This is a genomic window from Streptomyces bikiniensis (assembly GCF_000716625.1).
Taxonomy (GTDB): domain Bacteria; phylum Actinomycetota; class Actinomycetes; order Streptomycetales; family Streptomycetaceae; genus Streptomyces; species Streptomyces bikiniensis.
Map to the genome: position 1 here is coordinate 56,904 of NZ_JNXJ01000003.1, position 57,671 is coordinate 114,574.

Genomic DNA, 57,671 nt, shown 5'->3' on the forward strand with positions numbered 1-57,671 from the left:
CCGGGAAACCGGGCGGGGGCCTTCGCGCGTCCCCGGAGCCGGGGGCGGGGACGGTGTTCAGGAGTGGTTGCGGGCCGGGGGGTTGTTGAGGCAGAGCGCGATGTTGCGTACGGCCGCCGTGAGTTCCTCGATGACGCGGGCCGCCTGCTCCGCGTTGTGGAAGGCCGGGCGGTCGGTCAGGGTGCGGCTCAGCTCCTCGGCGGCCCGGACCGCGTGGCCCGCGGGGCCCGGGTCCGCGGCGGGAACCGGGTAGGGGTCGGGGGGCGAAGCCGGGTAGGCCTCGGGGGCCGGGTAGGGGTCGGACGCCGGGTAGGGGTCGGACGCCGGGTAGGGGTCGAGGTAGGGCTCCGGTTCCTGGCGGTATCCCTCGAAAGCGGGGGAGAAGCTGTTGGAGCCCGTCGTTCCTGTCGTCCCTGTCGTTCCCGTCGTGGGGGAGGCGTGCGCCTCCTCCGGGCGGGGGGCCGTGGCCAGCAGGAGGGCGTGCGAGGCCGGGAGCGGGGCCTGGGGGGCCGGGGAGGACTGGGGCGCCTGGGACTGCGGTCCCTGAGGGACTTGCGGGGCCTGCGGGGCCTGTGCGTGCGGGACTTGGGGCTGTGCGGACTGCACAGAGTGCACGGGCTGTGGCGGCTGCGGGACCTGGGGTTGTACTGCCTGGAGTTGTGCCGCCTGGGCCTGGGGGGACTGCGGCAGGGACTGGCGGGCCCGGGGGAGGACGAAGTGGTCGAAGCCCGGGAACGCCGACGTGTGGGGGCGCGAGGCCGGCGGCTCGTACTCCTGCTGCCACTGCGCGCGGTAGCACTCCACCTGGTCCTCGCAGGAGGAGCGCGCGTGGAAGACCGCGGTGTCCTCGCCCAGGTCCGGGTACCAGAGGTTGGGACCCGGGAAACGGACCGTCCTCATACGGGGTTTGATCTGCTCGGCGCAGCCCATGCAGCAGCCCTTCGGCACCAGGAACGGGATGCCGCCGCTCTGCTCCGGCCTGCGCGGGCCCTCCTCGCGCGGGTACTCCCCGTGGTGGCAGGGCGGCAGTTCGCCGCAGGCGCGGCAGACCGCGTAGTGCTCGGGGAGGACCTGCCAGTCCTGGCTGGCGGGGGCGCACCAGTGCTTCGGCGCGGACCGGGGCAGGTTGTCGTTGCGCAGCACGAGCACCACCGGGCGCTTGTAGAACTCGGCCCGCTCCGGGGCCGGTTTGACCGCCTGGTTGTTGGCGCGCCGCAGCTCGTTGGCGTGCCACCACAGCTCCACGTGGTCCCGCCAGGCCTTCTCGTACGACTCCGGCCAGTGGTCGCCGGGGTACCCGGTGATCTCCAGGACGCGCCAGGCCTGTCGGTCGAGGACGACGATGGAGCCGGCCCGCAGTCGCAGATGAGTTCCCTCGCCGCCCTCGTCCGGCCAGTCATGGCGGCCGATGCTGGTGGGCTGGTCAGGGAGCCACCTGCGAACCTGCATGTCACGCTCCTCGGCAACGAAACTTCATAGTTTCAACTGGGGCAGTAAGTGACATTCTGAACAATTTAGGCGTCGGCTTGGGGTTAGACACGCGCACTCCGACGATCCATGAGAGCCGGAAACACCTTTCTCACCGGCTATTTCACCCGCTGTGACCGACCCCGCCCGGATTCGCCGTCCCGGTCGTCACGGCGGCCCCGTACCCGCTCCGGGGGCTCCTGATACTCACCCGTACGTGTGACGCGGCTTCAGTCGGTCTCATCTCGTACGTATGCATCACGTCACCCATCGGGCCGTTCCCCGCGTCTCGGGGGTGGTCCGGGGGCGGGAAGGTGGTAATGGCAGTGCCTTTCCGCGAGGGGCGGCGTAGGGTCCGGGGCCTTCGAGGGCGTTCGCCGGGCGTTCGCAGGGCCTCCGGAGAACCTTCGGGAGAAGAGGAGCGTGGGATGCGGATCGTGCTCGTCCGGGGCGACATCACCGACGAGGCGGTGGACGCGGTGGTCAACGCCGCGAATTCCTCGCTGCTCGGGGGCGGCGGGGTCGACGGTGCCGTTCACCGGAAGGGCGGGCCCGAGATCCTTGCCGCCTGCCGGGAACTGCGCGCCTCGCACTACGGCAAGGGGCTGCCGACCGGGCGGGCCGTGGCCACCACGGCGGGCCGGCTGCCCGCCCGGCACGTGATCCACACGGTGGGGCCGGTCTGGTCGCGGGACGAGGACCGCTCGGAGCTCCTTGCCTCCTGCTACCGGGAATCCCTGCGGGTGGCCGACGAGTTGGGGGCCCGTACGGTCGCGTTCCCGGCCGTCTCCACCGGGATCTACGGCTGGCCGATGGCGGACGGCGCCCGGATCGCCGTCGAGACGGTACGGGCGGCCCGTACCGAGGTCGAGGAGGTGCGGTTCGTGCTCTTCGACGAAACGGCTCATCGGGTCTTCGCGGAGGCTGTGGGGGACGCGGAGGGCACAGGGGGCGCAGGGGGCGTTTCCTGAGGGGAGCGGAGCCGTGCCCGGACCGGAAAGTGAATTCCCTGCGTCTCCTCTCCGCCCGCCCGTGAGTCGCTGCTTTTTCGTCTGACCGGGTTTATCCGCCTGTCCTCACGCTTGCGAGGGAACGTCCGCTCCATGGCGGTTCGCCGGGGATTCCGTGGGCAACTCTGCATGTGCGACGTCGAGCACAACGACCGGGGTGGACGGCCAACTGCCCTGGAAAAACAGGCATTTCAGACATACTCCACGCTTCTGTTGTCCGGCGGAGCTCCCACGAGCTCCCGATTCCAGGTCCTTCGGTTCCCAGTTCTTCGGTTCCCGGTTCTTCGGTTCTCGGTTCTTCGGTTCTCGGTTCTTCAGTTCTCGCTTCTCGGAGGAACAGTCATGGCACGCGTCCGCACCTCCCCCGTCGGCTTCACCCACATCGCCCAGTCCCTCCCGGTCCTCGCCTTCCCTCCGTGGTGAGGAGGGAGGGGCAGCGGAGACCGGCCCGACGGGGGGCGACACGGCAGGACGAACGGCGGCCCGCGCGACGGCACTTCGGTACCGGCGTGCGGGCCGTAGGGGTACCGGGCGCGGGGCCGGGGTTCCCACGTAAGGGTCGTTACCCGGTGCGTACGGCCGAGGGGGCGGCCCCACCGGTGGCCGGGCGCGGCGGACGGCCCTTCACTCGCGTCATGAGCACACGTACGCCGCCCCGGCCCCGGCCCGCCACGACGTCCGCACCGGCACGGTCGCGGTCCGCGCTCCCCCTCGCCGGGGTGCGGGCCGTGGCCTTCGCCCTGATGGCGGCGGTGGCCGGGACGGCGCTCCTCGACGTCCCGGCGCCGACCGCCGCCCCTCCTCCGGCAACCGCCGCATCCGCCCCCGGAGCCCCCGGCACTCCGGGTGCTCCGGGGGCTTCCGGAAGCCCCGTCTCCGCCGCCTCCGCCGCCTCCACCCCCGTCCACTTCACCGGCAAGGCCTTCGACACCTGCGAGGCGCCCTCCGTCGAGACGATGCGGGCCTGGCGCGGTTCGCCCTACGGGGCCGTCGGGATCTACTTCGGCGGGCGGGGCCGGGGCTGCCCCGGCCAGCGGGAGCTCAACCCCGGCTGGGTCGCCTCGGTGCAGGCCATGGGCTGGCGGCTGCTCCCCGTCTTCGTCGGCTCCCAGGCGCCCTGCGTCGAGGCCCCCGCCAAGAAGCCCTTCGCCATCGGCGCCGACCCCTGGGGCCAGGGCACCCGGGAGGCGGGCGACGCGGTGCGGGCCGCGCGGGCCCTGGGCCTGGGCACGAGCAGCCCGCTGTACCTCGACATCGAGGCCTACCGGCGCGGGGACGCGCAGTGCGCCGCGACCACCCTCTCCTTCGTCCGCGCCTGGAACCGCGAGGTGCGCCGCCTCGGCTACCTGCCCGGTTTCTACAGCAGCGCGGACACGGGCGTGCGGGACATCGAGGCGCAGCGGAGGGCCGGCACGGCGGACCTGCCGGCCGTGATGTGGTTCGCGCGCTGGCTGGGGAAGCCCGCCCTCGCCACCGAACCCACGCTGGCCCCGGCGGCCTGGACGCCGCGCGCCCGGATCCACCAGTACGCGGGCAACGTCACCGAGACGTACGGCGGCCACCGCCTCGTGATCGACCGCAACGCCGTGGACGCCCCGGTCGCCCGCCTCGCCACGGCCCGTACGGGCACCTACTCCGCCGTGTCCCGGGTCCCGGACCGGCCCTGATCCGGGCTCCGGACCGGCCTTGGTCCGGGTCCGGACCGGCCTTGATCCGGGACCCGGACCGACCCTGAGCCGGGTCCCGGGGGTCTCCACCCACAGGAGGTGGAGGCGCCCCCGCCCCTACAACCTGAGGCGGACGGCGGTTCGGGACCTGGGGCCGATCCGCCGGACCCCCTCCCCTCCTAGCGTGGAGTCATGACTCCGCCACCCTCTGGCCCCGTCTGCGCCGGTGCCTCGCAGTACGCGTCGTACACGACCTTCTCCTCGTACGTACGGGCGCGTGGGCCCGTGCTCCTGCGCACCGCCCGCTCCCTCACCGCCAACCCCTCGGACGCGGAGGACCTCCTCCAGACCGCGCTCGCCAAGACCTTCGTGGCCTGGGAGCGCATCGAGGACCACCGCGCCCTGGACGGCTACGTCCGCCGCGCGCTCCTGAACACCCGTACGTCGCAGTGGCGCAAGCGCAAGGTCGACGAGTTCGCGTGCGAGGAGCTGCCCGAGCCGGTCGGCCCCCCGTCGCCCGACCCGGCCGAGCGGCAGGCGCTGCACGACGCCATGTGGCGCGCGGTCCTCAAGCTGCCGGAGCGGCAGCGCCAGATGGTGGTCCTGCGGTACTACGAAGATCTCAGCGAGGCCCAGACCGCCGAGGTGCTCGGCGTGTCGGTCGGCACGGTCAAGAGCGCGGTGTCCCGGGCACTCGGCAAGCTCCGGGAGGACCCCGAGCTGACCCCGGTGAGGTGAGGAACCCCCTCACACCCTCCTGGATCTCCTCCGCCGCCAGTGATCACTGGCAATTTCCGTACTCCCGGGTAGTGACATACCGCTCGGTACGTGCGCAGAATCTCCACACCCTTACTGCCACGTAGCGCCCACCGGGAGGACGCCCCGTGTACAGCACCATGCAGGACGTACAGCTGACCGTGAGCCGCATCCTCGAACACGGGATGAGGATCCACGGAAAGTCCACCATCACCACCTGGACGGGCGAGTCCGAGCCGCAGCGCCGCACATTCGCTGAGACCGGGGCCCGCGCGCACCAGCTGGCCAACGCCCTGCGCGACGAACTCGGCGTCACCGGCGACCAGCGGATCGCCACCCTGATGTGGAACAACGCCGAGCACGTCGAGGCGTACTTCGCGATCCCCTCCATGGGAGCCGTCCTCCACACCCTCAACCTCCGCCTTCCCCCCGAGCAGCTGGTGTGGATCGTCAACCACGCCGCCGACCGGGTCGTGATCGTCAACGGCTCGCTGCTCCCCCTCCTCGCCCCGCTGCTCCCGCACCTGCCGACGATCGAGCACGTCGTCGTCGCGGGCCCCGGCGACCGCTCGGTCCTGGCCGGCGCGGCCCCGCGCGTGCACGACTACGAGGAGCTGATCGCCGGCCGCCCGACCACGTACGACTGGCCGGAACTCGACGAGCGCACGGCCGCCGCCATGTGCTACACCTCCGGCACCACCGGCGACCCGAAGGGCGTCGTCTACTCCCACCGCTCGATCTACCTGCACTCCATGCAGGTGAACATGACCGAGTCGATGGGCCTCACCGCCAAGGACACGACCCTGGTCGTGGTCCCGCAGTTCCACGTGAACGCCTGGGGGCTCCCGCACGCCACCTTCATGACCGGCATCAACATGCTCATGCCGGACCGCTTCCTCCAGCCGGCCCCGCTCGCCGACATGATCGAGCGCGAGCGGCCGACCCACGCCGCCGCCGTCCCCACCATCTGGCAGGGCCTGCTCGCCGAGGTCACCGCCAACCCGCGCGACCTCTCCTCCATGGCCCAGGTCACCATCGGCGGCGCGGCCTGTCCGCCCTCCCTCATGGAGGCGTACGACAAGCTCGGCGTCCGCCTCTGCCACGCCTGGGGCATGACCGAGACCTCCCCGCTCGGCACGATGGCCCACCCGCCGGCCGGCCTCACCGCCGACGAGGAGTGGCCCTACCGCGTCACGCAGGGACGCTTCCCCGCCGGTGTCGAGGCGCGGCTCGTCGGCCCCGGCGGCGAGCACCTGCCCTGGGACGGCGAGTCGGCCGGCGAGCTGGAGGTGCGCGGCACCTGGATCGCGGGCGCGTACTACAACGGCGTCGACGGCGAACCGCTCCGCCCCGAGGACAAGTTCAGCGAGGACGGCTGGCTCAAGACCGGCGACGTCGGCGTGATCAGCCCCGACGGCTTCCTCACCCTCACCGACCGCGCCAAGGACGTCATCAAGTCCGGCGGCGAGTGGATCTCCAGCGTCGAGCTGGAGAACGCGCTGATGGCGCACCCGGAGGTCGCCGAGGCCGCCGTCGTCGCCGTGCCCGACGAGAAGTGGGGCGAGCGCCCGCTCGCGACCGTCGTCCTCAAGGAGGGCTCGACGGCGGACTACGAGACGCTGAAGGCCTTCCTCGCCACCGAGGGCGGCATCGCCAAGTGGCAGCTCCCGGAGCGCTGGGCGGTCGTGCCCGCGGTGCCGAAGACGAGCGTCGGCAAGTTCGACAAGAAGGTCATCCGCAAGCAGTACGCGGAGGGCGAGCTGGACGTGACCCAGCTGTAGGGGCCGGGAAGCGAAGGAGGGGGAGGGCCGACGGCCCTCCCCCTCCCCCGTGTCCTAGTTGGTGCCGATCTTCGCGAGCAGATCGACGATCCGGGCCTGGACCTCGGCGCTGTTCGCGCGCTCGGCCAGGAAGAGGACCGTCTCGCCGGAGGACAGCTTCGGCAGCTCCTCCTCGACCAGGTCGGCCGAGGTGTAGACGACGAGCGGGGTGCGGTTGAGCTGCCCGTTCGCCCGCAGCCAGTCGATGATCCCGGCCCGGCGGCGGCGCACCTGCATCAGGTCCATCACCACCAGGTTCGGCTGCGTCTGCGTGGCGAGCGTGACCGCCTCGGAGTCCGTGGCCGCCCGCGCCACCTGCATCCCGCGCCGCTCCAGGGTGGCCGCGAGCGCCTCCGCGATGTCCTCGTTCTCCTCGATCAGCAGGACCCGGGACGGGTGCTGCTCGCTGTCGCGCGGCGCGAGCGCCTTGAGCAGCACGGCCGGATCGGCGCCGTACGCCGCCTCGCGGGTCGCCTGTCCGAGCCCGGCCGCGAGCAGCACCGGCACCTCGGCGGCGACGGCCGCCTGGCGCAGGGACTGGAGCGCGGTACGGGTGATGGGGCCGGTCAGCGGGTCGACGAAGAGCGCGGCCGGGAAGGCGGCGATCTGCGCGTCGACCTCCTCGCGGGAGTGCACGATCACCGGCCGGTAGCCGCGGTCGCTCAGCGCCTGCTGCGTGGAGACGTCGGGCGCGGGCCAGACGAGCAGCCGGCGCGGGTTGTCGAGGGGTTCCGGGGGCAGCTCGTCGTCCACGGGGAGCGGGGCGGGCCGGTTGGCGACCTCGACCGCGCCGCCGGGGCCGTCGAGCGGCTCGGGACCCTCCGCGGAGCCCGCGGCGGGCGCTCCTATGGCGTACGCCCGGCCTTCGGACGCGGCCTCCGTCTGGGGCCGGGCCTCCGGCTGCGTCTGCGGCTGGGGTTCGGTCCCGGCCGGCGCGGGGAGCGCGGTCGGGGCCGGCGGGTCGACCTCGGGCGGGGTGGCGAGCTTCCGCCGCCGCCCGGAGCCGTTGGAGGGCGCGGTGGGCGGCACCGGAGCCGGGGGCGGGGAGGGGATCGGGCTCGGGCTCGGGCTCGGGCTCGGGCTCGGGGGAGCCTGCACCGACGGTGCCGGGGCCGCTGGAGGGATCGTGCCGGCCGGGGGAGTCGTGGCGGTCGGCGCGGCCGGGGCGACGAAGGGCACGCCCTGGCCGAGGGTCCGGACGCTGAACGCCCGCCCCTGGGTCGACTCCCTCGGCATGGGCAGCTCGGGCGGCAGCGGTACGGAACCGGTCCCGGTCCCGTTGACGGGCTGCGGCTGCGGCTGCGGCTGCGGCTGCGGCTGCGGGGCCGGAGGCGCGACGGCCCGGCGCCGCCCGGTCGGCTCGGCAGGTGCGGGCACAGGACCCGGCGCGGGCAGGGGATCAGAGGCGTCGGGCGCTCGGTCCGGCAGCGGGGCCTGGACGTGGGCGTGGGTATGGGCGTGGGGGTGAGGCTGCGGCGGCGTGTGGTCCGCGCCCGGAACGCCCCGTACAGCCTCGTGCTGCCCCTCGTCGGAGACCGGCGGCGACCCGGCCACGGATGCGGCGGACGATCCGGTCACGGGTCCGGCGGGCGATCCGGTCACGGGTCCGGCGGGCGGCCCGGTCACGGGTCCGGCGGGCGATCCGGTCACGGGTGCGGCCGGCAGGGGCACTTCGCGGTCGGCGTCGGCGGGCGGCAGCGCGAACGGGGTCCGGGGACCGGCCTCCGCCGCGGCCGCCCGCTCCTGCGCGGCGGCCAGCGCGCGCCGGCGGCGCCCGCTCGGCCGCGCAGGAGCCTCCTCGGAGGCGACGGCCGGCAGGGCCAGGGCGGAGGCGGGAGAGGACTCGGGGGCGGTTCCGGCCCCGAGCCCGGGGAGGCCCGAGGGGTCGACGGGAACGCCCTGCGGCGGCACGGCCGCGCCGAGCGCGGCGCGCCCCTGCGCGCCTTCGGCGGCGGTCACGACGGAACCCTCGGCGGGCCGTCCCCGACGGCGCCCGGTGGGCTCCACGGGCGGGACGTCCGGGGCGACGGGCGCGGGAGCGGCGATCGCGTTCTGCTGGGCCGGGATCAGGTCGGCCGCGGTGGTGCCCCCGGTACGGGCACGGCGCCGCCCGCTGGGCTCGGTGCCGCCCGGGGCGTCGCCCCCGGCCGCGACCGCGCTCTCCAGGAAGGCGTCCGTCGAGCCGCGCCGGGCCCGCCGGCGCCCGCCGCCGGGAGCCTCCGCGTCCGGCCCCGCACCCGGAGCGGGAACGGAAGCGGGCGCGGAAGCGGCGGGGACCTCGGAGACCGGGCCCGAAGCCTGCGCGGGCAGTGCGAGGGCCTCCCGGCCGCCCGTCTGCGCGTCGTTCCGGGGCGCGGGCGCCGGGACCGTGCCCCGGCCCGCGCCGACCGGCACTTCGAGGACGTACGCGCCGCCGCTCGTACCCGGCACCTCGTGGGTCTGCACGACGCCGCCGTGCGCCGCCACGATCCCGCGCACGACGGGCCCGTGGACCGGGTCGCCGCCCGCGTACGGGCCGCGGACCTCGATCCGTACGACGTCACCGCGCTGGGCGGCCGCCACGACGATCGTGGAGTCGACGGGCGCGGCGCCCGGGACGGCGGCCCGGTTCCGGCCGGTCGCGTCGACGCCCGCGACGTCCGCGACGAGGTGCGCGAGGGCGGTCGCGAGCCGGGCCGGGTCCACCTCGGCCTCGATGGGCGGGGTGTGCACGGCGAACTGCGCGCGGCCGGGCCCGATCAGCTCGACGGCCCCGTCGATGCCGGCGGACACGACCCCGTCGAGGAGCGTGACGCGCTTGTCGAGTTCCTCCGCGCCCGCGTCGAGGCGCTGGTAGCCCAGGACGTTGTCCACGAGCGCCGTCATCCGGGCGTACCCGGCGGCGAGGTGGTGGAGGACCTGGTTGGCCTCGGGCCACAGCTGCCCGGCGTCGTCGGCGGCCAGGGCGCCGAGCTGGGTGCGCAGCTCCTCCAGGGGACCGCGCAGCGACTCGGCGAGGACGGCCGTCAGCTGCTCGTGGCGGGCGGCGAGCGAGGCGTACCGCTCCTGCTGGGCCTCGCGCTCCGCCGCCGCGCGCTCGGCGCGGTCGGCGAGCTCGGCGGCGTGCTGCTCGGCGAGCTGTTCGTACGGCCTGCGGTCGGTGAAGGTCATCACCGCGCCGACGAGCTGGTCCCCGTCCCGTACCGGAGCGGTCGTCAGGTCGACCGGGACCCGCTCGCCCTTCTTCGTCCACAGGACCTGCCCGCGCACGCGGTGCTTCCGCCCGGACTTGAGGGTGTCCGCGAGCGCCGACTCCTCGTACGGGAAGGGTTCGCCGTCGGCGCGCTTAGCGAGGATCAGGGGGTGCAGCTCCCGGCCGCCGAGCTCGCCGGCGCGGTGGCCGAGGATCTGCGCGGCGGCGGGGTTCACGAGGACGACCCGGCCGTCGGTGTCCGTGCCGACGACGCCCTCGGAGGCGGCGCGCAGGATCATCTCGGTCTGCCGCTGCGAGCGGGCGAGTTCGGCCTCGGTGTCGACGGTGCCGGTGAGATCGCGCACGACCAGCATGAGCAGTTCGTCGCCGGTGTAGCCGCCGTACGAGTCGTACGCCTCGCGGCCGTCCTCCAGGCTGGCGCTGGTCACCTCGACGGGGAACTCGCCGCCGTCGGTGCGGCGGGCGACCATCCGGGTCGGCTTGGTGCGGCCGCGCTCGTCGGCGTTGTCCGGGCGGCGCATGGAGCCGGGGATGAGGCGCGAGTCGAAGTCGGGCAGGAGGTCGAGGAGGCCGCGCCCGACGAGGGCGGTGCCGGGCGTCTCGAACATGCCGAGGGCGATGGTGTTGGCGTTGACGACCGTGCCGTTGCAGTTGACGAGCACGAGGCCGTCGGGGAGGGCGTCGAGTATGGCTGCGAGGCGAGCAGCGCCTCGGGATGGCCTGCTGCTCACGACGACGCTTCCTCCCTGACGCACTGCACGCGCTTGGCCTGTCGACCGGCCGGCCCCATCTTGCCCCTCGGGCCGTGGCCTGTCACTGAAGGGAGTCTAAGGGAGCCTCCGGCCGGCCCTCCCGGACGCCGCCCCCGAGCGCCGTCCCCACACGGCATCTCCGCACGTCATCCCCGGACGTCGCCCCCGGACGCCATCACGCACGTCATCCCCGGACGAGGGGAAGGACGGGCTCCAGATTCTCCCAGCGGTCGATCTCGCAGCCGTTCGCCCGGGAGAAGCGGGCGTCGACCTCGCGCCCCTGCCAGGTGCCGGTCACCCGTGCGAGGACGGGCCCGCCGTACACCTGTGCGCACACCCGGTCCTCGGGGACCGGCCGGAACGGGTCCTCGTCCGCCTCCGCGAGCCGTTCCAGGCGCTCGCAGGCGCGCTCGGCGGCCGGGTGGTCGCCCCCGGGCCGGTCGCCGCACCTCAGCTCGAAGGTGCCGTCGGCCTCGGGATGGCCGCTCCGGGAGACCGCCACGGTCAGGGCGTCGGGCGCCGGCGGGGCGAGCAGCGGCAGCGGCGGCAGGGGGCCGAGACCGGTGGCGCCGGCGGCTGCGGTGGCGAGGGAGGCGAGGGCGATACGGCGCAGCATGCGGATCTCCAGGAGCGCGGGGGCAGGGCGGGTGCGGACGGGTACGGCAGGTGCGACGGTTACGGCGGACTCAGTGGGTACGGCAGGTGCGACGGTTACGGCGGACTCAGTGGGTACGGCGGGTACGGCGGACTCGGTGGGTGCGGTGGGTGCGGTGGGCATGGGCGCATGGCGCGCCCTCCCCGTCTAACGCCCCGGACGCGGCGGCGTTGCGCCGGACGGGGGTGCGCCGGGCGGGCGCGCGGGCTCGTACGCGCGCCGGTGGGCTTTGCCCTGACCCCCGGAGGGCTAGTACGGTGAGAATCGATTGGTGACAGCCGGTTCGCCTGTGTCATCATCTGCACGCACCACCCGCGCATGCGTGAGGTGCATGGAGGCGTCGCCTAGTCCGGTCTATGGCGCCGCACTGCTAATGCGGTTTGGGTCTTAAAGCCCATCGAGGGTTCAAATCCCTCCGCCTCCGCCCCACACCGAAGCCCCGGCCCCACGGCCGGGGCTTCGGTCGTTCCCGGGCCCTGCCCCGTTTCCCCCTCCATGGCGTTTCCGCAGGTCACAAGGGGTGGGGCAATCGGATTTCACATGACGGCGGCAGTCATGTAATGTTCTTCCTGTCGCCGCGAGCGGGTCGAAAGACCGGGGAGCGGAGACGAAAACTGAAGAACAAGCACTCGTAGCTTAACGGATAGAGCATCTGACTACGGATCAGAAGGTTGCAGGTTCGAATCCTGCCGAGTGCACAGAGTCGAGAGGCCCGGACGAGAGTCCGGGCCTCTCGCGTTGTGCGGCGCACGGCAAAGGTCGACCTCGTCGTCACCACGCGCTTGACGGCCTGATCCGCGAGTCCCGTCGACAAGGCGCCGCCCCTCAAGGGAAGGCCGCCGTGCTTCTCGGTGGTGCGGCGGTTAGGGTCGAGTGATCGTTCTTTCGTCGTACAGGGGGTTGGGACATGGCGCTCTTCGGGAACGCACACGCGATCGATCCGGCGCAGGCGCAGCAGGACTTCGCGCGGCTGCTCGGACAGGGGGAGCAGGTGCACGCCGCGTACCTGCTGATACGGGACACGATCTTCTTCACCGACCGGCGGCTCGTGCTGGTCGACAAGCAGGGGATCACCGGCAAGAAGGTCGAGTACCACTCGATCCCGTACCGGAGCATCACCCACTTCGCCGTCGAGACCGCCGGCACCTTCGACCTCGACGCCGAGCTGAAGATCTGGATCTCGGGCAGCCAGCTGCCCGTGCAGAAGACCTTCACCAAGGGGGTCGACATCTACGAGGTGCAGGCGATCCTCACGCAGTTCGTCGCCAGGTAGGCGGTACGGAGCGGAGGGAAGGGCCCGGGGGAATCCTCGGGCCCTTCCCCTTTTGGGTGAACCTGTCTTATCTGCATGTCAGTTGAATATGCCTTCGGACTAGCTTGCGAGACGGAGGTGATGATCGATGGACGCGATCGACATCGATGACGTGGTGCGCGCCGCCACCGGGGAGCGCCTGCGGAGGCTGACCGGGCCGGGCGGGGCCCATTGGTTCCCGGTGGTGGACGTGGCGAAACGGCTGGGGTACGCGGGGACGAGGGAGGCCCTGCGGACGGTGGCGCTGCCCGGGGAGTGCCTGGCGGCCGCGCGGGAGGTCGCCGGCGACGACGCGTACCTGCGCCGGTGCGGGATCCGCGCGTCCACCCGGATGGTGAACCTCCAGGGGCTCGTCCAGCTCGTCGGGGCCTGCCGCAGGCCGGAGGCCGGGCCGTTCCGGGCGTGGGTGGCCGAGGTCGTGGCGTCGGTCCAGCGGTACGGCGGGTACGGCCTCGAACCCTCCCCGGTGCACTCCGGGTTCCTCCTGCCGCCGGAACTGGTCGACGTCCTCGTGCACCTGGAGGGGAGGCTGGACGAGCGGGACCTCGCCCGCGCCGGGCAGGCCGAGTACGCGGAGCTGCTCCGCGAGACCCGGCAGAGCCTCTCAAGGGTCGCCGAATCCCTTGAGCGGCTCGCCGTGCCCCGCCAGCGCACCGGCTCCGCCGTCGTGCTCAGCCCGCGGGAGCTGGTCGACTCCTGGGCCATCACCGGGGACGTGCGGACGGTCGCCGACTGCCTCGCCCCCGGGCTCGTCCGGGGCGGGGTGCGCTACCGGGCCCAGGACGTCACCCGCCGCACCGGCCTCTCCGGCGAGCGCGTCCGCGCCTGCGTACGGCTCCTCCTCGACCGCGGCTGCATGAGGGAGGTCGGCGGGCCCGACCCGGACGGGACCAGGATCTACGTCCTGCCCTGAGTTCCGGACCGGCCCGGCCGGGGCCGGACGCGGGTGGCGGAGACTGGACGTCTGCGGCGTACGGGACGTGGTCGGGAGGCGTGGGCGTGGAGTGGCGGTGCCGGAGGATCACCTGGGACGGCGGGGAGCCGGGGCTGCGGTGGGAGGGCGGGAGGGTCAGCCCGCTCGCGTACGGGAGGCCGCTCGCCTTCCGGGCCGTCGGGGTACGGCGCTGCCCGGGGGCCCGGGGCAATCCCTGCCCCCTGGCGGCCGCCGTTCCCGGCCGGGCCACCGGAGGGCTGTGCCCGGAGTGCGCCCGGCTCGACCGGGCCCACTCGGTCGCGGCCGACACCGTCGCGGACGACCCTCAGCCGTACCGCGTCTACCTGGCCTGGTTCGGGCCCGGCATGACCAAGGTGGGGATCACCGCCGAGGCCCGGGGCGGGGCCCGGCTCCTGGAACAGGGGGCCGTCGCGTTCAGCTGGCTCGGCCGGGGGCCGCTGATGGCCGCCCGGCGCACCGAGGAGGTCCTGCGGCAGGCGCTCGGCGTGCCCGACCGGGTCGCGTACGAGCGGAAGCGAGCCGCCCGGCACGCCCTGCCGCCCGCCGCCGACCGGGCCCGGGAGGTCGAGGAGCTGTACCGGCGGGCCCGGGAGGTCGGAGGCTGGACCGAGACCCTGGAGCCGCTGGAGTTCGCCCCGCACGACCACGCCGGGGCCTTCCGCCTCGACGGGCTGCCGCCGCTCGCCGGCACGGTCACCGAGCTGACCGACGGCGGCACCGTCGCCGGGCGGCTGCTCGCCGCCGCCGGGCCCGACCTGCACCTCCTCGCCCCCGACGGACGCTGCCTCGCCCTCGACACCCGTCTCATGGGCGGTTGGGCCCTCGGGCGGGCCGAGGAGGGCGACGGCTTCTCCGTGCCGGTGGCGCCGGCGGCGGCCGTGGACGACCCGGACGAGCAGGGAGAGCTCTTCTGACGCCACTTCCCAGGAAGGAGCACCGGTACGACAGTTGCAGCGTCCACATCGGCAGGGTCGAACGGAGCCACGGCTATGAGCACGCATGACGGTTCGGGCAGCACGGGCAGTACGGCCACCACGGGCGGTTCGGGCAGCACGGGCAGTACGGCCACCACGGGCGGTTCGGGCAGCGCGGACGGTTCGGCCCCCACGGACGGTTCGGGCCGTAAGGGCAGGGTGGCGGGCGGCGGTGAGGCGGTCGGTGTCACCGACGTTCCCGCGCTCCTCGCGCGGCTCCGCATTCCCGGACTCGTCGACGTGCACACGCACTTCATGCCGCAGAACGTCCTCGACAAGGTCTGGGCCTACTTCGACGCCGTCGGCCCCCTGACCGGCCTGGAGTGGCCCATCACCTACCGCGAGGAGGAGGACCGCAGGCTCGCCCTCCTGCGCGGGTTCGGCGTGCTCGCCTTCACCGCGATGCTCTACCCGCACAAGCCCGGCATGGGCGCCTGGCTGAACTCCTGGGCCGCCGACTTCGCCGCCCGTACCCCCGACTGCCTGCACACCGCGACCTTCTTCCCCGAGCCGGGCGTCGACGGCTACGTCCACCAGGCGCTCGACGCCGGGGCCCGCGTCTTCAAGGTGCACCTCCAGGTCGGGGGGTTCGACCCGAACGACGAGCGGATTGACGGGGCGTGGGGGAGCCTCGCGGACAGCGGCACCCCCGTCGTCGTCCACTGCGGCTCCGGGCCCACCCCGGGGAACTTCACCGGCCCCGGACCCATGGGGCGGTTGCTCGCCCGTCACCCCCGACTGCGCGTGATCGTCGCGCACATGGGGATGCCCGAGTACGGCGACTTCCTCTCCCTGGCCGAGCGGCACGAGGGCGTCCACCTCGACACCACCATGGCGTTCACCGACTTCAGCGAACGGCTGGCGCCCTTCCCCGAGGAGGAGCGCAAGCGGCTGCTCGACCTCGGCGACCGGATCCTCCTCGGCTCGGACTTCCCCAACATCCCGTATCCGTACGCCCATCAGCTCCACGCCCTCGAACGCCTCGGGCTCGGGGAGGACTGGCTCCGGAAGGTGCTGTACGAGAACGGAGCCGCGATGTTTCACGTGAAACCGGCTCGATGAACCACAGAGCGTGCTGTTTCACGTGAAACCGACCCTTGCGGACGTGTGCCGGCGGCGGCCCGTTTCTCAGGGAATTCACAGGAAAGGAAAAGGTGCCCTTCAGCGGCAGCGGTCAGCGTGGGAGGCATGACCGTCACCCCGCACCGCACGGGCAACCGTCCCGGCACCCGTGCCGACATGCTCCGCGCCGACGGAACCGCCGTCCGGGTCCTCGTCGTGGACGACGAGACCTCGCTCACCGAACTGCTCTCCATGGCCCTGCGCTACGAGGGCTGGCAGGTCATGAGCGCCGGGGACGGGGCCTCCGCGCTGCGCTCCGCGCGCGAGTTCCGGCCCGATGCCGTGATCCTCGACATGATGCTGCCCGACGTCGACGGACTGAGCCTGCTCGGCTCGATCCGGCGCGAACTGCCCGACGTACCGGTGCTCTTCCTGACGGCGAAGGACGCCGTGGAGGACCGGATCGCCGGGCTCACGGCGGGTGGCGACGACTATGTGACCAAGCCCTTCAGCCTGGAGGAGGTGGTCGCCCGGTTGCGCGGCCTCATCCGCAGGTCCGGGGCCGCCCAGGCCCGCAGCGAATCGCTGCTCACCGTCGGGGACCTGACCCTCGACGAGGACAGCCACGAGGTCACCCGGGGCGGCGACTCGATCCACCTCACGGCGACCGAGTTCGAGCTGCTGCGCTACCTGATGCGCAATCCGCGCCGGGTGCTCAGCAAGGCGCAGATCCTCGACCGGGTCTGGTCGTACGACTTCGGCGGCCAGGCCAATGTGGTCGAGCTCTACATCTCCTATCTGCGCCGGAAGATCGACGCGGGGCGCTCCCCGATGATCCACACCCGGCGCGGGGCCGGCTACCTCATCAAGCCGGGGGAGTAGCGGCCGGTGACGCGAGGCACGCCACCGGGCCGGGGCGCGCGGCGGCCCTGGTCGCTGCGCACCCGGCTCGTCGTGTCGGCGGTCGCGCTGATCGCGGTCGTCGCGGCCGTCATCGGCACGGTCACGACGATCGCGTTCCGCTCGTACCTGTACGACCAGGCCGACGAGCAGGTCCGGGGGCTCTCCCAGCGGGCCGCCGGGCCGCCGGTCGCCATGCCCGTGCCCGACCCCGGCCGGGGCCGGGAGCCGTTCGCCTTCCTCGGCGGCCCGGGCGCCCCGATAGGGACCCTCGGCGCGGTCCTGACCGACGGGAGGATCACCTCCGCCGGGTACTCGACGGAGGTGGCCGGAGGCAGCGGTACGGACGGGCCGAGGTTCCCCGTCGAGCAGCTGGACACGGAGCAGCGGGCCGCCCTCGCCGCCGTTCCGCGTGACGGCGCACCGCACACCGTGGAGCTGCCCGGCGGCCTCGGCTCCTACCGGGTCGCCTACGCGGAGGGCAGCCGGGGCGCCTTCCTCACCGGCATCCCGCTCACCGAGGTCGACGGAGCCCTCTCCACCCTCGTCCTGGTCGAGCTGAGCGTCACCGGCGCCGGACTCGTCGCGGCCTCGCTCGCCGGGACCGTGCTCGTCGGGGTGGCCCTGCGCCCGCTGCGACGGGTCGCCGCCACCGCCTCCCAGGTCGCCCGGCTCCCGCTGCACAGCGGCGAGGTGGCGCTTCACCAGCGGGTTCCGGAGGCGGAGGCCGATCCGCGCACGGAGGTCGGCCAGGTCGGCGCGGCCCTCAACCGGATGCTCGACCACGTCCACTCGGCCCTCGACGCGCGCCAGCGGAGCGAGACCCGGGTCCGGCAGTTCGTCGCGGACGCCGGCCACGAGCTGCGCACCCCGCTCGCCTCGATCCGGGGGTACGCGGAGCTGACCCGGCGCGGCCACGAGGAGTGCGGGCCCGACACCCGGCACGCGCTCGGCCGGATCGAGTCGGAGGCGATCCGGATGACGGGTCTGGTGGAGGACCTGCTGCTGCTCGCCCGGCTCGACGCCGGACGCCCCCTCGCGGACGAGCCCGTCGACCTCGTCGCCCTGGTCGTGGACTCCGTGAGCGACGCCCGCGCCGCAGGGCCCGGCCACCACTGGAACCTCGAACTCCCCGAGGAGGGAACGGAGGTGCGGGGGGACGGCGCCCGGCTCCAGCAGGTGCTCGTCAACCTCCTCGCCAACGCCCGCACCCACACCCCGCCCGGCACGAAGGTCACCGCCCGCGTCCGCGCGGAGGTGACGGGCGCGCTCGTGGAGGTCGAGGACGACGGGCCCGGCATCCCGGACGCCCTCCTGCCCTCCGTCTTCGAACGGTTCGCGCGCGGCGACGCCTCCCGCTCCCGCACCGCCGGCTCCACCGGCCTCGGCCTCGCGATCGTCCGCGCGGTCGTCCTCGCCCACGGCGGTGAGGTGACGGTGGCGAGCACCCCCGGCCGGACCGTCTTCGCCGTCCGGCTGCCCCTGGAACCCGTCCTCCTGGAACCCGTCCGGCGGATCGGGGCCGGAGAGGTCCTGGACGACGGCCCGCGCGCAGACTCACAGGCGGGGCACAGGCTCGGCACACAGGTGTGACAGGCGCCGCGGCAAGTGTCGGGGGCATGCGAACCCCAACGATCGCGCGGCCCGTGCCCGGCGCCCTGCCCGCCCGGGAGCACCTGCCCGTGGACGTCGCCGGACGGCCCGTCCTGGACGTGGTGATCCCCGTCTACAACGAGGAGAAGGACCTGGAGCCGTGCGTCCGCCGGCTCCACGAGCACCTCTCCCGGACCTTCCCTTACGGCTTCCGCATCACCGTCGCCGACAACGCCTCCACCGACACGACGCCCGCCGTCGCCGCGGCCCTCGCCGAGGAGATGCCCGGCGTGCGCTCCGTACGCCTCGAACAGAAGGGGCGCGGGCGTGCCCTGCGCACGGTCTGGTCGGCGTCGGACGCGCCCGTCCTCGCCTACATGGACGTGGACCTGTCCACCGACCTGAACGCGCTGCTCCCGCTGGTCGCGCCGCTCATCTCCGGCCACTCGGACCTGGCGATCGGCTCCCGGCTCTCCCGCTCCTCGCGGGTGGTGCGCGGCCCGAAGCGGGAGTTCGTCTCCCGCGCGTACAACCTGATCCTGCGCTCCTCGCTCGCGGCCCGGTTCTCGGACGCGCAGTGCGGCTTCAAGGCCATACGGCGCGAGGTCGCCGAGCGGCTGCTCCCGATGGTCGAGGACACCGGCTGGTTCTTCGACACCGAGATGCTGGTCCTCGCCGAGCGGGCCGGCCTGCGCATCCACGAGGTGCCGGTCGACTGGGTCGACGACCCCGACTCGACCGTGCACATCGTGAGGACGGCGACCGACGACCTCAAGGGCGTCTGGCGGGTGGGGCGGGCCCTCGCGACCGGCTCGCTGCCGCTCGACCGGCTCACCCGCCCGTTCGGGGACGACCCCCGGGACCGCGAACTCAGCGGCGTCCCGGGCGGTCTCGCCCGTCAGCTCGTCGGCTTCTGCGCGGTCGGGGTCCTGTCCACGCTGCTCTACCTGGCGCTGTACTCGGCCTTCCGGCTCGGCCTCGGTCCGCAGCTCGCCAACGCCGCCGCGCTCCTCGTCTCGGCCGTCGCCAACACGGCGGCCAACCGGCGCCTCACCTTCGGGGTGCGGGGCCGGGACCGGGCCGTCCGCCACCAGGCGCAGGGGCTCGTGGTCTTCGGTATCGGCCTGGCCCTGACCAGCGGTTCGCTCGCCGCCCTCGGCGCGGCGAGCGGCGACCCGTCGCACTCCACCGAGCTGGCCGTCCTGATCGTCGCCAACCTCGCCGCGACCGTCCTGCGCTTCCTCCTCTTCCGGCTCTGGGTCTTCCCGGAGCGGACCACCGCGCCCACTGCACCCGCTATGTCGACTGCGCCCACCGCGTCCACCGCGTCCACCGCGTCCACCGCGTCCACCGCGTCCACCGCAAGGAACGAACGATGACCGCCCTGAATCCCACGGCGCCCGCCGCCCGGGGGAGCGACCGGCTCGCCCGCTTCTGGCGCGGACGCGCCGAGGACGCCCCCTGGGTCCGCCCCGCCTTCCTCGGTCTGCTGGCCGCGACCGGCGTGCTCTACCTGTGGAACCTGAGCGCCTCCGGCTACGCCAACTCCTTCTACTCCGCCGCCGTGCAGGCCGGTGGCGAGAGCTGGAAGGCCTTCTTCTTCGGCTCCCTCGACGCGGCCAACGCCATCACCGTCGACAAGCCGCCGGCCGCGCTCTGGCCGATGGCGCTCTCCGTCCGCCTCTTCGGCCTGGGCTCCTGGCAGATCCTCGTGCCCGAGGTGCTCATGGGCGTGGCCACGGTCGGCGTCCTGTACGGGGCCGTCCGGCGCCGGTTCGGCGCGGGCGCGGGCCTGATCGCGGGCCTGGTCCTGGCGCTGACGCCGGTCGCCGCCCTGATGTTCCGCTTCAACAACCCGGACGCGCTGCTCGCGCTGCTCATGACGGTCGCCGCGTACGGGGTGCTGCGCGCCCTGGAGGGCGGGCCGGGCGCGGTGAAGTGGCTGGTGGGGGCGGGGGCGGCCTTCGGCTTCGCGTTCCTCGCGAAGACCCTCCAGGCCTTCCTGATCCTGCCGCCGCTCGCCCTCGTGTACGCGGTGTGCGCGCCGGGCGGGCTCGGGCGCCGGGTCCGCGACCTGGCCCTCGCCGGGCTCGCGCTGCTCGTCTCGGCGGGCTGGTGGGTGGCCCTGGTCGAGCTGTGGCCGGCGTCCTCCCGCCCGTACGTCGGAGGCTCGCAGAACAACAGCTTCCTGGAGCTGACCTTCGGCTACAACGGCCTCGGCCGCATCAACGGCAACGAGACCGGCAGCGTGGGCGGCGGCGGAGGTCCCGGTGGGGGCGCGGGCGGTGGCCGGTGGGGCGAGACCGGGATCGGCCGGATGTTCGACGACGCGGTCGGCGGCCAGGTCTCCTGGCTGCTCCCGGCCGCGCTGCTCCTGCTCGTCGCGGGGCTCGTCGTCACCCGGCGGGCGCCCCGGACGGACACCGCGCGCTCGGCGTTCCTGGTGTGGGGCGGCGCGCTCCTGATCACCCTCGCGGTGTTCAGCTTCATGGCCGGCATCTTCCACGAGTACTACACGATCGCCCTGGCCCCGTACGTCGCGGCGCTCGTCGGCATGGGCGCCTCGGTGCTGTGGGAGGAGCGGACCCGGTTCGCGGCCTCGGCGGCGCTCGCGGTGACGGCGGCGGTGACGGCCTGGTGGGCCTGGACGCTGCTCGGCCGTACACCGGACTGGCTGCCGTGGCTGCGCTGGACGGTCCTGGTGGCGGGCCTCGCGGCGGCCCTCGGGCTCCTCGTCGCGGGCCGGGTCGACCGGCGCCTCGGGCTCGCGGCGGCCGGCCTCGGCCTGGCGGCGGGCCTCGCGGGCCCCTTCGCGTACACCCTGGCGACGGTGGACACCGGCCACCAGGGCTCCATCGTGACGGCGGGCCCGGCGGGCGGCCGGGGCCCGGGCGGCTTCGGCGGACGCGTGCCGGGCGGCTTCGGGGGCCGGATGCCGGAGGGCGGCCAGGGCGTCCAGGGCGGCCAGACGCCGGGCGGCTTCGACGGCCAGGGTCAAGGCCAGAACCAAGGCCAGAACCAAGGCCAGGGCCAGGGGCAAGGCCAGAACCGAGCCCAAGGCCAAGGTCAGAGCCAGAGCCGGATGCCCGGCGGCGCCCCGCCCCAGGGAACGCCCCAAGGCATGCCCCAGGGCGCACCCCAAGGCGGCTTCCAGGGCTCGCGCGGCGAACGCCCCGGCTTCGGCGGTGGCGGTGGCATGGGCGGCCTCCTCAACGGCGCGAACGTCGGCGCGGAGGCCGAGGCGGCGCTCCTGAAGGACGCCGGCTCCTACACCTGGGTCGCGGCCACGGTCGGCGCCCAGAACGCGGCCAGCTACCAACTCGCCACGGAGAAGCCGGTCATGGCGATCGGCGGCTTCAACGGCAGCGACCCGTCCCCGACCCTCGCGCAGTTCAAGCAGTACGTCGCCGAGGGGAGGATCCACTACTTCATCGGAAGCGGAGAGGGGAACGGCGGGCCCGGCGGCAACTCCGAGATCTCCACCTGGGTCGCGGCGACCTTCGGGAAGACCACGGTCGGCAGCGCCACCTTCTACAACCTGACCAGGGAGAAGTGACCGGAGAGCACGACCGAAAATAACCGTTGTACAGCGTAAGACAGCCCTTGTACGGTGTACGAGAAATCCATCCCGTACACTGTACAAGGAGTGCTGCCATGACGGCGACGACCGCCGCGAACGAACCGTCCGCCGCCCCCGGCGGCCACCCCCGGCGCTGGCTGATCCTCGGCGTCATCTGCCTGGCCCAGCTCACCGTGCTGCTCGACAACACCGTGCTCGGCGTGGCCATCCCCTCGCTGACCTCGGAGCTCCACGCCTCCACCGCCGACATCCAGTGGATGATCAACGCGTACTCGCTCGTCCAGTCCGGCCTGCTCCTGACCGCCGGCAACGCCGCCGACCGCTACGGCCGCAAGAAGCTCCTCGCCGCCGGGCTCGCGCTCTTCGGCCTCGGCTCGCTCGCCGCCGGACTCGCCGGTTCCACCGCCCAGCTGATCGCCGCCCGCGCGGGCATGGGCGTCGGCGGCGCGCTGCTCATGACCACCACCCTCGCCGTCGTCATGCAGATCTTCGACGACTCCGAGCGGGTCAAGGCCATCGCGCTGTGGGCCACGGTCAGTTCGCTCGGCTTCGCCGCCGGGCCGCTGATCGGCGGCGTCCTCCTCGACCACTTCTGGTGGGGCATGATCTTCCTGATCAACATCCCGGTCGCGCTCGTCGGTCTGGTCGCCGTCGTCAAACTGGTCCCCGAGTCCAAGAACCCCCAGGGCGAGCGTCCCGACCTGGTCGGCGCGCTGCTCTCCACCGTCGGCATGACCGCCGCCGTGTACGCGATCATCACCGGTCCCGAGCACGGCTGGACCTCCGCCGAGGTACTGGTCCCCGCGTGCGTCGGCGTCGCCGTCCTCGCCGCCTTCGCCCGGTGGGAGCTGCACGTCCCGTACCCGATGCTCGACATGCGCTTCTTCCGCAACCAGAAGTTCGTCGGTGCCGTCGCGGGCGCGATCCTGGTCATGTTCGGCCTGGGCGGCTCGCTCTTCCTGCTCACCCAGCACCTGCAGTTCGTCCTCGGCTACGAGCCGCTGGAGGCCGGTCTGCGGATGGCGCCGCTCGCCCTGACCGTGGTCGTGCTCAACCTCAGCGGCGTCGGCCCGCGGATCGTGGTGAAGCTCGGCACCCCGTCCGCCGTGGCCGTCGGCATGACGCTCGTCGCGGCCGGTCTCGCCTCGATCGCCCTCGTCGGCGGCGGCACGGAGAGCAGTTACTGGGGGATGCTCCTGGGCCTGGTCCTGATGGGCGTCGGCCTCGCGGTCTCCAACCCGGCCATGGCCAACGCCATCATGAGCGCGATCCCGCCGGAGCGGGCGGGCGTGGGCGCGGGCGTCAACGGCACCCTCGCCGAGTTCGGCAACGGCCTGGGCGTCGCCGTCCTCGGAGCCGTGCTGAACGCGCGCTTCGCCGCCCTCGTCACCGTCACCGCGACCTCGCTGCCCGCCGCCCTCGCGGCGGCCGGGAGCGACGCCGAACGGGCCCGGGTCTCCGACGCCTTCGCCTCCGGCCTCCAGACCAGCCAGCTGGTCGGCGCGATCGCCGTGCTCACGGGCGGCCTGCTCGCCGCGGCCCTGCTCGGGCGGGCCGAGCGGGCGGAGAAGGCGACGGCCCACAAGACGTCGGTGGCTGCCTAGCATGGTCACGGACCGCTGACAGACGGAGGAACGCGATGGTCAAGGCAGCCGACAGGGCCAAGGACCCGGCGCGTTCCAGCGTCTGGCTGGAGAACCGGGCCCCCCGCCGGGGGAGCGGTCCGGCCGGCCTCGACCGCGACCGGATCGTGGCCGCCGCGATCCGGATGCTCGACGCGGAGGGACTGAACGGCCTCTCGATGCGCAAGCTCGCGACCGAGCTCGGCGTCACGGCCATGTCGCTCTACTGGTACGTGGACACCAAGGACGACATCATCGAGTACGCCGTCGACTCCGTCTACGCGGAGATCGACCCCGCCGCGATCGGCACCACCGGCGACTGGCGCGACCGGCTCCGGACGCTGGCCCTGGAGTACCGGCGGATGCTGGTCCGCCACCCGTGGATGTCGCCGTGCGCCGGCAAGTACCTGAACATCGGGCCGAACTCGGTCGCCGTCGGGGCCAGGATCCACGAGGCGATCCGGGACACCGGACTGCCGGTGCACCGCCGGCCGAGCGCGATGTCGGCGGTCTTCCAGTTCGTGTACGGCTACGGGACCATCGAGTCGCAGTTCCAGCGGCGGGCGGCGGAGGCCGGGATGTCGCAGGACACCTTCTACGGGGAGTCGCTCAGGGCCTTCCGCGACGACGCGCAGTTCATGGAGGCGCTCGAACCGATGACGGAACTCCTCGACGAGCGGGCCTCGCACGGCAGCGTCGACGAGATCTGGGACCGCGACTTCGCGTACGCCCTCGACGTCCTGGTCGCCGGCATCGAGGTGATGGTGGCCCGGGGCGAGTAGGAACACGACGGAGCGGCGGGCCGTCCCCTGCCCGCCGCTCCGTACTCGACCCGGCCGCGCCTCCGCTCGAAGCGCGGCCGGGAGCTTCTCCTACCTGGCGTTCGCCGGGACCTTCTCGTCCACGCCCGCCTTCTCCTCCGCCTTCACCTCGCCGCTCTTGAGGGCGACCTCCTTGATGAACAGCGTCACCAGGAAGGCGAGCAGCGCGAACGGCGCCGAGTAGAGGAAGACGTCCGCGACGCCGTGGCCGTACGCGTCCTCCATGACCGTGCGGATCGGGGCCGGCAGCTTGTCCATGTCGGGGATGCCGCCGCCCGTGCCGCCCTGGCCCATGGCGCCCGCGGCCTTCGGGCCGAGCTCGGCCAGGCCCTCCTTGACGTAGTCCGTCACCCGGTGGGCCATGACCGCGCCGAGCGCCGAGACGCCGACCGCACCGCCCAGCGAGCGGAAGAAGGTGACCACGGAGGAGGCGGCGCCGAGGTCGGCGGGGGCCACCTGGTTCTGGGTGCAGAGCACCAGGTTCTGCATCATCATGCCGAGGCCGAGGCCGAGCAGCGCCATGAAGAGCGCGATGTGCCAGTACTCCGTGTCGTACCGGATCGTGCCGAGCAGGCCGAGACCGCCGGTGGCCAGGGCGCCGCCGCTGACCAGCCACGCCTTCCAGCGACCGGTCTTGGTGATGACCAGGCCGGAGACCGTGGAGGAGACGAACAGGCCCGCGATCATCGGGATGGTGAGGACGCCGGACATCGTCGGCGACTCGTTCCGCGCCAGCTGGAAGTACTGGCTGAAGAAGACCGTGCCGGCGAACATCGCGACGCCCACGAAGAGCGAGGCGAGCGAGGCCAGGGTGATCGTGCGGTTGCGGAAGAGGCGGAGCGGGATGATCGGCTCGCTCGCCTTCGACTCGACCAGGAGGAAGAGTCCGCCGAGGGCGACGGAACCGAGGACCATGACGACCGTCTGCCAGGACATCCAGTCGTACTTGTCGCCCGCGAAGGTGACCCAGATGAGGAGCAGGGAGACGGCGGCGCTGATGAGGAAGGCGCCGCCCCAGTCGACCTTGACCTCGCGCTTCACGACGGGGAGCTTCAGGGTCTTCTGCAGGACGAGCAGCGCGATGATCGCGAAGGGCACGCCGACGTAGAAGCACCAGCGCCAGCCGAGCCAGTCGGTGTCGGTGATGACGCCGCCGAGCAGCGGGCCGCCGACGGTGGCGACGGCGAAGGTCGCGCCCAGGTAGCCGCTGTACCGGCCGCGCTCGCGCGGGGCGATCATGGCGGCCAGGATGATCTGGGAGAGGGCGGTCAGACCGCCGACGCCGATGCCCTGGACGACGCGGCAGGCGATGAGCATGCCGGTGCTCTGCGAGAGGCCGGCGACGACCGAGCCCGCGACGTAGATGACCAGGGCTATCTGGACGAGCAGCTTCTTGGAGAAGAGGTCCGCGAGCTTGCCCCAGAGCGGGGTGGTCGCGGTCATCGCCAGGAGGGCCGCGGTCACGACCCAGGTGTAGGCGGACTGGCCGCCGCCCAGGTCGGTGATGATCTGCGGCAGGGCGTTGGAGACGATCGTCGAGGACAGGATGGCGACGAACATGCCGAGCAGCAGCCCGGAGAGCGCCTCCATGATCTGCTTGTGCGTCATCGGGGCGCCGCCGGAGGCGAGGTTCCCCTCCTTTGCGCTCCCGCCGCGCACACCGGTCTCAGGTGTGGTGCTAGCCATGGACTTCCTTCGTTCTCAAGCGTGGTGGGCCCGGCAGTCCCCGAAGGAATCGCGGAGGCGGGCGAGCAGGGTGGTGAGCAGTTCGACGTCGTCGTCGGACCACTCCGCGAGGGTGCGGGCGAGCATGTCGGTCAGCCGTCGGTCGAGGACGGCGAGCATGGACTCGCCCGCCGGGGTCAGATGGAGGATGCGGGAGCGCCGGTCGGCGGGGTCGGGCAGGCGCTCGACCCATCCGCGGTCCACGGTGTGGGCCACGTGACGGCTGCTGACCGACACGTCGACGGCCATCAGCTCGGAGACGCGGCCCATCCGCATGTCCCCGTGGTGGTTGAGCAGGGCGAGGACGATCGCGGATCCGCCGGGGCACTCGGCGGGCAGGGTCCGCGCGAGTCCGCGCTTCACCGCTCCGATGGCGCTCACCTGGCGGGCGAGGTTCTCGTACCGATTGCCGCTGTCCATCGCGTGCTCCACCGCGTGCTCCACATATCTTGTTGCTTAGGGCAACCATAGAGATGGATGGTTGCTCCAGGCAAACTAAATCGGTCAAACGGCGCTAAAGAATCGGCAAAGGGGGAGCCGGGGAGCCGTGCGCGGCCCCTCGCGCGGGCCGAGGGTCGGCCGGGGTTGGGCGGCCCGCCCGACTTCGCTAGGGTCCTGGCACATGGCACACAACCCCCAAGCACCGTACGGCCAGGGCCAGGGCCCCGAGGGCTCCTACGACCCCGCCGGCAGCACCCAGATGTTCCGCGCCTTCGTCGACGAGGGCGCCCCGCAGCAGCAGCCGCAGGCCGTCGCCGCCTCCTCGGGCCCCCGGGTCGGCCTGATCGCGGGCGTGATCGCGGCCGTCGTGATCCTGGCGGGCGTCGCCTGGCTGGCGCTCGGCTGACCGCTCCGTACGCCCCCTGCGGGCCGGCTCCGCACCGCGCGGACCGGCCCGCTCCTCTTTTTACGGGGTGCCACGGACTTCTCTTCACGGGAAGTCGCGGACGGTACGGGCTCCTCCTTACGGGGGCGGCACGGTTTTCCCGGTCCCGCACGCTCCACGGCCCACGCGCTCGCGCCCGCGGCCCCACGGGCTCAAGCGGTCGCGGAGTCCGGTGACGGGGCGAGCAGCGCGGGCGCACGCAGGATCGGCCGGACCACCGGCAGCGCACGCTCGACGTGCGCCCGCTCGACCTCGCCGACCTCGACTCGGTACGGGCCTTCGCCGGACGGCGAGCGGCCCCCTCGCCGGCGTACCGCCGTCCGAGGGGGCCGTTCGAACAGGCCGTCGGGTGGGGGGTCAGTCGGAGATGAGGCCGTCCCGGAGCTGGGCCAGGGTGCGGGTGAGCAGGCGCGAGACGTGCATCTGGGAGATGCCGACCTCCTCGCCGATCTGCGACTGGGTCATGTTGGCGAAGAAGCGCAGCATGATGATCTGCCGCTCGCGGGGCGGCAGTTTGGCGAGCAGCGGCTTGAGCGACTCGCGGTACTCGACGCCTTCGAGGGCGGTGTCCTCGTAGCCGAGGCGGTCCGCGAGGGAGCCCTCGCCGCCGTCGTCCTCGGGCGAGGGGGAGTCGAGCGAGGAGGCGGTGTACGCGTTGCCGACGGCGAGGCCGTCGACCACGTCCTCCTCCGACACCCCCAGCACGGCGGCGAGTTCGGCGACGGTGGGGGAGCGGTCGAGCTTCTGGGCGAGCTCGTCGCCGGCCTTGGTGAGGGCGAGGCGCAGCTCCTGGAGCCGGCGCGGGACCCGCACCGACCACGAGGTGTCGCGGAAGAAGCGCTTGATCTCGCCGACGACCGTGGGCATCGCGAACGTCGGGAACTCCACGCCCCGTTCGCAGTCGAAGCGGTCGATCGCCTTGATCAGGCCGATGGTGCCGACCTGGACGATGTCCTCCATGGGCTCGTTGCGGGAGCGGAAGCGGGCGGCCGCGTACCGGACGAGGGGGAGGTTGAGCTCGATGAGGGTGTCGCGGACGTAGGTCCGCTCCGGGCTGTCGGCGGCTGCGCCCTCCGCGTCCAGGGCGCGCAGCCGCAGGAAGAGGGAGCGGGAGAGGGTGCGGGTGTCGAGGGCGCCGGTCGTGACGGGCATCGGCGGCGGCGCGGGCTCCGTGCTCTCGGGCGCCGTCGGCGCCGTCGTCTGCGTGGGCACGGGAACGACGGGAACGGGCGTGAGCGTGAGCACCTTGGAGCTGTCCAGTTCTGTGGACATGCCACCCCCTTGAGGTCGCGGACGGTCGCGGTGCCGCGACCATCTGAGGAACGCAGCCACCACCTGAATACCGGCGGCGGGGCTGCGGCAAACGCGGTTCCAGCAGAATGTCACATGTCGGCAACACGCTGTAGTGACTTGTCGACACAATGCCCGCGCATATCCGCAGGAAACAAGGGGTGTTCGGCATCCGGTGCGGTGGGGAACTGCTCCGAACCGGTCTACCCGTTCCGGTTACGCTTCGATCCTGTTTGCGGATCTCAATCGTGCGAAGCTCCGTGCGAGGAGCCTTGACACGTGCATCTGGGAGACGCCGAGTTCCTGGCTGATCTGAGACTGGGTCAAGTTGCTGTAGTAACGCAGCATCAGGATCCGCTGCTCCCTTTCGGGCAGTTGTACGAGAAGGTGCCGGACCAGGTCCCGGTGCTCCACCCCGGCGAGCGCGGGGTCCTCGTAGCCGAGCCGGTCGAGCAGCCCCGGAAGGCCGTCGCCCTCCTGCGCCGCCTCCAGGGAGGTGGCGTGGTACGAACGCCCGGCCTCGATGCAGGCGAGCACCTCGTCCTCCCCGATCCGCAGCCGCTCGGCGATCTCGGCGGTGGTGGGGGAGCGTCCATGAGCGGTCGTCAGGTCCTCGGTGGCGCCGTTGACCTGGACCCACAGCTCGTGCAGCCGGCGGGGCACGTGCACGGTCCGCACGTTGTCCCGGAAGTAGCGTTTGATCTCGCCGACGACGGTCGGCATGGCGAACGTCGGGAACTGCACGCCCCGGTCCGGGTCGAAGCGGTCGATGGCGTTGATCAGGCCGATGGTGCCGACCTGGACGACGTCCTCCATGGGCTCGTTGCGGGAGCGGAAGCGGGCCGCCGCGTAGCGGACGAGCGGCAGGTTGGCCTCGATGAGGGCCCCGCGCACCCGGTCGTGCTCGGGGGTGCCCGGCTCCAGCCCCTTGAGCTGGCCGAAGAGGACCTGGGTGAGGGCGCGGGTGTCGGCGCCGCGGGTGCTCTGGGGGCGCGCGCGGGGGGCCTCAGGGCCGCCTGCCTCGTGCTGGGGCGGGACTTGAGGTGCTGTACTGGCCGGCACGTTCACGCCACCCCTTCGGCTGGTCCTGCTGGTCGACTGGTGTCAACTACGGTCCACTCATCCGTCAAAAGCGGTCATAGCATCACAAGACATGTCCACTGTGTGCAAGCACCCCATAACTACGTGTTGAGGACGCGAGGGAGGGGAAGAGAGGGCCGAATGGGGGCCGGAAAGCGCGAGGCCCCCCGCCGTGACGGCGGGGGGCCTCGGTCGTGACCGGGGGTCAGAACGCGTAGTCGGCGATCACCCAGGTGGCGAACTCCCGCCACTGGGCGACACCCGCCTGGTGGGCGGGGTGCTCCAGATAGCGCTGGAGGGCGTCGGTGTCCTCGACGGCCGAATTGATGGCGAAGTCGTACGCGATCGGCCGGTCCGTGATGTTCCAGTCGCACTCCCAGAAGCGCAGCTCCGGGATCTGCTCGCCGAGTGCCCGGAACGCCTCGACGCCCGCGACGACGCGCGGCTCGTCACGGGCGACGCCGTCGTTGAGCTTGAAGAGGACCAGATGGCGGATCACGGAGGGCTCCTAATTGATGAGTTCGGTCATGAACTCGCCGACTCCCTGGGCGGCGCTGGAAATGCCCTCGAACCCTACCTGGACCAGATCCGCGGCCCGCGCCGGGGACGTGACGATCGTGTACAGAACAAAGACCACGATCGCGTACAGCGCGACCTTCTTCGCCTGCGCCATTTCCGCCCTCCCCTGTTCCCCCGCCGTACGACCGCGCCACTCTAACCGAGCCTTTACGGACCAAGGGCCCGGAGAACGGGGACTTCTGCCGTCCGCCGGAAGGGTGCCGTGCGCGCAGTATGGATGTCGAGCCCGGAGGACCTGGCAGGAATCCGAAGGGCTCCGGAACCGGCCCGCACTGCGGGGTCCGCGCCGCGAGGCTTCCCCGACGGCGGCGCGGACTTGAGGGCCCGGTTCTCACCGGGGGGAGCGGCTTGTCCCCCCGATGCCGCTCCCCCCGACCGACGTCACCTGCCGGAAGGCCCCGTACACCGGTTCCGCGCACCGGTTCCGTACAGCGCCTCCGTACACGCCGAAGGGCCCGGTTCTGATGAACCGGGCCCTTCGATCGAAGCGGTAGCGGAGGGATTTGAACCCTCGGTGAGTTTCCCCACACTCGCTTTCGAGGCGAGCTCCTTCGGCCGCTCGGACACGCTACCGAGAGAGAGCTTAGCCGAAACTCGCGCTGCGATGAAATCCGTATCCCGCCGCAGGTCGGAGGGGGGGGCGGGCCCGTCGGCGAGCGCGTCAGCGGTCGCGGAAGAAGGCCGTCAGCTGCCGGGCGCACTCCTCGCCGAGCACGCCGTGGACGACCTCGGGGCGGTGGTTGAGCCGCCGGTCCCGCACGAGGTCCCAGAGCGAGCCCGCCGCGCCCGCCTTCTCGTCCGGGGCCCCGAACACCACCCGCTCCACCCGGGACTGGACCAGGGCGCCCGCGCACATCACGCACGGCTCCAGGGTCACGACCAGCGTGCAGCCCGTCAGGCGCCACTCCCCGGTCGCCGCGGCCGCCCGGCGCAGGGCGAGCACCTCGGCGTGCGCGGTGGGGTCGCCGGTCGCCTCCCGCTCGTTGTGCGCCCGTGCGAGGACCTCCCCGTCCGGGCCGAGCACGACCGCGCCGACCGGTACGTCACCGGCCGGCCCGGCCGCGTCCGCCTCGTCGAGGGCGAGCCGCATGGCGTCCCGCCAGGGGTCCCGCAGGGGATCCGGTACGGGGTCGGGGTTCGGGCCGGGACCGGAGCCGGTCCCGGGAACAGGTACCGCGGGGGCCACTAGCGGACGGCCTCCAGGACCTCGCCGGCGCCCAGCGCGTCCGCGATCTCCGCGAGCGCGTCGGTCTCCAGGGCGAGCAGTTCGGCCGGCGGCAGGCCGAGGTCCGCGAGGATCAGCCGGTCGCCCACCGGGGCGGCCGGGACGGCCTCGGCGGCCACGGAGCCCGCCTCGTCGTCCTCGTCCCCGTCGGCGTCGAGCGGTTCCCCGTCCTCCGTGCCGTCCAGGTCCAGCGACTCCAGCTCGTCGGCCAGGTCGTCCAGATCGTCACCGAGGATCTCCCGGGTGAGCATCTCCCCGTACGAGGAACGCGCCGCGGCCGCCCCGTCCGAGACGTAGATGCGGGGGTCCTCCTCCCCTTCGATCCGGACGAGTCCGAACCACGCGTCCTCCTGCTCGATGAAGACGATCACCGTGTCGTCGTCCGAGGCGTCGCGGGCCAGCTCGACCAGATCCGACAGGGTCTCCACGTCGTCGAGCTCCGTGTCGCTCGCTTCCCACCCGTCTTCGGTGCGCGCGAGCAGTGCGGCGAAGTACACCTGACTCTCTCCCACTGATCAGAGGTGTGACGTTCCGGTGGCGCGGTCCTGAGCCCCGCCCCCTCGGCATCGTGACAGAAACGGCGCCCGCAGGAGAGGTCTTCGGCTCTTGCGTCGTGCATCAGTCTGAACGTCCCCGCTATCGGGCGGGCGCGCGACCCCGGCGCACTCGGGGGGCGCACGGCCGGGCCCGGCCGGTCGCCGCTGGTCCGGGCACGTTTCCGCCGGTCGTACGGCATCCGGCGGGACGCACCCGTACCACCGGCCCCGGAGGCCTCCCGGGCCCCGGCGCGTCCCCGCGCCCCCCGGGTCCCACCAGAGGGAGGTCCGCGCCCTCGCCGGCGGAAGGTCCGCGCCCTCACCAGAGGGAGGTTTGCGTCCTCGCCGGCGGAAGATCCACGTCCTCACCAGCGGAAGGTCCTCATCCGCATCGCCTGTCGCATCCGGGCGGCCCGGGCGCGCCGGGGTTGCACGCGTTCGCGCAGCGCCTTCGCCTCGTGCAGCTCGCGGAGGAACTGGGCGCGGCGCCTGCGCCGCTCCGCGTCGGTCTCCGTCACCGGGCTCCGGGCCGCCCCCTCGGCGGGTCCCTCGGCCGGTCCTTCCAGGTCGGACATCTGCCACACCACCCCATCACCGGGTCCGTGTGCCCCCACCTTCCCCCAGTGGCGCGGATCGACGCCAGTGCGGGGCGGGCTACTGTTGAGTCATGCGTCTCCACGTCGTCGACCACCCCCTGGTCGCCCACAAGCTCACCACCCTGCGCGACAAGCGCACGGACTCCGCGACCTTCCGGCGTCTCGCCGACGAGCTGGTCACCCTGCTCGCCTACGAGGCCACCCGGGACGTGCGGACCGAGCAGGTCGACATCGAGACCCCGGTCACGACCACGACCGGTGTGAAGCTGTCGCACCCGCGTCCGCTGGTGGTCCCGATCCTGCGCGCGGGACTCGGCATGCTCGACGGCATGGTCCGGCTGCTCCCGACCGCCGAGGTCGGCTTCCTGGGCATGATCCGCAACGAGGAGACGCTGGAGGCGTCGACCTACGCCACGCGGATGCCGGAGGACCTCTCGGGCCGCCAGGTGTACGTCCTGGACCCGATGCTGGCGACCGGCGGCACGCTGGTCGCGGCGATCCGGGAGCTGATCGAGCGCGGCGCGGACGACGTGACCGCGGTGGTGCTCCTCGCCGCCCCGGAGGGCGTCGAGGTCATGGAGCGCGAGCTGGCGGGCACCCCCGTCACCGTCGTGACGGCCTCGGTCGACGAGCGCCTCAACGAGAACGGCTACATCGTCCCGGGCCTGGGCGACGCGGGCGACCGCATGTACGGCTCGGCCGAGTAGGCCCTCAGCACTTCCCGGTCGGAGCGGGCGCGGGCCTGGTCAGGGCGACCAGGGCCGCGTCCGCCGTCGTCTTCGGGGACAGGTTCTTGAAGGCGGTCCCGATGATCAGGTCCACGTCCGCCGTCGCCCGCGTGTCCGTCCTGGTCGTGGCGCCCGCGAGCTGGGTGCCGAGGACCGGGAAGGCGCCCTTGGCGGCGGCGGGCGCGCCGAGGAGCAGTCCGGCGCCCGGGACCTTCTTGTCGTAGGCGGCGGGCGCGTTCCCGATCTTGCCCACCTTGAAGCCGCGTTTCGCCAGCTCGTCGGCCGTCGTCTTGGCGAGGCCGCTGCGCGGGGTCGCGTTGTAGACGTTGACCGTGATCTGCGCGGGCTTGGGCAGGGCCGCGGCGGCCGGTGCGGTCGGGGCGGGGGCGGGTTTGCAGTCGGTCCGCTTACCGGCCGCCGCCTTCGTGCCCGCGTCGCCGGAGAACACGTCGACGAGTTGCAGCGTGCCCCAGCCGGCCGCGCCGAGCACGACCACGGCGGCGGTGGCCGCGAGGACGATCCTGCGCCGGCGGTGGGGGCGGCGCATGCGCGGGTAGACGTCCCCCGTGATGCGGTACTTTCCGCCCATGCCGGGGGGAGTGAGCATGCTCATGAACGCAGCGTAATGCCGCCCGTGGGCGATGCCTACTTGATGATCATGTGATCGCGTCCGGATGGGGCGCAACTGACCCCGAAAGGGTCAGCGACCACCCTTCCGGGCGACCGCCCACCGGCCCGGGGAGGGCCGTCAGTCCAGTTCGAGGACGCGGGCGTGCAGCACCTGGCGCTGCTGGAGCGCCGCGCGGACGGCGCGGTGCAGTCCGTCCTCGAGGTAGAGGTCGCCCTGCCACTTCACGACGTGCGCGAAGAGGTCGCCGTAGAAGGTGGAGTCCTCCGCGAGCAGGGTCTCCAGGTCCAGCTGGCCCTTGGTGGTGACCAGCTGGTCGAGGCGGACCGGGCGCGGGGCGACGTCCGCCCACTGCCGGGTGCTTTCCCGGCCGTGGTCGGGATACGGCTTTCCGTTTCCGATGCGCTTGAAGATCACACGGAAAGCCTACCGGGCGAGCGGCTCCCGGCGCAGCCACGCGCGCCCGGTGGGATGCCTGGGCAAAAGGTGACCAACCGGGAACCGGGTGCTGTCGTGGGTGTGAACGAGCCGCCGTCGGCCCCGGCCGGGGGTCCCTCGACGGCCCCGCGCCCGCCCGCCCGCTGTCACCCGGACGGGCTGCCGGGAGGGACGACCCACGGGCGGAACGGGGCGGGGGCCCTCCTCCGGCGACCCGCGACGGTCTGCCGGAGGAGGGCCCCCGAGGGCCGGCCGGCGCCGCCTACTCGGTGACCTCGTGGTGGTCGTCGTGCAGGCCGCCGCCGCTGCCCGCGTCGCCGGTGGTCGGGACGGAGACGACCGGCTTGCGGAGCGAGGAGATGTCGTGGGCGTAGGTGCCCACGGCGTTGGCGATGACGTCGATGTTGATGTCGAACGCCTTCATGTTGACGTTGCTGAGGTCGTCGCCCTTGGCGTGGTAGTTCACGTCGTACGCGACGCCCGCCTGGCCGCCGAACTTGGCCGCCTGGCCCGCGGTCTTGATGCCCTCGGCGCCGGTGAAGGTGCCGCCGGAGGGGATGCCGACCTCGATGAACGGGCCGTAGTCGGAGCGGCCGGTGAAGTCGGTGCCCTCGTGCGGGTGCCCGTTCTTGTCGAGGAACTCGTTGATGTCCCGCTCCAGCTGGGCCGAGCCCGCGGGGCCCGCGCCCGCGCCGACGCCGTCCGAGTCGTCGCCGTCGTACACGAACAGGCCGTAGTTCGGCGAGGCGATCATGTCGAAGTTGAGGTAGAGCTTGATCTCCTTCTTGTCGAGCTCCGTGAGGTTCTTCACGTGGTGCTCGGAGCCGAGGAGGCCGTTCTCCTCCGCCGACCACCAGGCGAAGCGGACCTTGTTGCGGACCTTGTCCTTCGACGCGGCCAGCTTCAGGGCGGCCTGGAGGAGGCCGGCGGAGCCGGAGCCGTTGTCGTTGATGCCGGGACCGGCGGTGACGGAGTCGAGGTGGGACCCGAGCACCACGGTGTTGGCGGCGTTGCCGCCCTTGGTCTCCGCGATGACGTTGTTGGTGGAACGTATCTGCTGGAGCTGGCGGATCTCCAGGGAGAGGGTGACCGGGCCCTTGGCGAGGTCGGCGGCGAGCGCCTTCCCCTCGGCCAGGGTGATGCCGCCGGTGGGGATCTTCCCGGAGGCCGCGTCCCCGAGGGTGCCGGAGAGGACGCCGTCGGCGTTGTTGTAGATGACGGCGGCGACGGCGCCGGCGGCGGCGGCGTTCTGCTGCTTGACGGCGAAGGCGCAGCCGCCGCGCTGGATGAGCGCGATCTTGCCGGTGAAGGCGCCGGCGGCGAAGTCGCCCGGCTCGCAGCCGGTGGTGGCGTCGGCGTCGACCGGCACGGCCACGAGGTCGGCCTTGACGCCGCCGACCGGGGTGGACTTGGTGTACGTCATGGCCTTGATGTCGAACGCGCGGGGCGCGGGCGAGACGACGGAGGCCTTCTCGGCCAGCGTCTCCGTGTACTCGAAGTCGAACTTCTCGTACCAGACCTGGTAGCCGGCCTTCTTGAGCTGCGTGTACACGTACGCCGCCGAGGCGTCGTGCCCGAGCGAACCGGCCGCGCGGTGGCCGCCGGCCGAGTCGGCTATCGCCTGGAACTTCTGCAGGTGCTTGTAGGCGTCCTTGGCGGTGGTGTCGCGGACCAGCTTCTTCGCCAGCTTGGCGGCATCGCGGGCGGGTGCGGCCGTGGGGTCCTGTCCCGCGGTGGCGGGGGAAGAGAGGACCAGCGGGGCGGCGAGGGCGGCGGCGGCGAGGATGGCCGCGGCTCGGCGCTGGGATGCGTTCACAGAAGTCCTTCCCGGTACGGACGAGGTTGAGGGGAAGTTAGCGATCTCGGGGGCGTTCTGTGAACAGATCCGCCACAATTCCTGCCGGGTCGAACAGGATTGACATCTGGAATTCTCAATTCCCTTACGGGTCGACCGCTTTCGTCGCTTTTGCGCATCCGGCGGCCTATCGGCCCCTCAGCCGCACCGACGGGTCCTCGCACCACTCCAGGACCGAGGGCCAGTCCCCGTACCCGTCGGCGGGGGTGAGGTGTTCGCCGCCCGGTACGCGGTCGGTGTCGAGGCCGAGCGGGCGGCCGTAGTGCAGGTCGGCGCCCTCGGGGCAGTACGGATCGCCGTCCCCGTACACGAGGCGCGCCGCGAGGCCCGTCTCCGTGAGGTCGAGGCCGTCGGCGAAGGCGGCGATCTCGGGGATCGAGGCGGTCACGGGCGGCGAGGGCGGTGCGACGAGCAGCACCCGGTCCGCGTCCGGCCTGCGGTCCCCGGCCCGCAGCCACAGCAGGACGGACAGGCTGTGCGCGAGGACCACGAACTCGCCGTCGGCGGGTCGCTTCCCGTGCTCCTCCAGGGCGTCGAGCCACTCCGCGAGGACGGGCGCGTCCGGCGAGGGCAGCTGCGGGTAGCGGACCTCGTGCCCGCGCTCCCGCAGCCGCCCGGCGAGCCAGTGCTGCCAGTGGCCGGGCGGCCGGTGGTTCTGGAAGCCGTGCAGGATCAGGAAGGTCTTGGCGGCGGTGTCGTTCTCGGTCGTCATGGCGTGATCGTGCGTTCCGGGAGCCCCTGAGGTCCAGATAGCTTCCGGGGTGTGGACGGTCTGGTGGAGTTCGGGGCGGCGCTGGAGGGGGTGCGGGTCGTCGGTCTGGGCGAGTCCACGCACGGGACCGCGGAGTTCTTCCGCCTCAAGCACCGCCTGTTCGAGCACCTGGTGACCGAGCACGGCTTCCGTACGCTCGCGATGGAGGCGAGCGCCTCGGCGGGGCCCGCGGTGGACGCGTACGTCGGGGAGGGCGCCGGCGACGCGGCGACGGCCCTGGCCGGGCTCGGCTTCTGGACCTGGCGGACGCGGGAGGTCCTGGACCTCCTGGAGTGGATGCGCTCCTACAACCGGGGGCGGCCCCGCACGGACCGGATCGGCTTCACGGGGATCGACCCGCAGCGGTGCGGGGCGTCGGTGGCGCACTTCGGCCCGGAGCGCGCGGGGGCCCTGTCCGTACTGGCGGAGGCCCGGCCGGGCGGGCTCCCGGAACGGAGGGCGGAGCTCCTCGCGGCGGCGGAGGCGCTGGAAGCGGGAGTGACGCGGGAAGCGGCGCAGGGGACCTCCGGCGAGGAGGACCGGCGGCACGCCCGCATCCTGGCGCGGGCGGCGGACGTGGCCACGTCCGAGTCCGGCGAGCGGCTGTGGCGGGCCAGGGACGGCCACATGGCGGACGCGGTCGACGAGGCCGTGGCGGCGTCCGGCGGCGCCGGGGTCGCGGTGTGGGCGCACAACGGCCACGTGGGCGTCCGGGGCGCGGCGCTCGGCGCCCGGCTGCGGGAGCGGTACGGACCCGCGTACTACGCGCTCGGCCTCTTCTTCGGCGAGGGCGCCTTCCGGGCCCGGCGGATGTGGCCGGGACCGTGGGGACCGCGCCCGAAGCGGCCGCCGCGGGTGGCGGTGAACCGGATCGGCCCGGCGGGCCCCGGCACCCTGGAGGCGCTGCTCGCGGCCCGCGCGCCGGGCGCTCCGGAGGCGCGGCTGCTCGATCTGCGCTCCCGGGCGGACGAGGAGTGGACGCGGCGGACGTACCGGGCGCGCACGCACGGGGCGTACGTGGCGCGGGTCCTCTACCGCCTGACCACGATGCCGGTGGTGCCGGGCGAGGAGTACGACGGCCTGGCGTACGTACCGGTCTCGACCCCGTCGCGCCCGCTCTGAGGCCCCTGGTCAGGAGTTCTCGCGCAGGGTGAGGAGTTCCCGTACGCCCGCCTTGAGGCGCTCGCCCGAGAGCTCCTGCTCGACGGCCAGGTGGTGCATGACGTCGGGGGAGAAGGGCGCGAGCAGCAGGTGCGCGAGGAGCGCGCCGTCCGAGCCCGGCCTGAGCTGCCCGACGAGCAGGGCGACGTGGGTGTGCATCAGCCGGTACGCGCCGCTGTGGTACCGGGCGCGGGGCGCGGCGGAGTGCGCGGCGAGCAGGATCTCGCGCTGCTCGGCGACCCGGTCGACCAGGGCGTCGAGGAAGGCGTCGAGCCGCTCGGCGGTCGGGGCGCCGGGCCCGAGCGGCGGCGGGCCGCTCATGTACGCCTCCTGGAACCGGCGCTCGCGGTCGTCGAGGAGCGCCCACAGGAGCTGGGAGACGTCGCCGAAGCGGCGGTAGACGGTGCCGACGCCGATGCCGCTGGCGTGGGCGACCTGGTTCATGGTGACGGCGTCGGGACCCCGCTCGGCGACGATCCGGGCGGCCGCGTCGAGGATCCTGCGCCGGTTGCGGGCCGCGTCGGCGCGCTCGGGGGCGGGGGCGTCGAGGGTGGGGAGCAGGCCGGACACGGGCGCCACCGCCCGCTCCTCGCGCTCTCCGGCCCGCGGGTTCTCGGTGCTCATCTCTGCGGACTCCTGCCCTTCTGCCCTTGCGTGCGTACGTGCCTGCCTGCCTGCCTGCGTGCGTGCCTGCGTACCTGCCTGCGTGCCTGCGTGCGTCCCTGCCCCTGGGATCGAGCATACCTGCCCCCCTTGCAAAACGGATTCCTATCCGATTAGCCTCGCCCAAGGAAGCGGATAGCGATCCGCTTCCTCCGGGCGGCCTGTTCCCGACCGGCCGGACGCGGGAAAACCGTCGCGCAGCGATCGAAAAAGCGATCGAAGAAGCAATCGAGAACGTGATCGAGGAGAGTCCGTCATGTCCGTCAAGGTCGCCGTCATCCACTACTCGGCCACGGGTACCGTCCACCGCCTCGCCCGGGCGATCGCCGAGGGCGCGGAGAAAGCGGGCGCCGAAGTGCGCCTGCGCCGGGTCCCCGAACTCGCCCCCGACGCCGCGATCGACGCGAACCCGGCCTGGCGCGCCCACGTGGACGCCACCGGCGACGTGGAGGTCGCCACGCTGGAGGACCTGGAGTGGGCGGACGCGTACGCCCTCGGCTCCCCGACCCGCTTCGGGAACGTGGCCGCGCAGCTCAAGCAGTACATCGACACGTCGGGCGGCCTGTGGCAGCGGGGCGTCATGGCCGACAAGCCCGCGACCGCCTTCACCAGCGCCCACAACGTCCACGGCGGCAACGAGTCGACGCTGCTCGCCCTCTACAACACCTTCCACCACTGGGGCTCGGTCATCGTCTCGCCCGGCTTCACCGACCCGTCGGTGTACGCGGCGGGCGGCAACCCCTACGGCACCGCCCACCCGGGCGCCCACGGCGCCCCCGCCGAACACACCCTCGCCGCCGCCCGCTACCAGGGCGAACGCCTCACCCGCATCACAAAGCGCCTGAAGGGCCTGGCGGACGCCTGAGGTTCCCCGGCGCCCGGCGGGGGATCACGCCAGGGACAGGAACAACTTCTCCAGCCGGGCCCGCATCGCGTCGCGGTCCTCGCCGTTCTCGCGGCCGCCCTCGACGTCGGTCAGGCACTGCTGGAGACCGGTCGCGATGATCGCGAAGCCGGCCCGGTCGAGGGCGCGGGAGGCGGCGGCGAGCTGGGTCACGACCTCCTCGCAGTCCCGGCCCTCCTCGATCATCCGGATCACCCCGGAGATCTGGCCCTGTGCCCGGCGCAGCCGGTTCAGTACGGCCTTGAGCTCCGCGCCCGCGAGATCGAGTTCCACGACGTCTCCTCAACAGATACCCCGGGGGGTGATGTACTCCCCGGCCCGGGGCCCCGTCCTCGTCAAGGATGACATTCGAAGAAGCGAACCGACGGCCGACGTCTCCCGACCGGCCTCCCACCCCGGCCCCTCCGACTCCTTCGACCACCCGGCCCGCCGGTCTCCCTCCCGCCCGGAACTCGGCCGATGCCGGCGGGTTCGGCCGGTGCCGGCGGGTTAAGCCGACGCCGACGGGTTCGGCCGACGCCGGCTGGCTCAGCCGATGCCGACGGGTTCGGCCGGTGCCGGCGGGCTCAGCCGACGCCGACGGGTTCGGCCGCCTGCCGCGTCCGGGCGGGGCGTCGCTGCTCGAACTGCCCCAGGTGGGTGACGACCGACCCGTAGAAACGGTCGACGGCGTGGTCGACGCTGCGGATGAACCCCGTCTCCGCGCTCCCCCGCCCGCTGCCCATCCCCTTGAAGAGCGAGAGGCGGAAACCGGTGATGGCGGCGCCGTCTCCGGGCAGCAGGTCGCCCGGCTCCGGCCGCAGCCGCTCCAGCGTTCCGCGCGGCCCGTTCCGCCCGTCGAGCAGGGTCTCCACGTGGAGGTCGGCCGGGGCCTCCTCCAGGACCCGCAGGAGGCGCTTCGCGACCGAGAGCGGATAGGCGCCGTCCGGGGCGGGCACGTCCATGGACGTGCGGATCTTGCCGGTACGGATCGGCCGTGACGGACAGGATGCTCCGCGCGCCGTCGACCCGTACCTCCGCGGACAGCTTCCCCTCCTCGCAGAGCCGGTCGGCCAGCTCGGCGCGGCGGGACTCCGGGTCGGTGCCGCGCCGGGCCCGCTGCACGGGCAGCGCCTTCTGCCCCAGCTCGCCGCCGAGCCGCAGGCAGACCTGGCGGATCGGGCGCTCCCAGCTCTCCACGACCTCCACCGCGCGCGGGTCGCCCTGGCACAGGGTCTCGGTGTCGATGCCGTCGCGCACGGGAACCCAGGCCGGTCCCATGTTCTGGAAGCCGTGGCAGCCGGAGTTCTCGTGCTGGAGGTAGTGGAGCAGCTCCTGGAGGAGCCAGGCGTGCGCCGCGTTCCCGACGCCCTCGTGCCGGATCAGCATCTGGGCCTGGTGGGCGACCTCCGCCCACGAGAGGTGCCACAGCGACACCTTGTGCTTGCGCCGCCCGTCCGTCTTGACCGTGACGAGGGGGCTGCCCTCCAGGGCCACGTCGTTGGACAGGGTGATGACGGCCTCGTACCCGCGCCGCGCGGCGATGTCCATGTAGTTCTGGACCTGCTCGGACCTGAGCGGGTTGCCGTTGGTCTTGGTCTCGACGAGCGCGGTCCAGAGCTTCCCGGCCCGTTCCGTGCGGATGACGCCGTCCGGGCGCTTCGGGCTCTCCCCGTGGGGAGCGACACCTCGGTGAACGTCTGCATGCGGCCCGCGGGCGCCCCGAACCCGGCGGTGAGGCGCCGGCCGAACTCCGGGACCTCCGCCATCACGGAGAGCAGCACCGACGTGGCGCGCACCTCGCGTTCCCGGTCGCTCTTGTAGGAGGGCACGGGGAAGAGCCGGGCGGGCCTCCAGGAGTCGTTCTCCGCCAGTGACTTCTTCGGCGCCCTCGGGATCGTGACCTTCTTCTTGGCCGTACGGGTACCACGACGCCGACCGGAGGCCGGGGCGGTGCCGCCGGCCGGGGCGGTACCGGGGGCCGGAACCGACGCGGCATCCGTACCGACGCCGACGCCGACGCCGACGCCGACGCCGACACCGAGGGCGGGGGCTGGGACCCGCTGCACCGGGATCGCGACGGCGGTCTCTTCAACCCCCGTACCACCGATGCCTTCCCCGGCCGTGCCGCGGCCCTCCCCGGACTCGGCTTCGACCTCGGCCTCGGTCTCGGTCTCGACCTCGGCCTCGACCTCGACGGTGATGCCGAAGTCGGTGGCGAGCCCGGCGAGCCCGGTCTCGTACCCCTGGCCCACGGCGCGGAACTTCCACTCCTCGTTCCGCCGGTAGAGCTCGCCGAAGATGAAGGCCGTCTCGACCGTGGCGTCCGTGATGGAGAAGCCGAGCAGCGGCTCGCCCGACCCGTCCGTGAGCGTCAGGCGCAGGTCGTCCAGGTCGCCGAAGCGGGCGCCGCCGTCCCGGCTCGCCGCCACCACGATCCTGACGACGTCCTCGGGGATCGCCGTGAGGTCCAGGCTGATCCGGTCCTCGCTGCCGTTCTCCGTCGGGACCTTGCCGAGGAGCTGCACGCTGCCGTCCTCGGCGGCGGGACGGTTGTAGAAGTCGGCGTCGCCGCGCACCTTGCCGTCGCCGTCGAGGAGCAGCAGCGAGACGTCGGCGTCGCCGTCGCCCGCCGCACTGCTCCAGCTCAGCCCGACGACGACCGCGCCGGTGAGGCCCGCCCCGTCCCATCCCGGGATCAATCCGGACTCGGCCCGCCCTCGTCCACCGGCCGGACGACCACCGGGTACACGGGGGAGCCCTCCGGGGCCGGACAGCGGGCCACCTGCGCGGCGATCTCGGTCACGCGCTCCAGGGAGGCGCACTCCAGGAGCCAGTAACCGGCGACGACGCCCTCGGCCGTCGCGTACGGGTCGTCCGTGACGACCGCATTCCCGGTGTCGTCCACCGTCACGAAGCGGGTCGTGGACGGGGCGGCGAGCCCCTGGGCGTCGAGCATCTCGCCGCTCGCGGTGAGCTCCTCGTTGATCGCGTTCATGTGGTCGAACATCGCCTGCGTCCCCGCCCGGTCCCAGCCGGGGCTGTCGGCGGACCCCTGCCCCGCCATCGCCTCGTAGTCGGCCTGGGACCCCTGGACCATCACCAGGTACTTCATGAAGCCCTCCTCGTTCGACGCGCGCCCGCGCGCCCGCGTATCCGGGCGCGGCACGCGACGCCCCGCCCTCTCCGCAGCACAGCCGGAGCCGGGCCGCCGCGCCCGACACCGCGCGGACGCACACCCGAAAAACGGGAGAAATCACCCGGCCGCCTCATGATGCAGGCGTGAACGCATTCACCTTCTCCGCCGCCTTCATCACCTTCTTCTCCGTCGTCGGCCCGCCGAAGGTGCTCCTCTCCTTCGCGGGCCTCGCCCAGGTCCACCCGGCCGACCAGCTGCGGAAGATCGCCCTCATCTCCTCGGCCGCGGCCGTCCTCGTCGGCATCCTCGCCGGCGTCACGGCCCCCTGGCTGCTCGACCTCTTCCACATCAGCACCCCCGCCCTCCAACTGGCGGGCGGCCTCATCTTCTTCCTCTACGCGGTCGGTCTCGTCCTCGGCGTGCACCTCGGCTCGGACGGCCCCCACCAGGACGCCCCCGACCTGGTCAGCGGGGTGCGCGAACTGCTCATGCCGTACGTGGTGAGTCCGCTCGCCCTGACGGCGGTGCTCATCGAGGCGGCGGCCCGCTCCGGATTCAGCTGGCGTTCGACGGTGGTCGGGGCGTACGTGGCGGTCATCGCCCTCGACCTGGTCTGCGTCCTGCTCCTGACCCGGGTCCTGCTCCACACCCACCACGCCACGATCGAACTCCTCGGCCGCCTCCTGGGCCTCCTGCTCGCCGCCGTCGGCGTCGACCTGGTCCTCGACGGCCTCTCGGACCTGGGGGTCCCGGGCCTGGACGCCCGACACTAGGAAGCGCACGGGAGGAAAGACCGGACTCCCCACCCCCACCCTCCCCGAGAGCCGACAAACTGATCGGCGACAGAGGTGCGGGCGCAGAGGGCGGAGCGTCCGCGGCGATGGGCGGCGACGGCGTCCGCGGAAGCGGCAGTACGGGGCTCCCCGTACGGCCCCGAAACCGCGCGCCGGACAGGCGGACCGGGGCGGACGAAAAGGGACGGGGAGGAGCAGCAGCCCGGAACCGGCCTGACCAGGGGTGAGCGCGCAGAGTGCCGTCGTCCCACCGTACGGTCTCGTGGAACTCGCCCGGGCCCCGGACCGAACCGTGCTCGACGACCTGCCCGACCCGAGGGAAGCCATCGGCCTCCAGGACCTTCCGGACGCGGGCCCAGCAGACTTCAATCCCGTCGGATGTGCTCGGGATCGATGTGCCGTCGCACCATGGGCACGGAGGCGAGCGCGGCCGCGACCACCACCCCCAGCGCACAGGCGAACAGCAGGGGCAGCCCCTCCCAGTCCCAGTGCACGGCCCCGCCCCCGGTGATCAGATAACTGGACTCGGCAAGCCACCCGGCCACGATCGCCGCCCCCAGCCCCACCACCAACGGCAACACCACCTGAACCACCTGCACCGCCCGCAATGTCCCGGCCCGCGCCCCCAACAACGCGAGCGCAGTCACCTGCCCCCGCCGCTCCATGGCCCGATCAGCCACGGACACGACGAACGCAGCCACCCCGATCACCAACCCGAGCACCATCCCGACGACGAGCAGACTCCGAATCACGGTCAACTGCGCAAGCGAGTCGATCACAATCCCCACGGGCTCCACAGACGCGGTCGGAGCAACGGCCCCGATGCCGTCAAGGACGGAGCGGACGGTGGCGGGGTCGGACGAGCTGACCAGGACAAGGTTGGCATTTTCGACATGAGTTCCTCGGGGAAGCAATGAGGGCGGGATGAGGAGGCTTGGACCGTTGACTTCGGAGGGGTCGTAAAACTGAGCGGCGACAGTGGCTCCAGGTACGGTGATTCCCACCTTTCGCCCATCGCTCAATAGGAATGGAAAAGTAATTCCAGGCTGGGCGTCCTCATCGAAAAGGAAGTCCGGGTCCTTGAGAAGCATTACTTTGTTATCGATGCATCCGCGAATGGACTTGCTGAAGGCTGCCACCTGGGAGCACGTGGCGACGATACCTCCCACACGCGGCCGGTCCTCCTCGATGTTTCCATCCCACGAGTCGACAGACAGCGCATGGGCATTCACTCCGTCCAGATTGGTGAGCTGTAAGTGCTGTTGGGGGCTCAACTCGGAAAGGGAAATCCTATACTCCTGGACGGGGGCTGTCCGCCGACTCACCTGATCCAACTCGATGAGGACGCCCTGAGTAAGCGAGGCGCCGAACAGGAGCAGTACGAGCCCTGTGACTACTCGCAGCGCACTTCCTGGATCGACCTCTGTCCGACGCATGGCCAGCGTCAACGCCAGGGATTTCGATGCCGAAGCAAGACGTTGCGAGATCCATGCCGTGATCGGCGCCAAGCCGAGTGCAAGCCCTGCGCCAGTCATCAGGACAGCGCCAGGAACCAGTACGGCACTCGCGGGCCCACCCGACGGATCTCGCCCCATCGCACTGAGCATGCAATAGCCACCGATGACCCCGAGGCCCGGAACAAGGAGCAGCGTCCCGTATTTCTTGGGGGGCTTGCGCTCCCCGGTACGCCGCACATTGATGGGTGACAACGCGGCTTGCTCCGCACCGACCCGGCTCACGATCGCTGCGAGGGCCGGACAACCCAACAGACACACAACCAATGTGGTCGCCTCGGGCCGTCCGTCCGCCGGATACCAGTGCAGTCCGGGCAGGCCGACGCGGGCCATGGCTTCGTTTACTGCGAGATACCCCAGAAGTCCCAGGACAGCCCCGAGGAACGCAGCCGCCACGCTCTCCCCGGCATTGACCCGCAGCGTGTCCTTCCTGCTGAGTCCGACGAGTCGGAGCGCGGCGAGGCGGCGCGCACGGGACTCGCTGGACAGCCGTGCGCAGACGGAAAGGAAGATGACGAGGGGGAGCAGCACGATGCACCCGAGGGTGAACCGCAGGATGTCGAGGGTCGAGGGGTCGATGAGCTCATGCTCTGTGTACGAAGACCCGAAGCGGCCCAACGGCCTTGCATCACTGAGCTCGGTGGGAGGCACACCGATGTAGGCGTACAGGTCGTCAGGCCCACTCAGCCCCGCCGGTGCGATGGTGCCGATCACACGCCCGGGTACAAGCCCCGCAGCAGGAGGGTTGGCCACCAGGACCTCTGCCAGCTTCGGCGAGACGATCGCTTCTCCCGTGCGAGGAAGTTCCTTCACTCCGGGAGGAGCGGGCACGGGGCCGGTCCCCGTACGTCCGATGAAAACCCGACGCAGGCGCTGTGAGCCGTAGGGGTCCAGAAATTCCTGGTAAACGGCGTTCTTGTTGTTTCCCGGGTGCACGGTTCGAGCTGTCACGCGGGCGTCATTGGCAGCGATGATCGTGGGAATGGTGAGGGTGGCGGCGAGACAACCCACCCCGAGCGCCGCCCCGAGCGACATCAGCAGAAAACGGATCCGCCCCCTGCGCCCACTGCCCCACAGCAGGCGCATCCCGAGGAGGAACGGGTTCACACCGCCACCCGCTGTGCCAGAACCCCGTCCGTCATCGTGTACTGCGTGTCGGCCTTCGCGGCGACATCGGCGTCATGCGTGACGATGACCACCGCGGTCTTCTGCCTCCGCGCGAGCCGAAGGAATTCATCCAGCACGGCGGCCGCGTTGACGCTGTCGAGCGCCCCGGTCGGTTCGTCCGCGAACACCACGTCCGGCCGGTGCACCAGCGCCCGGGCAACCGCCACACGCTGACTCTGCCCACCCGACAGCTTCGAGGTCCTGCGCCGCACCAGGTCGCTCATCCCGAGCCGCTTCAACACCTGGCCGGCCATCGCGTGGGCATGATCCTTGCTGATCCCGGCGAGCCGGAGAGGAAGCGCCGCGTTCTCCTCTACGGTCAGCTCCGGCAGTAATTCCCCGTACTGGAAGACGAAGCCCAACCGCGTACGCCGCAACGCGCTGAGCTCCCCGTCGGGCAGGCAGGACAGCCGCTCCCCGTCGAAGGTCACCGCCCCGTTGGTGGGCGGCAGGACTCCGGCGAGGCAGTACAGCAGCGACGACTTTCCCGACCCGCTGCTGCCCATGATGGCGGCCACTTCGCCGCGCTGGAGCGTGAAATCGGCACCGATGACAGCCTGCTGGGTACCGTAGAAGAGATCCACGCCTTCGGCGCGGAGAATGACGTCCATTGTTATGCGTGCTCCTAATTGGCGCGGGAACCGCTGTAGCGCGGCTCCCGTCGAGTCCGGTTGGCCTGTCAGGGACGTTCGAAAGGCCTGGTAAAGGAGCAGTTGTCAGGGCGGAGGGAACCGCGGTTCTGGCACACGCGGACTTCGGCCGTCCTTGTATACCGAGTGGCCCCGTCGTAGACGATCTTGTCGATCCAGACACTCTTCTTCTGAGTGCCGTTGAATCGGTTCCATGCGTATCCATGAACCTTTACCTGAAGATAGACGTTGTGGTTGTCGCGGAATCCGATATCGGACAGCCTTCCCTTGATGTGGAATGCACCGTGCATCTGCCCCGGGGCCTCCCACTTGTACCTTGCTTCCTCGAACCGCGCCCCGCCCGTGTTGAAGTCCTCCGTGCGATGCCATGCGGAGTCAGCCACGGCCGCCCCCATCCCCCCGAAGAACAACCCGGCGGTAATCACCGCTGCGGTAAGCTTCCTCATGGATAACCCCTTGTTGCTCGCATGCCGACTGTTCGTCACAGAACGTAGCGGCATAATCCAGTTCAAGCGGCCGCAGGAACGTCCCTCCCGCTCATAAACCCCCGATCAAGTGAATGAAGCCTTATCGGCTTCTCTCACCCCCATACGGGTGGTCACCGCTGCGCCCGAGCAAGGGAGATCCAGGGAGTTGTGGGTCGGCAAAGGCCCGGGGTTGACGGGCCCGAGGTCAACATGAGGGAATTTCCTCCGCAGCCGGCCAGGGGCGGGGTCCCGGAGTACTGCTCGATCTGTCGCCCCTGATAGGCCGCCGGCACTGCGTGACGGTCCCCCACCAGCTTGACCTGCCGCTCGCAGCACCGGCCTTGGCGGTTGCGATCGTCCTGCCACTGGAGAGCGCGGCCCCGAAAGGCCCCGTCTCCTCGGCTGCGTTCATGGAGTCGCCGGCTGTGTACCCGTCCTTCCCCGTACACTCCGACCAGAGCTTGGGGGCCGTGCGCATCCGAGAGTCCGTGAGCGCCTACAGCTTCAGGTGGAACAGGTGGAAGCGGACCGACCGGCCGACGCCGGTAGGCTGCCTCCGTTGCGCCGGGGGCCGTGTGCACCACGCTCGGCGGGCTGAGGCGAAGCTTCTGATCACGCCTCCCTCGTGCATGCTGACGGCTTCCGTGGAACGGTGGGTCCTCGCGCTGTTCGCCGGCGTCCGTGATGGAGCGGTGGCGGGACTGGTCAGCACCAAGATCCCGGTACGCCCGGCGGGGTGTCGTACGAGCCGGGCGGGCCCTGACGGAGGAGCCGAAGGCAGCCCGCATCCGCCCCGGCGCCCGTCTACCGCGACCCGACGGGACATCCTCCCGACGACGGCTACTCCAGAACCCGGGTTCAGGGATAGCCGATATCCACATCGGGTGCGGGTACAGGAGATCTCCGTTGGCGCACCGGTCTTGCAGGTGTTCAGACGCTACCCTTTTGGGGTGCTGGTCTGGGATGTTCTGGACAGTCAAAGGGGGAGGCGAACGTGGCCCGTATCGTCGGCGTACACGGCATCGGTTGGTCCTGGAAGTCGCGCGATGAGATGTACGAGACTTGGCACGGCGCGCTGAGCACCGGTCTACGGAACATTCGGTACCCCGACGCCGGGGCGGTGACGTTCGAGGCGGCCTTCTACGGGCACCTGTACAACGGCGGCACGGGCAAGTCCGACGGTGACGCGTTCTACGCCGCCTCCGACGTGGCCGACGGCTTCGAGTACGAGCTGCTGGAGGCCATGACCCGGGAGGCGGATCCGGCGGCCTTCGACGAGGAAAGTGCTGAACCGGCCTCCAAGGGGCTCGTCGTCCGCGGCGCGCAGGCCTGCCTCGACATCCTGGAGAGGACGCCGTACCTCGGCGGGATGACGGCCTCACTTCTCATCCGCCAGATCAAGCAGGTGCACCGGTACTTCGAGGACCCTGCCCTGGGCCAGGAGATCCGAGGCGAGCTGGAGACGGCGATCCAGGAGGACACGCAGGTGGTCCTCGCCCACTCGCTGGGAAGCGTGGCCGCCTACGAGGTCCTGTGGAACCTCAAGGACGTCCGGATCGACACCCTGGTCACCATGGGCTCGCCGCTCGGGCTGAAGTCCATCCGGCGCCGCCTGGCCCGCTCGGCCGAGGCGGCACCGGGGCGCCCGCCGTCCGTGCGCCGCTGGGTGAACGTGGCCGCCGAGCAAGACGTCGTCGCCCTGCGCAAGCGCATCAAGACCCTCTACGGCGGAGAGGTCGAGGACTTCGTCGTCCCCAACCCGCTACGCCACATGCACGACTGCACCCTCTACCTGAAAAACCTGCGGACCGCACGCGCAGTCGAGGCAGCTCTTGGGTGAGCGATGGTTTTTTCTGGCGGGAGAGGGTGAATACGGTGAGGAAACCAGTCTGGCGCGGCTCGAACACGTACCGGACGAACTGAGGTTGATGCGCCGTACGCTCCAGGAACTGGGGATGCGGGAGATCCCTGGGCCCGAGGGAGCGGCCGGGGAGCGGGGCTTGGAGAACGTGTGCCATGACCTCGGCCGGTGGTTGGACGCGGTGAGCCGTGGCGAGCGGGAACCACCCCTGTCCCTGTTCGTCTACTGCACGGGGCACGGTGTGCAGAAGGGCGTCACGTGGGGCCTGGCCCTGCCGACGTCCACACGGTGGACGAAGGATCTTCTTGAGCCGGCGGACATCGTCAACACCCTGTACGGGAAGAAACTTTTCGAACAGGCAGTCATCGTCCTCGACGCCTGCTACTCCGATCCCGGCGCGGGCGTTGCCATGGAGACCCTTCGGAGTCAGGCCGCCGCCGGGAGCGTCGAGTACGACGCCTGGGTGATCGCCACCGCCCGCAGAACGCAGCAGGCCCAACAGATGGCTTTCGCACGCGCCTTCGCCAAGACGCTCTCCCGAAGCGACGGCGCGCAAGAGTTCATCGAGCCCTCCGTCCTCGTGGAGCAGCTCAATGCCCATCTGCCGACGGCCAGCCAGGAAGCGTGGGTGCACTACGCCGGCCGCCGGGGCTGCCGCGCGCTGCCGGATCCGGCATACATGCCCCGGACGTCGCCCGACTGGCTCGACCGGGACCTCGACGAGTGGTCCCACCTCGCGCGCGGTCGGAGCAGGCCGGGCCAGGAGGGCTGGTACTTCTCGGGCCGGACGGAGGAGCAGCGGCGTCTCCGCGAGTTCATCGCCGGCGGCGGACCGGCCGGACCGCTCATCATCCGAGGCGCGGCCGGAGTCGGCAAGAGCGCGCTCCTCGGACACCTAGCCGCGTGCGGGAAGACCGAGTGGCGGCGATTACTGCCGCCCGTCGCCCGTCGCGGTCTGGTCCTCCCGGACGACTCGGTGCACGCGCTGGTGTCCGCGCAGGACGCCAGTGTGTCGGGGGCGTCCCGGCGGGTCGCCCGGGCGCTCGGCCTCGATCTGGGAAGCGCCCCGACTCCGGACGAACTGTGTGAGGCCCTGGAGAAGCTGCCTCCCCGGACTGTTCTGGTGGACGATCTCCACCTGGCGGACGATCCTGCGGCCGTGGTCAGGGAGCTCCTCGATCCCCTGACCGAGTACGCGCGCACCACCGTCATCGCCTCGGCCGGCCACGCCGTCGCCGCCGACGAGGTGTGGCAGGGCCTTCAGCTGCCGGTGCTCCAGCTCGACACCGACGACGAGGGCGTCCGCGCCTATGCCCGCGCACGGGGCGCCGGCTCGGTCGCTGCTGCCTGCCACGGACACTTCGGGGCGGCGGTCGACGCGGTCGATGGCTTCCTCGACACCCCGCATGGGCACGACGGCGGGGCGAACGCGCGGCGCGCGGCCGGGAAGCGGCTGGAGGCCTTCCACCTGAGCCTGCTCGCTTCGCGTGGCGGCTCGGAGGAATGGTGCCGGGCGATGCTGAAGCCGGTGCGGGCCGCGGCGGCATGCGGGCACGACGCCGGCCTGACGGCCGAGCACTGGGCGGCGCTCGCCACGGCTGCGGACCGCTCCGGCAGGACGTACGGCCCCGAGGAGGCGAGGGAGGCCGCGGAGCTGCTGGGCACCTCGGTGACGGACACCGCGGGTACGGGTGCCGGGACGGGCAAAAGCAGGGACCTCGGCTCCTCCACGTCCTCGTCGTGGCGCCTCGCCACCCCTTTCGCACCGGAGTTGTGCGGGCCGGAGTTCGCCGAGGCGGTACGGGACTGCCTGCCCGTGCTCGCGTCCGGAGGCGGCATGGGGGGAACGTCCGGCGAGCCCGGGATCGACTGGGCGGCGGACACGGCTTTGACCGCCCTGTTCGCGGCCGCCACCCAACGTTTCGACCAGAAGTTCGTCACCGAACGGTCCTCGTTGCCCTTCTGGGCCGCGCTGCCGGGCGACGTCCTCGCCCGGCAACTGGGTGACGGCGGGCCCAGGATCCTGCCGGAACGGGTCGGTGAGGGCATACGGACCCAGACGCCCGGACTGCACCCGGCGGAGCGGGCGTTCCAGCTGAAGCTCAGCCTCCTCAGGTCCGGAGCCGATGCCCACGGTCTGAACCCGCGCGGGGCCGGCGCCGGCGTCGATGTCCTGTGGGCCACCCCCAAGGACGGCGTGGCCGTGCCCGACCTCCTGGCGGTCGCGTCCGGCGCGTCCGGCGACGGCTATGTGGTGACCACCCACGGCGACGCCTCGATACGGCTGTGGAACCTGGCGGACGGCACACCGCTCGCCGAGGCGGTCCGGTCCGAGGGCGACGGCATGGCCTCGCACCTGGCGCTCGCCGTCGTTGACGGCGAGCCCGTCGTCGCCCTTGTCGCGGACGGTGCGGGACTGCTGTGGCGGCCGCTGACGGGCCGGGACCCCGAGCCGTTGCCCACACTGGACGGAGCGACGACGTTCTCGCTGCACGGGGACGGTCTGCTGGCTGTCGCCAGGGGCGCGCGGATCGAGTTCGTCGAACCCGGCGCCACCGGACGGGCCAGATCGTTCGCCGTGCCGGGGTCGAACCGCGTCACCCAGGTCCACCTGGGGGGCGAGGCCGGCGACAGACGGCTCGTCGCCACCACCGAGTCCGGCACCGTGACCGCGCGCGTCCTGGACACGGGAGTGGCGGCGGTACGGCGCCAGCCGCTGCTGATGCCCTCGGCCCAGCACGCCATGGTGTCGTCGAGCGGCCGCACCGTGGGCATGCTCGATCGCAGCGGGGGACTGTTCGTATGGGACGAGAACCACGGGACGAGAGGGCTCGGCATCCCCGCCATGCGCGACGGAACGCTCGCGTTCGCCGTCGACGACAGTCTGGCGGCCGCGGCCGGTGGCACGCAGAAACCCTGGCTGTGCCTCCTCCCGGTCACGTCCGGTGACGAGCGGCCGGCCTCCCGGCTGCCGCTGCCGGACCAGACCGTTGCGCTCGCCTTCGACACGGACGGTTCCCACCTGGTGGTGACCGACCTGCGAGGAGTGTTCTGTCTCGACGTCCGCCCCGATCGGCCACGGTCGACCCCGATCCACTTGGCCTCGTCCCCGACGACCGACCGCAGTGAGGAGGCAAGATGACGGCTCTGGACTCCGTCTCGGCACGTGAAGGTGTCGTCGGCGCGCTGCTCGCCCTCGACGACATCCTGACGAAGCGCGAGGAATCCGCCCTGCGCACGTCCTACGGCGTTCTGCTCGAACGACTCCATGCCCAAGGCCTCCGGCCCCTGTACGAGGAAGCGAAGCGAAGGGGGCTGTACGGCGCGGCGCTGGGCATCCCGGACCGGTTCGTGACCGGCTCGGGCCGCACCAGCCTCGAACGACTGGTCGACATGGTCCTGGATCCAGAGGCCTGTGAGGGGCCGTACGCCGAGCTGGTCTCGCACATCCAGGACATCGAGGGCATGGAGGACGACCTCGTCCGCCTCTACGAGCGGGCCTGCGCACCCGACAGCGGTCCGTACGTCCCCGCGCAGCGCACGTCCGAAGAAGACACGTCCGGGGAGACCGCCACCGCCGAGGACCCGCCCGTCGAGTGCCTGGACGTCACTGTCCTCCGTCCGGAGGCGGACCCGGACCTGCCGCCCACGGCCTGGACGGCCCGCCTCGCCCTGGAGAGCAAGGTCGGTGACGCCACCGCCGGTCACGACGACGCGGTCCGGAAGCTGACCGGCATCACCAGGAGGTGGCGGTCCGTCACCCCGGTCACCAACAGGGCCTCCGACGGAGCCGCCGAGCCCGTACGGAACTTGCTCCTCCAACTGGGGCGCGACGAGGAGCTCGCAGGGGACCCGAAGCCGCGACTGGCGGTCCAGGGCCTGTTGCCGCCGAGCCGCGTCGACGACACCACGGTGACCCTGCCCGCTGCCCTGCGGCTCCTTTCGCGGACACTCGCCGCCCCTGAACTGCCCCACCCCGCACCCGGTATGTCGGCCGCCGGCGCGCACTCGTCGTCCTACCTCGGCACGACGACGCAGTTCCAGCCCATGGAGCCCAGCGAGGCGTCCCTGCGCGCCGACGCCTGCGGCGGCACGCTCGTCCACCCCGGCCCCGGCGGCTGGTTCCGCACCTCCGCCGGGGGCGGTACCCCGACCCTTGCGGTCGCGGACCCCGGCCTCACCCTGGCCGGCGCGGCCCGTGCTTACTGGGGCACGGCCTGGGACGCATGGACGCGGAACCGGCACGAGAGCGCCCTGAAGGCCATTGGATGGAGCCTCTCCGACTGGTCGCTGACGCGGCCCGACGGTCAGCGGCTCCCCGACATCCGCACGGATCAGGTCGACAGCCTCGTGGCGGTCTTCCAGGAGCCGGAGCGCAAGGTGGCCGTGCTGGGAGGGCCGTCCGGCTCCGGGAAGAGCTGTATCGCCCGGTGTACGGCACGGTCGCTCGCCGAGGCTGGTCGGCGGGTGATCGTTCTCGTACCCGACGACCGGGCGTTCCCGAGCGGTGACGTCCTAGCCGGAGCCGTACGGCACGCCCTCGGCATGGTCGCACCCTGGGAACAGCAGGAGACGGGCTTCCCCGTCGTCATCCTCGACGGCATCCGGCCGATGGGCGAGACGGACGTCGACCGCATGCTGCCCGCCGTGTCGGCGGAGCTCGGCATCAGCGTGCTCGCCTGCCTGGAGTACGACCTCAACTCATCCCACGACTGGCAGGCGGCGAATCTCACCGTCGTCCCGTCCATCGTTCGCCCCGCCGCCCTCCTCGACCTGGCCAGGCGCGCCCGGGAGATCCACGGGGACAAGGTCGCCGCCAACCCCCGCTTCGTCGATGCCCTGGCGCGCCGCTTCCCCCACGACCTCGCCAGATTCGTCAAGGGCCTGTGCGACTACCGCGGCGGGAACGACAGGCCCGAGCGCCTTGAGGAGGAACTGCGGCAGAGGTTCACCGATGAGGTGGGGGCCGATGCACAGGACTTGGCCGCCGTCGTCGCGGCCGTCTCCCTGCTCGGCGGGAACGTGAGCGTCCCCGAGCACGAGCGCTCCGACCTCTACGAGATCGGTGCGGTTCCCGACGGAGCCCCCGACCGGCTCCGCTTCCCCAGCCCCACTGACTGCCGCACGATCCTGGACGCCTACACCGAGGAGGTCCACCCCGACGAGACCACCCGGCCACGCCGCCACGACCTCATCGCCGGCCTCGTCGCCAAGGAGCTCTTCCGCGACCTGGGAGACAACCGCAGCGGGCTGCTGCCCATCCTTCGCGGCGCGCGCCTGTACGACGAGCGCGTCTGCCGGAGCCTCGCGGAGAGCCTGCTGCTTCCCGACCATGAGGACGACTTCGTCAAGTGGGGGCGGAACGCCTCACCGGTCGGCATCGCGCTGGTGCTGCTGGCGATGGACTCCTCCCTCGGCGAGAAGGTGATCAGCAAGCTTCTCAAGGCCCTCGTGGCGCGGCTGTCGAAGACGACCCTCGGATCCGCGCGCTCCCTGCTGGCCGTGGTCCGCGCGATCCACCGGCACCGGCACCGCTTCGGCGACACCCGGTTCGACGCCCTCACCGAGTGGATGGCGCGGAACTTCGAAGAACTCCTGGAGGACAGGCCGAGGCCCGGCGACGGCCTGTACAGCGTGCTGGAACAGCTCAGCCGTTTCCACCATCCGCGCCTTGACGAGGTCGTGGCCAAGCGCGGATCGGAGATCCTGACCCGCCTCAACCCCGACAAGCCCCTCGACTACCGTACGGTCAGCCGGGTCGAACGCCTGGTGCGTCGCGCCGGCAACGACATCGGCATGCCGGAGTACGCCTCCTGGGTCCAGAACGAGGCCGAGGTGCGCAAGCTCCTCGACTACGACCCCGATCCCGTTCGCGGGATCGGGCTGTACCTCTCGAACCTCGTCCTGCGGCTGCGCTATGACCCCGACTACGAGGACTGGGACACCGTCTTCGCTCGGCACGACGTGCGTGTCGGCATCCGGCAGGCACTGCGGCACACGGACGCGGTGGACCTGCGGTACGCGCTGGAGGAAGCCCGGGACTACCAGCTCGCCTTCGTCACCAGGATGCTCAACGACAGGGATCTCAACAAGGGCGAGAGCTTCGGCGGCGCCATCCACAAGGCCCTGCGCACCGCGACCCCGACGGACGCTGCCCTGTTGATCCGAACGACCAGTGAGATCCACGACTACACCGCCCGCCAATCGCTGTACGGCGACCACGCGGAGCGTCCCGACGCCGGTCTCGCACGTGCTCTCGCCCAGCAGGTGCGGGGCCACCAGGACGCCAAGGGCGCCGGTCTGATCCTGTCAGCGACGGCGCGCGTCGACGAGCTGTTCCTGACCGAGAACAAGGGCTTCGGCCAGTACCTCGCCGAGGAACTCGGCAAGGACTGGGTGAGCGCCCGGCTGGAGGAGGACCCGCGGATCTCCATCCAGTACCACCTGATCAAGGGGATCTGGGAGGCCAACGCCTCCTTCCGGGAGGAATGCCTGGATCTGTTCGTGGACGTTGTCGCCAGAGCGCTGAACCGCTCCATGCGACCATGGGGCCCGCAGGCCGCTCTGCTGCTGGGGCAGGACGAGGAGTTCGGGTCGGCCTTCCTGGAGAAGCTGGGTCGCCACGTGGCGGACAGGAAGCTCTTCGAGGGGATGAAGGACGCGCCCGTCGCGGACGCCCGGCGCTACTTCCACCAGCTCGGCCGTGCCATGTACCAAGGACTGCCGAGCCAATACGTCAACGAGCACGACGCGGCCGGCTTCATCGAGAAGATGGCCTCCACCTCACCCTCGTCGGCGGCGCTGTGCGCGCGTGAGACGGCTCGGACCCTCGTCGACGGGGGTGTGCCGGTGGAGGACGCCGGACTGTGGGTGCTGCGGAAGGACGGCACCGAGACCCCGGATTCGATAGGCCGGCGCTGGGGCGCGCAGATCGGCCGCGGAGCCAGTACGAACCAGGTGACCGAGGTGATCAACGTGCTGGCCGGGCTGAATGGCGACACCGCCGTGGCGACCCTCGACTACCTGAAGAGCAAGGAGGCCTCCTTTTCCCGGGGCAAGGGCGGTCTGCTGCGGGACAAGGTGCGCCAGGCCGTGTACAACGACCCCGTCGAGGCGGCCCGGCTGCTGACTGCGGTGGAGCGGGTGTCCGCCGGCACCGGTGTCGATCTGATGCGCGCCCTGCAGCGTGAAGGAGGAGCCTGGAACGCCTTCACGAGCGAACTTGCCCACATCCAGCACCCCACCCAGCAGTACCAGGTCGTCCGTCAACTGGTAGCGCTCGGATTGCGGCCGGGAGGCGTGTACTCGAAGTGGGTGGACAAGCTCCGTGTCCGGCATCAGGCGACGGTGATGCAGGTGACCAGCCCGGCCGCGCTCAGCGACGTCCTGCGGCTGGCCCTGATCTGGGACACGACCTGGGCTTGCCGACTGGCCGCTGACATCCCTGTGCAGCGGCTGGCCAGAAGGCTCGGCTACGCACGGGTGAAGGACCTGATGCACACGCCCGCTCTGCTGTCGCTGCTGGCGACAGCGGAAGCCGACGCGTCTGTCCAGTGTTTGTTCGGTGAACTGGAGCGTCTGCAACCCGCCTCACTTGTGAAGCGACTCAACGCGCACTCCATCAATGTTCTGTTGGACGTCGCGCTCAGGATGCGGCCAGAATTCGCCCATCGCCTGGTACCTGCCGTGGCCGAGGCGATTGGCAGGCATATGCGACGTGACGTGGTTTTCAGCGAGGCGGAGCACTGGAACGAGATCGGCTGGATGGCCCGCTCCTTGTACACGATGAACAAGGCGGAGCTGCTCTCCCGCCAGGTACCGAAACGTAGGCCGAACCCGTCCTACCCGTATGCCGCCGCCTGGGGAGCCATGTGGTTTCCTCGGCAGGAATGGACTCAGGAGATCCTCGGTGATGTGGCCGATCGCATCATAAAGCCGTCGGTCTCCGGATCTCATTCGATCTTCGTCGCCTTCGCCTACGCATCGATCGAAGGGCGTACCGGCGAGCTGCGATTCCCGGACGGATCCTGGCCCGACCTCGCCGGATGCAGTGCCCGTGCACTTGCTGCTCTTCAGCTGATGGCCGAGCGAGATCTGGATCTGCGAGCCGCACTGCTTTCCCATCGGAATGCGATCGTGACGCAGCTGGACAGGCCTACGTCGCGGAATGACAGCTACGTGAGTTCGGCACGTGCTTGGTTCGTCCTTCACTACGACTCCGCTCGGCAGGCGTGAGAGACGAACGAGGATGGGTGACTGAGGGCCCGACCTCAAGGTGTGGCGCTATGGAGAAGCAGCTCACCCATGAGGCCGGCGACTTCATCAATTTACAGCTGCGGGAGGCGCCTGGGGGGCCGGGCGGAGCCGCAGTCGAAGCGAGCCTGGAGTCACCGCGCCGTGGAACGCATAGCCACTCTTGTCATACCGAGTGGTCATGGTCTGAATCCTTTGAACGCGTCGATGCACCGCTCGACCTCGTTCCTGCGGGCATACCGGTCCCGGTCGCAGGCAGTGGGGCGACCGCCCCGGCAGGCGGGCCGGGGCGGCGACGAGCCCCAGCGGCATGCTGATGAGCTCGACTCACCGGACACGTCCTAGCTGATGCGACGCCACAGCCGGGAACCGTAAACACACACGTCGAAGGGCCCCACCGCGAACGGTGGGGCCCTTCGACAACGTGCCCGGTGAGGCACTGGCGGAGGATACGAGATTCGAACTCGTGAGGGGTTGCCCCCAACACGCTTTCCAAATGTTCGTACGGGGGTCCGGCGGGGGTCGTGGGTGTCCTGACCTGCGGCGGAGCGTTCGGGGCGGCCCCGTCCGGACGGGGCCGGACGGGGGTGAATGAGACCAGAACTGAGACCCGCCAGCCCCGGCCTTCCGCGATCATCTAGGAGCCCTCGGGGCTCATCAGGC

At 71.8% G+C, this 57,671-nt stretch carries 44 protein-coding genes, 3 tRNA genes and 1 pseudogene; 24 read left to right on the forward strand and 24 right to left on the reverse strand.

Annotation, left to right across the window (positions count from 1 at the left end):
* Nucleotides 1–57: 57 nt before the first annotated feature.
* The gene (locus tag OO47_RS02615; RefSeq protein WP_030209363.1) at nucleotides 58–1,449 is read right to left on the reverse strand and encodes a hypothetical protein; all 1,392 of its coding nucleotides are present in this window, start codon (nucleotides 1,447–1,449) and stop codon (nucleotides 58–60) included.
* Between the two features lie 446 nt (nucleotides 1,450–1,895).
* Between OO47_RS02615 and OO47_RS02620 the strand changes: the two genes are divergently transcribed.
* From OO47_RS02620 to OO47_RS02635, 4 genes are all read left to right on the forward strand, one after another.
* Nucleotides 1,896–2,438 (forward strand): O-acetyl-ADP-ribose deacetylase, encoded by a 543-nt coding sequence (locus tag OO47_RS02620; protein WP_030209366.1) that lies wholly within the window; start codon nucleotides 1,896–1,898, stop codon nucleotides 2,436–2,438.
* A 674-nt stretch (nucleotides 2,439–3,112) separates the two neighbouring features.
* Nucleotides 3,113–4,144 carry a DUF1906 domain-containing protein gene (locus OO47_RS02625; RefSeq protein WP_078489449.1) on the forward strand — a complete coding sequence of 344 codons (1,032 nt, stop codon included), beginning with the start codon at nucleotides 3,113–3,115 and terminating at the stop codon, nucleotides 4,142–4,144.
* Between the two features lie 192 nt (nucleotides 4,145–4,336).
* Nucleotides 4,337–4,882 carry a SigE family RNA polymerase sigma factor gene (locus OO47_RS02630; RefSeq protein ID WP_030209371.1) on the forward strand — a complete coding sequence of 182 codons (546 nt, stop codon included), beginning with the start codon at nucleotides 4,337–4,339 and terminating at the stop codon, nucleotides 4,880–4,882.
* A gap of 146 nt (nucleotides 4,883–5,028) precedes the next feature.
* Entirely contained in the window at nucleotides 5,029–6,681 is a 1,653-nt protein-coding gene (locus OO47_RS02635; RefSeq protein ID WP_030209374.1) for a long-chain fatty acid--CoA ligase, read from the forward strand.
* A 54-nt stretch (nucleotides 6,682–6,735) separates the two neighbouring features.
* On the opposite strand, the gene OO47_RS02640 is transcribed toward OO47_RS02635, so the two are convergent.
* Nucleotides 6,736–10,644, reverse strand: coding sequence for a PAS domain-containing protein (locus tag OO47_RS02640; RefSeq protein ID WP_030209376.1), 3,909 nt, complete (start codon nucleotides 10,642–10,644; stop codon nucleotides 6,736–6,738).
* Nucleotides 10,645–10,849: 205 nt separating this feature from the next.
* Nucleotides 10,850–11,281 (reverse strand): SSI family serine proteinase inhibitor, encoded by a 432-nt coding sequence (locus tag OO47_RS02645; RefSeq protein WP_030209380.1) that lies wholly within the window; start codon nucleotides 11,279–11,281, stop codon nucleotides 10,850–10,852.
* Nucleotides 11,282–11,653: 372 nt separating this feature from the next.
* On the opposite strand from OO47_RS02645, the gene OO47_RS02650 reads away from it, so the two are divergent.
* From OO47_RS02650 to OO47_RS02705, 12 genes are all read left to right on the forward strand, one after another.
* Nucleotides 11,654–11,744: transfer RNA gene (locus OO47_RS02650), tRNA-Ser, on the forward strand.
* 201 nt (nucleotides 11,745–11,945) lie between these two features.
* Nucleotides 11,946–12,018 (forward strand) — tRNA-Arg (locus OO47_RS02655).
* 209 nt (nucleotides 12,019–12,227) lie between these two features.
* Nucleotides 12,228–12,593, forward strand: coding sequence for a PH domain-containing protein (locus OO47_RS02660; RefSeq protein ID WP_030209382.1), 366 nt, complete (start codon nucleotides 12,228–12,230; stop codon nucleotides 12,591–12,593).
* A 127-nt stretch (nucleotides 12,594–12,720) separates the two neighbouring features.
* Nucleotides 12,721–13,545, forward strand: a complete 825-nt coding sequence (locus tag OO47_RS02665) for a BRO family protein (protein WP_030209385.1) — start codon at nucleotides 12,721–12,723, stop codon at nucleotides 13,543–13,545.
* An 86-nt stretch (nucleotides 13,546–13,631) separates the two neighbouring features.
* A complete protein-coding gene (locus OO47_RS02670) occupies nucleotides 13,632–14,501 on the forward strand; it encodes a DUF2797 domain-containing protein (protein ID WP_030209388.1) in 870 nt (289 codons plus the stop codon).
* Between the two features lie 75 nt (nucleotides 14,502–14,576).
* Nucleotides 14,577–15,623, forward strand: a complete 1,047-nt coding sequence (locus OO47_RS02675) for an amidohydrolase family protein (RefSeq protein WP_078489451.1) — start codon at nucleotides 14,577–14,579, stop codon at nucleotides 15,621–15,623.
* A 126-nt stretch (nucleotides 15,624–15,749) separates the two neighbouring features.
* On the forward strand, nucleotides 15,750–16,505 hold the full coding sequence (locus tag OO47_RS02680) for a response regulator transcription factor (RefSeq protein ID WP_030209392.1): 756 nt from the start codon (nucleotides 15,750–15,752) through the stop codon (nucleotides 16,503–16,505).
* Between the two features lie 6 nt (nucleotides 16,506–16,511).
* Nucleotides 16,512–18,116, forward strand: a complete 1,605-nt coding sequence (locus tag OO47_RS02685; protein ID WP_051715601.1) for a sensor histidine kinase — start codon at nucleotides 16,512–16,514, stop codon at nucleotides 18,114–18,116.
* Nucleotides 18,117–18,142: 26 nt separating this feature from the next.
* Nucleotides 18,143–19,495 (forward strand): bifunctional glycosyltransferase family 2/GtrA family protein, encoded by a 1,353-nt coding sequence (locus tag OO47_RS33215; protein WP_234323061.1) that lies wholly within the window; start codon nucleotides 18,143–18,145, stop codon nucleotides 19,493–19,495.
* Nucleotides 19,492–21,672 (forward strand): ArnT family glycosyltransferase, encoded by a 2,181-nt coding sequence (locus OO47_RS02695; RefSeq protein WP_030209402.1) that lies wholly within the window; start codon nucleotides 19,492–19,494, stop codon nucleotides 21,670–21,672. The genes OO47_RS33215 and OO47_RS02695 overlap by 4 nt, the downstream gene beginning before the upstream one ends.
* Before the next feature lie 98 nt (nucleotides 21,673–21,770).
* Nucleotides 21,771–23,300, forward strand: coding sequence for an MFS transporter (locus tag OO47_RS02700; RefSeq protein WP_030209404.1), 1,530 nt, complete (start codon nucleotides 21,771–21,773; stop codon nucleotides 23,298–23,300).
* A 35-nt stretch (nucleotides 23,301–23,335) separates the two neighbouring features.
* The gene (locus OO47_RS02705) at nucleotides 23,336–24,100 is read left to right on the forward strand and encodes a TetR/AcrR family transcriptional regulator (protein WP_030209407.1); all 765 of its coding nucleotides are present in this window, start codon (nucleotides 23,336–23,338) and stop codon (nucleotides 24,098–24,100) included.
* A 90-nt stretch (nucleotides 24,101–24,190) separates the two neighbouring features.
* Here OO47_RS02705 and OO47_RS02710 read toward each other — a convergent pair whose 3' ends face one another.
* Complete coding sequence (locus OO47_RS02710; protein WP_030209409.1) at nucleotides 24,191–25,825, reverse strand: MDR family MFS transporter; 1,635 nt, start codon at nucleotides 25,823–25,825, stop codon at nucleotides 24,191–24,193.
* A gap of 15 nt (nucleotides 25,826–25,840) precedes the next feature.
* On the reverse strand, nucleotides 25,841–26,284 hold the full coding sequence (locus tag OO47_RS02715) for a MarR family winged helix-turn-helix transcriptional regulator (RefSeq protein ID WP_030209413.1): 444 nt from the start codon (nucleotides 26,282–26,284) through the stop codon (nucleotides 25,841–25,843).
* 202 nt (nucleotides 26,285–26,486) lie between these two features.
* Between OO47_RS02715 and OO47_RS02720 the strand changes: the two genes are divergently transcribed.
* Nucleotides 26,487–26,711: a hypothetical protein gene (locus tag OO47_RS02720; RefSeq protein ID WP_030209417.1), complete on the forward strand. Its 225-nt coding sequence runs from the start codon at nucleotides 26,487–26,489 to the stop codon at nucleotides 26,709–26,711.
* A gap of 396 nt (nucleotides 26,712–27,107) precedes the next feature.
* On the opposite strand, the gene OO47_RS02725 is transcribed toward OO47_RS02720, so the two are convergent.
* From OO47_RS02725 to OO47_RS02755, 8 genes are all read right to left on the reverse strand, one after another.
* Nucleotides 27,108–28,022: an RNA polymerase sigma factor SigF gene (locus tag OO47_RS02725; RefSeq protein ID WP_030209420.1), complete on the reverse strand. Its 915-nt coding sequence runs from the start codon at nucleotides 28,020–28,022 to the stop codon at nucleotides 27,108–27,110.
* 234 nt (nucleotides 28,023–28,256) lie between these two features.
* Complete coding sequence (locus OO47_RS02730) at nucleotides 28,257–29,102, reverse strand: RNA polymerase sigma factor SigF (RefSeq protein ID WP_030209423.1); 846 nt, start codon at nucleotides 29,100–29,102, stop codon at nucleotides 28,257–28,259.
* Nucleotides 29,103–29,325: 223 nt separating this feature from the next.
* Nucleotides 29,326–29,619: a Dabb family protein gene (locus OO47_RS02735; protein WP_030209426.1), complete on the reverse strand. Its 294-nt coding sequence runs from the start codon at nucleotides 29,617–29,619 to the stop codon at nucleotides 29,326–29,328.
* A 9-nt stretch (nucleotides 29,620–29,628) separates the two neighbouring features.
* Nucleotides 29,629–29,793, reverse strand: a complete 165-nt coding sequence (locus OO47_RS37175) for a hypothetical protein (RefSeq protein ID WP_167345323.1) — start codon at nucleotides 29,791–29,793, stop codon at nucleotides 29,629–29,631.
* A gap of 394 nt (nucleotides 29,794–30,187) precedes the next feature.
* Nucleotides 30,188–30,272: transfer RNA gene (locus tag OO47_RS02740), tRNA-Ser, on the reverse strand.
* 88 nt (nucleotides 30,273–30,360) lie between these two features.
* Complete coding sequence (gene tadA / locus OO47_RS02745) at nucleotides 30,361–30,789, reverse strand: tRNA adenosine(34) deaminase TadA (RefSeq protein WP_234323065.1); 429 nt, start codon at nucleotides 30,787–30,789, stop codon at nucleotides 30,361–30,363.
* Between the two features lie 95 nt (nucleotides 30,790–30,884).
* Complete coding sequence (locus OO47_RS02750) at nucleotides 30,885–31,421, reverse strand: tRNA adenosine deaminase-associated protein (protein WP_030209433.1); 537 nt, start codon at nucleotides 31,419–31,421, stop codon at nucleotides 30,885–30,887.
* 404 nt (nucleotides 31,422–31,825) lie between these two features.
* Nucleotides 31,826–32,035, reverse strand: coding sequence for a hypothetical protein (locus OO47_RS02755; RefSeq protein WP_030209434.1), 210 nt, complete (start codon nucleotides 32,033–32,035; stop codon nucleotides 31,826–31,828).
* 92 nt (nucleotides 32,036–32,127) lie between these two features.
* On the opposite strand from OO47_RS02755, the gene upp reads away from it, so the two are divergent.
* Nucleotides 32,128–32,763: a uracil phosphoribosyltransferase gene (gene upp, locus OO47_RS02760; protein ID WP_030209436.1), complete on the forward strand. Its 636-nt coding sequence runs from the start codon at nucleotides 32,128–32,130 to the stop codon at nucleotides 32,761–32,763.
* 4 nt (nucleotides 32,764–32,767) lie between these two features.
* Here the strand turns inward: upp and OO47_RS02765 are convergent, their stop codons facing one another.
* The 4 genes from OO47_RS02765 to OO47_RS02780 form a co-directional block, all read right to left on the reverse strand.
* Nucleotides 32,768–33,397, reverse strand: a complete 630-nt coding sequence (locus OO47_RS02765; protein WP_033207868.1) for a LytR C-terminal domain-containing protein — start codon at nucleotides 33,395–33,397, stop codon at nucleotides 32,768–32,770.
* A gap of 135 nt (nucleotides 33,398–33,532) precedes the next feature.
* On the reverse strand, nucleotides 33,533–33,829 hold the full coding sequence (locus tag OO47_RS02770; protein WP_030209440.1) for a type II toxin-antitoxin system VapB family antitoxin: 297 nt from the start codon (nucleotides 33,827–33,829) through the stop codon (nucleotides 33,533–33,535).
* 283 nt (nucleotides 33,830–34,112) lie between these two features.
* Nucleotides 34,113–35,666: a M20/M25/M40 family metallo-hydrolase gene (locus tag OO47_RS02775; protein WP_030209443.1), complete on the reverse strand. Its 1,554-nt coding sequence runs from the start codon at nucleotides 35,664–35,666 to the stop codon at nucleotides 34,113–34,115.
* 166 nt (nucleotides 35,667–35,832) lie between these two features.
* Complete coding sequence (locus OO47_RS02780) at nucleotides 35,833–36,417, reverse strand: RBBP9/YdeN family alpha/beta hydrolase (RefSeq protein WP_030209445.1); 585 nt, start codon at nucleotides 36,415–36,417, stop codon at nucleotides 35,833–35,835.
* Nucleotides 36,418–36,468: 51 nt separating this feature from the next.
* Here OO47_RS02780 and OO47_RS02785 point away from each other — a divergent pair, with 51 nt between their 5' ends.
* Nucleotides 36,469–37,578, forward strand: a complete 1,110-nt coding sequence (locus tag OO47_RS02785; protein ID WP_051715603.1) for an erythromycin esterase family protein — start codon at nucleotides 36,469–36,471, stop codon at nucleotides 37,576–37,578.
* A 9-nt stretch (nucleotides 37,579–37,587) separates the two neighbouring features.
* On the opposite strand, the gene OO47_RS02790 is transcribed toward OO47_RS02785, so the two are convergent.
* Nucleotides 37,588–38,241 (reverse strand): TetR/AcrR family transcriptional regulator, encoded by a 654-nt coding sequence (locus OO47_RS02790; RefSeq protein ID WP_078489452.1) that lies wholly within the window; start codon nucleotides 38,239–38,241, stop codon nucleotides 37,588–37,590.
* Between the two features lie 295 nt (nucleotides 38,242–38,536).
* Between OO47_RS02790 and wrbA the strand changes: the two genes are divergently transcribed.
* Entirely contained in the window at nucleotides 38,537–39,145 is a 609-nt protein-coding gene (gene wrbA, locus OO47_RS02795) for an NAD(P)H:quinone oxidoreductase (protein WP_030209458.1), read from the forward strand.
* 24 nt (nucleotides 39,146–39,169) lie between these two features.
* Here the strand turns inward: wrbA and OO47_RS02800 are convergent, their stop codons facing one another.
* From OO47_RS02800 to OO47_RS02810, 3 genes and pseudogenes are all read right to left on the reverse strand, one after another.
* Complete coding sequence (locus OO47_RS02800) at nucleotides 39,170–39,457, reverse strand: metal-sensitive transcriptional regulator (protein WP_030209461.1); 288 nt, start codon at nucleotides 39,455–39,457, stop codon at nucleotides 39,170–39,172.
* A gap of 293 nt (nucleotides 39,458–39,750) precedes the next feature.
* Nucleotides 39,751–41,865: pseudogene (locus OO47_RS33220) on the reverse strand (TerD family protein).
* Nucleotides 41,862–42,278: a YciI family protein gene (locus OO47_RS02810; protein WP_030209464.1), complete on the reverse strand. Its 417-nt coding sequence runs from the start codon at nucleotides 42,276–42,278 to the stop codon at nucleotides 41,862–41,864. Before OO47_RS02810 ends, OO47_RS33220 begins: the two are co-directional and overlap by 4 nt.
* A 167-nt stretch (nucleotides 42,279–42,445) precedes the next feature.
* On the opposite strand from OO47_RS02810, the gene OO47_RS02815 reads away from it, so the two are divergent.
* Nucleotides 42,446–43,075, forward strand: a complete 630-nt coding sequence (locus OO47_RS02815) for a MarC family protein (RefSeq protein ID WP_030209467.1) — start codon at nucleotides 42,446–42,448, stop codon at nucleotides 43,073–43,075.
* A 386-nt stretch (nucleotides 43,076–43,461) separates the two neighbouring features.
* Here OO47_RS02815 and OO47_RS02820 read toward each other — a convergent pair whose 3' ends face one another.
* The 3 genes from OO47_RS02820 to OO47_RS02830 all read right to left on the reverse strand — a co-directional run bounded on the left by OO47_RS02820 (nucleotide 43,462) and on the right by OO47_RS02830 (nucleotide 46,873).
* Nucleotides 43,462–45,717 carry an FtsX-like permease family protein gene (locus OO47_RS02820; protein WP_030209471.1) on the reverse strand — a complete coding sequence of 752 codons (2,256 nt, stop codon included), beginning with the start codon at nucleotides 45,715–45,717 and terminating at the stop codon, nucleotides 43,462–43,464.
* Nucleotides 45,714–46,388 (reverse strand): ABC transporter ATP-binding protein, encoded by a 675-nt coding sequence (locus OO47_RS02825; RefSeq protein ID WP_030209473.1) that lies wholly within the window; start codon nucleotides 46,386–46,388, stop codon nucleotides 45,714–45,716. The genes OO47_RS02820 and OO47_RS02825 overlap by 4 nt, the downstream gene beginning before the upstream one ends.
* Before the next feature lie 68 nt (nucleotides 46,389–46,456).
* Entirely contained in the window at nucleotides 46,457–46,873 is a 417-nt protein-coding gene (locus OO47_RS02830) for a hypothetical protein (RefSeq protein ID WP_030209476.1), read from the reverse strand.
* A gap of 1,141 nt (nucleotides 46,874–48,014) precedes the next feature.
* Between OO47_RS02830 and OO47_RS33825 the strand changes: the two genes are divergently transcribed.
* From OO47_RS33825 to OO47_RS02845, 3 genes are all read left to right on the forward strand, one after another.
* Nucleotides 48,015–48,734: a hypothetical protein gene (locus OO47_RS33825; RefSeq protein WP_051715606.1), complete on the forward strand. Its 720-nt coding sequence runs from the start codon at nucleotides 48,015–48,017 to the stop codon at nucleotides 48,732–48,734.
* Between the two features lie 115 nt (nucleotides 48,735–48,849).
* Nucleotides 48,850–51,897: an ATP-binding protein gene (locus tag OO47_RS02840; protein WP_030209478.1), complete on the forward strand. Its 3,048-nt coding sequence runs from the start codon at nucleotides 48,850–48,852 to the stop codon at nucleotides 51,895–51,897.
* Complete coding sequence (locus OO47_RS02845) at nucleotides 51,894–56,990, forward strand: P-loop NTPase family protein (protein ID WP_030209480.1); 5,097 nt, start codon at nucleotides 51,894–51,896, stop codon at nucleotides 56,988–56,990. The genes OO47_RS02840 and OO47_RS02845 overlap by 4 nt, the downstream gene beginning before the upstream one ends.
* Nucleotides 56,991–57,671: the final 681 nt, after the last annotated feature.

What these genes read in the sequence shown, in the direction of transcription:
- OO47_RS02615 (WP_030209363.1), bottom strand. Translation starts at nt 1,449, where the DNA reads ATGCAGGTTCGCAGGTGGCTCCCTGACCAGCCCACCAGCATCGGCCGC.
- OO47_RS02620 (WP_030209366.1), top strand. Translation starts at nt 1,896, where the DNA reads ATGCGGATCGTGCTCGTCCGGGGCGACATCACCGACGAGGCGGTGGAC.
- OO47_RS02625 (WP_078489449.1), top strand. Translation starts at nt 3,113, where the DNA reads ATGAGCACACGTACGCCGCCCCGGCCCCGGCCCGCCACGACGTCCGCA.
- OO47_RS02630 (WP_030209371.1), top strand. Translation starts at nt 4,337, where the DNA reads ATGACTCCGCCACCCTCTGGCCCCGTCTGCGCCGGTGCCTCGCAGTAC.
- OO47_RS02645 (WP_030209380.1), bottom strand. Translation starts at nt 11,281, where the DNA reads ATGCTGCGCCGTATCGCCCTCGCCTCCCTCGCCACCGCAGCCGCCGGC.
- OO47_RS02660 (WP_030209382.1), top strand. Translation starts at nt 12,228, where the DNA reads ATGGCGCTCTTCGGGAACGCACACGCGATCGATCCGGCGCAGGCGCAG.
- OO47_RS02665 (WP_030209385.1), top strand. Translation starts at nt 12,721, where the DNA reads ATGGACGCGATCGACATCGATGACGTGGTGCGCGCCGCCACCGGGGAG.
- OO47_RS02675 (WP_078489451.1), top strand. Translation starts at nt 14,577, where the DNA reads ATGAGCACGCATGACGGTTCGGGCAGCACGGGCAGTACGGCCACCACG.
- OO47_RS02680 (WP_030209392.1), top strand. Translation starts at nt 15,750, where the DNA reads ATGACCGTCACCCCGCACCGCACGGGCAACCGTCCCGGCACCCGTGCC.
- OO47_RS33215 (WP_234323061.1), top strand. Translation starts at nt 18,143, where the DNA reads ATGCGAACCCCAACGATCGCGCGGCCCGTGCCCGGCGCCCTGCCCGCC.
- OO47_RS02695 (WP_030209402.1), top strand. Translation starts at nt 19,492, where the DNA reads ATGACCGCCCTGAATCCCACGGCGCCCGCCGCCCGGGGGAGCGACCGG.
- OO47_RS02700 (WP_030209404.1), top strand. Translation starts at nt 21,771, where the DNA reads ATGACGGCGACGACCGCCGCGAACGAACCGTCCGCCGCCCCCGGCGGC.
- OO47_RS02705 (WP_030209407.1), top strand. Translation starts at nt 23,336, where the DNA reads ATGGTCAAGGCAGCCGACAGGGCCAAGGACCCGGCGCGTTCCAGCGTC.
- OO47_RS02710 (WP_030209409.1), bottom strand. Translation starts at nt 25,825, where the DNA reads ATGGCTAGCACCACACCTGAGACCGGTGTGCGCGGCGGGAGCGCAAAG.
- OO47_RS02715 (WP_030209413.1), bottom strand. Translation starts at nt 26,284, where the DNA reads ATGGACAGCGGCAATCGGTACGAGAACCTCGCCCGCCAGGTGAGCGCC.
- OO47_RS02720 (WP_030209417.1), top strand. Translation starts at nt 26,487, where the DNA reads ATGGCACACAACCCCCAAGCACCGTACGGCCAGGGCCAGGGCCCCGAG.
- OO47_RS02725 (WP_030209420.1), bottom strand. Translation starts at nt 28,022, where the DNA reads ATGTCCACAGAACTGGACAGCTCCAAGGTGCTCACGCTCACGCCCGTT.
- OO47_RS37175 (WP_167345323.1), bottom strand. Translation starts at nt 29,793, where the DNA reads ATGGCGCAGGCGAAGAAGGTCGCGCTGTACGCGATCGTGGTCTTTGTT.
- tadA (WP_234323065.1), bottom strand. Translation starts at nt 30,789, where the DNA reads ATGCGGCTCGCCCTCGACGAGGCGGACGCGGCCGGGCCGGCCGGTGAC.
- OO47_RS02755 (WP_030209434.1), bottom strand. Translation starts at nt 32,035, where the DNA reads ATGTCCGACCTGGAAGGACCGGCCGAGGGACCCGCCGAGGGGGCGGCC.
- upp (WP_030209436.1), top strand. Translation starts at nt 32,128, where the DNA reads ATGCGTCTCCACGTCGTCGACCACCCCCTGGTCGCCCACAAGCTCACC.
- OO47_RS02765 (WP_033207868.1), bottom strand. Translation starts at nt 33,397, where the DNA reads ATGAGCATGCTCACTCCCCCCGGCATGGGCGGAAAGTACCGCATCACG.
- OO47_RS02780 (WP_030209445.1), bottom strand. Translation starts at nt 36,417, where the DNA reads ATGACGACCGAGAACGACACCGCCGCCAAGACCTTCCTGATCCTGCAC.
- OO47_RS02790 (WP_078489452.1), bottom strand. Translation starts at nt 38,241, where the DNA reads ATGAGCACCGAGAACCCGCGGGCCGGAGAGCGCGAGGAGCGGGCGGTG.
- wrbA (WP_030209458.1), top strand. Translation starts at nt 38,537, where the DNA reads ATGTCCGTCAAGGTCGCCGTCATCCACTACTCGGCCACGGGTACCGTC.
- OO47_RS02810 (WP_030209464.1), bottom strand. Translation starts at nt 42,278, where the DNA reads ATGAAGTACCTGGTGATGGTCCAGGGGTCCCAGGCCGACTACGAGGCG.
- OO47_RS02825 (WP_030209473.1), bottom strand. Translation starts at nt 46,388, where the DNA reads ATGGACGTCATTCTCCGCGCCGAAGGCGTGGATCTCTTCTACGGTACC.
- OO47_RS02830 (WP_030209476.1), bottom strand. Translation starts at nt 46,873, where the DNA reads ATGAGGAAGCTTACCGCAGCGGTGATTACCGCCGGGTTGTTCTTCGGG.
- OO47_RS02840 (WP_030209478.1), top strand. Translation starts at nt 48,850, where the DNA reads ATGCGGGAGATCCCTGGGCCCGAGGGAGCGGCCGGGGAGCGGGGCTTG.
- OO47_RS02845 (WP_030209480.1), top strand. Translation starts at nt 51,894, where the DNA reads ATGACGGCTCTGGACTCCGTCTCGGCACGTGAAGGTGTCGTCGGCGCG.